Below are 57,671 nucleotides of genomic sequence, written 5' to 3'. Positions count from 1 at the left end.
ATGATTGGGTTCTTAGGAACTGTAATAGGTATGATTTTATCTATTTTCGAAATTGCAAATTCAGGAGGTCAAATAGATATTAAACTATTAGCTGATGGATTATACACTGCAATGACTACAACCGTTGCTGGGTTAATTGTAGGTATTGTAGGATACATTGCCTATAATCACTTAGTGGTTAAAACAGACAAAGTAGTATACCAAATGGAAGCAAATTCATTAGAATTTTTAGATCACCTAAACGAGCCTATTTAATGAATTTAAGAGGAAGAAATAAAGTGACGCCAGAATTCAATATGTCATCTATGACAGATATTGTATTTCTGTTATTGATATTTTTCATGCTGGCGTCAACTTTAGTAACTACAAACGCTATTGATATTCTCTTGCCAAAAGCAAGCGGAAAAACAGAGAACAAAAAATCTGTAGCAGTAAGTATTACTAAAGACTTAAAATATTATATCGATCAGAAATTGGTAGGAGAAAACGTATTAGAAAATCAGTTAATTACTGCATTGTCTAAAGATGAACAACCTACAATTGTGTTAAGAGCAGAAAAATCTGTTCCGGTAGAACATGTGGTAAAAGTTATGGATATCGCTAACCGAAATAAATATAAAGTTATTTTAGCAGTACAGCCTAATAATTAATTCCGAAAATGAAGTATTTAGAAACCAAACACGAACAAAATTCAGCTAAAATAACAACACTTATTATTGTTATTCTGGTCTTACTTATGTTTGTAGTTGGTCATGATTATGTAGATCCTCCAGAAGAATACGGTGTTGCTGTAAACTTTGGAACTACAGATTTTGGTAGTGGAACAGTGCAACCTAAAGCACCTATTAAATCGGAACCTAATGAGAAAATTACCGAACCCGTAATTGAAGAATCTCAACCAGAAACTACCGAAACTGAAGAAACTACACCTGTTGAAGAAACATCTAAAACCGAAGATGTTATTACAGCAGAATCAGCAGAATCTATTGCAATAAAAAAACAAAAAGCTGCCGAAGCTAAAGCAATCTCAGAAGCTAAAGCAGAAGCAAAACGTGTTGAAGCAGCAAAAAAAGCAGCAGCAGAAAAGAAACGTAAAGAAGAAGCTGAAAAGAAAAAAGCTCTCGATGCACTTATTGGAGGTGTTACCAAATCTGAAGGTACAGAAACAGGAGGAGAAGGTCCTGATAATAAAGGCGGAGATAAAGGCCAATTAGATGGAGATCCTTATGCGCCATATAATGGAAATCCTGGATCAGGTGCAGGAGGAATGGGCTACGGATTAAATGGTAGAGGTAAACCTAGCTTTAAAGTTTATGATGGTTGTGAAAATGAATACGGATTAATAGTTGTTGATATTGTAGTTAACCAAAGCGGAAATGTTATTGAGGCAACTCCAGGAGCAAGAGGAAGTAGCAATGCAACAACTTGTCTTAAAGAAGTCGCTAGAAAAATTGCGAAGTCTTATAAATGGCCTGCCGATGCAAATGCACCTACACGACAATTTGGTAAAGTGAGTATCAATTTTACCCCTTCAAATTAAAAAATGACTTATACAGAGACTGTAAACTGGATGTTCCAGCAGTTACCCATGTACCAAAATCAAGGGAAAACTGCCTATAAAAAAGATTTAACCAATACCTTATTATTAGCCGAACATCTTAATAACCCAGAACGTGATTTTAAAAGTATTCATGTTGCTGGTACCAATGGAAAAGGCTCCACAAGCCATATGCTAGCTTCTGTTTTACAAGAAGCGGGCTATAAAGTTGGCTTATATACCTCTCCACATTTAAAAGATTATCGTGAGCGTATTAAAATAAACGGTAAAGATATTACCGAAGATTTTGTTGTTGCGTTTATTGAAAAACATCAAAATTTTCTTGAGGCTAATAATTTGTCATTCTTTGAAATGACCGTTGGAATGGCTTTTAGTTATTTTTCCGAAGAAAAAGTAGATATCGCCATTATTGAAGTGGGGCTTGGTGGACGTTTAGATTCTACAAATATCATTACCCCAGAAGTATCTGTAATTACAAATATAGGATTAGATCACACCCAATTTCTTGGAAATACGCTTGAAGCGATTGCTAAAGAAAAAGGAGGTATTATTAAATCTAATGTTCCTGTAGTTATTGGTGAAACTCAAGAAGAAACTCAAGATGTTTTTAAAGTACTTGCCAAAACTCATCACTCAACTATTTATTTTGCAGATGAAACAGTAATTAATATTTTAGAATCTGATTTAGTAGGGAATTATCAGCAACATAATATTAAAACAGTTATAAAAACTATTGATGTGCTTTGCAATCGCGACTTTTTGGTTACTGAAAATCAATTAAAAAACGGGTTGCTTCATGTTGTGAAAAACACCAATTTAAAAGGGCGTTGGCAAGTATTACAAAACCAACCTAAGATTGTTTGTGACACTGCACATAATAAAGAAGGCTTAATTTATATTGTTGAACAATTAAAAACAGAAGTTTTTGATAACTTGCACATTGTTTTTGGAGTTGTAAATGATAAAGATTTAAGCTCAATATTACATCTCTTACCTAAAAAAGCGACTTATTATTTCTGTAAGCCAAATATTTTTAGAGGACTTGATGCAGAAGTTTTACAATCTGCTTTTCTTTCTGAAGACTTACATGGAGAAGTCTATTTAAGTGTAAATGAGGCTTTAATGTCAGCTAAAGCGAATGCAAATCCTGAAGATTTTATATATATAGGAGGGAGTACTTTTGTTGTAGCAGAAATAATTTAAAAAATAGTCTCAAAATATTTTTTTAGTTTCAAAAAGCGTCTTATATTTGCACTCCTCAATACAGAGGGCGACTAGCTCAGTTGGTTCAGAGCACTTGGTTTACACCCAAGGGGTCAGGGGTTCGAATCCCTTGTCGCCCACTTTATTTAAAAACTCTAAAGGAAACTTTAGAGTTTTTAAAATTATTAAAAAAGTATTGCAGGTTTTAAAAAGAGTGTTATATTTGCACTCTCATTACAGAGGGCGACTAGCTCAGTTGGTTCAGAGCACTTGGTTTACACCCAAGGGGTCAGGGGTTCGAATCCCTTGTCGCCCACTTCATTTAAAAACTCTAAAGGAAACTTTAGAGTTTTTTTTATGCCAAAATTTCTTAAAACTCATCTCATTTTGTAGGAAAATGGCTATATTACAGTCTTACATAATTAATAACTGAAAATGCCATTACATAATAGTATTAGAGCCTTTTATGAAGATATTTTTAAATCATTTGATTCGCCTTCTTTAGAAAAACATATTGAGCGAATTAATGACTTAGATACCTTTTTACCACATAATTCTACTTTTTTCTGTGTGACAAATAGTCAAGATTTGAGTTTCGATTTTATTAGTAAAAATATGTATCCATGTCTCGGAATTGATCCAGAGCTGCTTAAAAAAGATGCCATGCGCTATTTTTGGAGTAGGATTCATCCAGACGATGTGAAGCCCTGGTTGGAGGCTTTAAATGCCTTAATGAAATATACTTTAGAGGAAGTTGATCCTTCTGATCGTGATAAAATGAGTTATACGTGGAATTATAGGTTTAAAAATGGTAAGGATGAATATGTTAATGTTATTCAAAATACTACGCCTTTAGAGTTTGATTCTCAAATGAAGCCTGTTATGGGGTTAGCCCATTATACAGTTTTGAATCAACAGACTAAATTGAATATTATTGGAGCGGCTAAATTTTTGAATGCTAATAATGAATATGAAAATCGTTATTATAATGATTTTTCTCAGAAAGCATTATCAAATAGTATTACTAATAGAGAACGTGATGTTGTGAGGTTGCTTGTACTTAATTATTCTAGTAAAAAAATAGGTGAGCTGTTAAATATTAGTTCTAATACAGTGGATACGCATCGTCGTAATATTTTAAAAAAATTAAACATTTCTTCAACAGGTGAACTCGTTGGTTTACTGAAGAATAATATGAGTTTAATTTAAAAAATACTCAAATTGAGTATTGTAAGAATGTAATATATTTAAGATATTTGTATTTGTTACTACTAATTATTTTACGGGAGAAAAATAATTTGCAAAACCTAATCACTTTCTAGTGATTAGGTTTTTTTTTGCTATTATTTGAATGCTTTATAATGAAGAAAAACCAGGTTGTAATTGATTTATATATGTTGTAAGATTTTTGTAAACTTCATACATAATACTCAACTTAAGTATTGTGTATTTCAGGTAAAGCACTCATATTTGAATAGTTAATGTTAATTATTTTACGGGAGAAAATAGTTTGCCAGTCTAATCGCATTTATGTGATTAGGCTTTTTATTTATAGTAGTTTTAAAATACGCTCTAAAGCCATTCCTCTTGATCCTTTTATTAAAATTAAGCTATGGTTTACTTTTTTAAATAAAGCGGATTCAGAAAGCTCTTCAAACGTTTTAAATCTGTGTATTGAGTTGGTTGTGCTTTCTGTTTTATAGAAGTGCTCTCCTATAAGATGTGTTTCTCCTGTAAAATGTGTAGCTATATAATCTACTATATGTTGATGTTCGTTAGCAGATGTTTCTCCTAATTCAAACATATCACCTAAAAAGAGTGTTTTTTGTTCTGCATCATAACCTATAAAATTTTCTAATGCCGCAAGCATACTTGTTGGGTTGGCATTATATGCGTCCAATATTATAGTGTTATTTTCTATTTGTATTGTTTGAGATCTGTTATTGCTGGGTACGTAGGTTTCAATTGCCGATTTTATGTTTTCAACACTTACTTTAAAATAAGTTCCAATTGTAATGGCTGCGCTTAAGTTGCTAAAATTGTACGCACCAGTTAATTGACTTTTTATTTCAGTAGTATTAAAGTTAACGCTTACAAAAGGTTGCGAATTACTTAGCGTAATATTACTGAAGTTTGCAGAGTTTTCCCCAAACTTATATAATTTATCATATTCACCAACTTGTTTAACTTGTATAGGATCATTTGTATTTAAAAAGATAGTTTTATGATGTTGTTTTAAATGGACTAGCAATTCTGATTTTGCTTTTATAACCCCTTCAATACTACCAAATCCTTCTAAATGTGCTTTCCCAAAATTTGTTATTAAACCAAAATCGGGTAGTGCTATATTAGATAAGAATTCTATTTCTTTAGGATGATTTGCACCCATTTCTACAATACCAATTTGTGTGTCTTTAGTGAATTGTAATAAAGTTAATGGTACTCCAATATGATTGTTGAAATTCCCCACAGTTGCTGATGCTATATATTTTTTGGACAACACTGCGTGTATTAACTCTTTGGTAGTTGTTTTTCCATTACTTCCGGTGAGCGCTATTATGGGAATATTTAATTGCTTTCGGTGATAAGTAGCAAGTTCTTGGAGTGCAATGAGAACATTATCTACTAAAAAAATAGTTGTATCATTAGCGTAAGTTACTTCGTCTACAATAGCATATTTTGCGCCATTTTTAATCGCTTTTACAGCAAAAGTATTTCCGTTAAAATTCTCTCCTTTTAAGGCGAAAAACATACTGTTTTTAGTGATTTTTCTAGTATCGGTAGTTATTGTATCCGATTGTAAGAAATAGGTGTAAAGTTGTTCTGTATTCATAAAATAAATGTAATAAAAAAGCTCTAACATTTCTGTTAGAGCTTAGTATATTTTAATTAATTTTTAAAAATTAATGTCCTTTTTTACGACCTTGAGATTTTGATCCAGCTCTAGACATTGCACATCTAAATCCAATATAATCTGTAGCCATATCTTCTGGGTAATAACGTCTTTGTGATGGGTCAATCCAGTAAGCTCTGTCTTTCCAAGAACCACCTTTATAAACTCTTACTTTATCGTTAATTAAAGAAGTTCTGTCGTTTGATGTATCGTACTCTTTAATTAAAGCACCTGTAGAGTCTCTTTCTACGTGGTGATCTGGAGAGTTGTACATTTTACGAGTAGCAGAATTTCCTTCTTCACCCTCATTTTCGTCAAAACTTTCACTATAGTATCTAGATGACGTTACGTCTCCATCTCTGTAGTTAATGTTATCACTTTTATCAAAGTTTGTTCTTAGGTAAGTTTCGTTATCATCAATAGCTACTTTTAAAACTTCACCAGGTAAGTTTCTTGCTATTGTTTTACCATTACTTAAAGTATCGTAAACGATGTCTGCAGAAGTTACTACTACAACAGTACCGTCTTCATTAAGTGCATTTTTAGTATATACATTTCCACGGAAGTAGTTAAAGTCACTAAACTCATCATCTACTATTGGTCTGTAAACATCGGCTACCCATTCAGCAACATTTCCTGCCATGTCGTATAATCCATAATCGTTAGGTTCGTAAGACATTACTTCAGCAGTAATATCCGCACCATCATCAGACCATCCAGCAATTCCACCGTAATCTCCTTTTCCTTGTTTGAAGTTGGCCATTTGATCACCTCTAGTTTGTCTTTTACCAGAACGAGTGTATTGTCCATCCCAAGGATATTTTTTTCTACCTCTATAAACATTATAGCTTCTTAGGTCACTCATTCCAAGTGCTGCATATTCCCATTCAGCTTCAGAAGGTAATCTGTATTTTAATTGTATTGCTCCAGATTCTCTTTTCGCATAAATATTAATAGGATTTCCGTCAGCATCCGTTTGTTGTCTTCTTCTTCCACCTTCTAATACATCTGCATTTCCTCCAAAAGATTGAGTTGGTGCGTTGATGTAAGTATCAATGTTAAAGTTACTATCAGCAGAAGTGTCTGTAATGTTACTGTCTCTTTTTAAGTATCCAGCTTCTTGTAATCCCATCTCAGCTACACGATCTGATCTCCAATCTGCAAATTCTACAGCTTGAATCCAGCTAACACCTACTACTGGATATTCAGCATAACCAGGATAACGTAAATAATTTTCTGTCATCATTTCAGCATAACCTAAACGATTTCTCCATACTAATGTATCTGGAAGTGCTCCGTTATAAATTGCTTTGAAATTTGGATCTTCTGGTGGGTAAACTCTTTTTATCCAATCAAGGTATTCCAAATACATCATATTTGTTACCTCAGTTTCATCCATATAAAAAGATTGTATGTGTTGTTGATTTGGAGTATTGTTCCAATCATGCATCACATCATCTTGTACTTTACCCATAGTGAAAGTACCACCTTCAATAAATACTAAACCAGGAGCGGTTTCTTGCTCTTCAAACTCTGTATTGTATTGAAATCCTCCATTTTTGTCGTTTATATTCCAACCTGTTCCTCTAGAACTGTTCTTTGACGACGATTTGCTACAACTAAACATAGCTAAAGATAGCATTAAAGCTAATACAATCCTTAGATTAAAAACGTTTTTCATGTTCTTCATACTTTTTAAGTAAGCTAAATTATTTTCAGACACGCAATATAGCAATTATAGGTTATATAACAATCTTTTTTTATAAAAATACATTAAAAAAAGATGCATTTCAACCTGTTTTATGTGCAGATAAACGGGTTTATCTGTTTTTAACATTGCATTTTGTTACTTATTAACGGTGCAATAAATCAATTATTGTTGTAATTTTGAATAAAATTATTAATTGTAATACTAACCATAGTATACTGACGTTAATTATAATATGAAAAAATATTTACTCCTTCTATTGGTTGTAGTGAGCTTTACAGTAAATGCTCAGCAAAAAAGCTTTAAAATTGTTTGGGAAGACTCAAAAACGTTACAAACATCTAATGCTAGTCTTGTTGTGCCTGCTTTTAATGCTGAAAACTATAACTTTGACGTGCTCACAGGTGTTACTTTTTTTTCACAATGGGAAAGCACCGTTATTAACGAAAGTTCTGTAACGCTATCAAATGTTGCCTATACTACAATCTCACAATCTTATCTTAAAGATATTCCATTACATACAATTCCTACATCACCTAACTTAAAAATATATAATTCTAGAGCCCGAAGTACAAATTATGCGTATTTAGAAATGAGTCCTATTATAAAGGTAAATGGTGTTTATAAAAAAGTAACGGCTTTTACAGTTAATTATAATACCAACCAAAATAGTAGATCGGCATTTAGTGTTGCACAGTCTAATGCGATTGTTAATTCTGTTCTAAATTCAGGAGAATGGTATAAATTTTATGTTGAAAAATCTGGGGTTTTTAAATTGTCTAAATCTTTTTTAAATGATTTAGGTGTAAATACAAATAGTGTGGACCCTAGAAATATTAAACTATACGGTAATGGAGGTAAAATGTTACCTATGCCAAATGATGAGTATTATCCTTTAGATCTTGCTGAAAATGCGATTCAGTTTATAGGAGAAGAAGATGGAGATTTTGATAGTTCAGATTATATTTTGTTTTATGCTCAAGGTCCTCAGGGTGATGCTAACGATGCCTCAATAAATACTAATATTAACCCTTATACAGATCGTGCTTATTATTATATAAATGTAAGTTCTGGACAAGGAAAAAGAATGCAAAATTTGGCGCAACCTACTCAAGCACCAAGTGTGTCTTTTACAACTTATCATGATTTTCAGTTTCATGAGGTAGATGATTATAATTTAGTAAAAGTTGGTAGACGTTGGTTTGGTGATCGTTTTGGGGTTGAAAACGAAAAGGAATTTGAGTTCAGTTTTCCTAATTTAGTAACTAGCGAGCCTGCAAGAGTGAAAATTTATTTAGGAGCCGTTTCAGATGTGACTACAAGCATGTCGGTAAGTTTAAATTCAAATTCACTAACTACAATGTCATTACAGGGTATAGATAATCCTGTTTTTGCTTCAGGGAATTCTTTTATTTCAGATGTTAATTTAACTTCCGAAGATTTAGTATTCACATTTAATTATAACAATAATGGTAATCCTGCGTCTTATGGTTATCTAGACTATATTTCTGTAGAAGCAACGCGTCAGTTAACTTTTGATAATGATCAGTTTTTCTTTAAAAATAATGATGTTGTTGACCTTTCAGGTGTTGCAGAATATACAATCGCTAATAGTAGTAATTTAGCTGAAGTTTGGGATGTTACAGACAAATTTAATGTGACGCGTGTTGAAAATTCAGAAAATTCAAATGATTTTAGTTTTAAAGCTGAAGCTGGAATTGCTAAAACGTATTTGGCTGTCACGCAATTTGATTATTTTTTTCCTTCAAGAGAAAGTAGCACAACAGTTGCTAATCAAAATTTAAAAGGAACCATATTTAATAACAGTCAAGGTGAATTTCAAGATATTGATTATCTTATTATCTCTCCTGCTAATTTAGTCTCTCAAGCAAAACGTTTAGCCACTATTAATGAAGCTAAATATGACTTGAATGTAAAAGTAGTGACCTTAAATGAGATATATACTGAGTTTAGTTCTGGAGCTCAAGATATTGGAGGAATTAGAAATTTTGTAAAATATGTATACGATAATGCTTCTAATGAAAGTAGTCGTGTAAAATATCTGTGCCTTTTTGGAGATGCTTCTTATGATTATAAAGACCGTTTATCTTATAATACTAATATTGTTCCAACATGGCATTCATACAATAGTTTTAGTTTAACGAGTTCTTTTGTGTCTGATGATTTCTTCGGAATGATGGATCAGAACGAAGGAAACATGAATACGTCAAATAAATTAGATATTGCTGTAGGTAGAATTTTAGCTGAAACGCCTCAACGAGCTACCGAAATGGTTGATAAAATTGAAGCATATCACAGTACTGCATCTTTCGGTAATTGGCGAAATAATATCATTGTAATGTCTGATGATATTGATGAATCTTGGGAAGAGATCTTACAACAAACTACCGATGATATTGGAAATCAAATTACAGCTGAAAAACCTTTTTTCAATGTTGTGAAAATTCATTCAGATGCTTATGAGCAACAATCCGCATCTAGTGGAGACCGTTATCCAGCAGTTAATGATGCTATAAAAAATGCTATTGAAGTGGGCGCTTTAGTGGTTAATTATTTTGGACACGGAGGTGAAGATGGTTTAGCTAGTGAAAGAATTTTTGATAAAAATGATTCTCAAAATATTAGTAACACCTGTAAATACAACTGTTTTGTTACGGTAACTTGCGAGTATACTAGATTTGATGATCCAGGACGTCCAACAGCTGGAGAATATGTGTTTTGGAATACTCAAGGAGGAGCCGTAGGGTTATTAACAACAACACGACAAATATTTGTAAGTGTAGGTGTATCTTTCAATCTTGTTTTAGGACAATATTTATATGATTTCAATAATAATGAACACGTTTCAATGGCAGAAGCTTTAAGATTGACAAAAATCAATCCTTCTGTAACTGGACTATCACAAAAAAGGTTGGTGTTTTTTATAGGCGATCCAGCAATGAAACTAGCAGTGCCAAAACCCGATGTGCGTTTAACAAAAATAAACGATGTAGCAATTTCAGGAGAAACCGATGTCTTACAAGCTTTAGGGCGTGTAAAATTATCAGGAGAAGTTGTTGATGCTTCAGGAAATGTGCTTTCTAATTATGATGGCATTGTCACAATAACTGTTTTTGATAAAAATATTGAAAGACAAACCTTAGCAAATGATGGGATACAACAAAGTGGGTCACTTATTAAATTAGATTTTGAAACTTTAGGAGAAATTATATTTAAAGGTCAAGCTAGTGTAGCAGATGGATTGTTTGATGTAGAGTTTGTAGTGCCAAGAGATATTGGTATTCCCGTAGGAAATGGTAAGGTTAGTTTTTATGCCACGACTAGTAACTCAACAGAAGATCAGTCGGGAGCAAGTTTTGATATTCAAGTTGGAGGTGTAAATGAAAATGCTTCAGAAGATAATGTAGGGCCAGTAATTAACCTTTATATGAATGACCAAAATTTTGTATCTGGTGGAATTACTAATGAGTCACCATCAATATTTGCAAAACTTCAAGATGAAAATGGAATTAACACGTCAAGCGGAATTGGGCATGATATTACCGCTATTATTGATGGTGATGAAACCAATGCTTACGTGTTAAACGATTACTATCAAGCTAATGTAGATGATTATCAAAACGGAGAAGTTTTATTCCCTTTTAGAGATCTTGAACCAGGTTTACATACACTATCACTAAAAGCTTGGGATGTGTATAATAACTCGTCAACTACCGAAATTCAGTTTTTAGTACATGATGAAGATGAGAAACTTGTTATTACTAATGTATTAAATTATCCAAATCCGTTCGTAGATTATACTGAATTTTGGTTTAACCACAATAGTTCAGGTAATTTAGACGTTTCAGTACAGATATTTACCGTTTCAGGGAAAATTGTAAGAACTATAAATGAACAAACCTTAACAGAAGGATGCTGTAATCAAGGTGCATCATCATTATCTAGAAGCATTTCTTGGGACGGAAGAGATGATTTTGGTGATAAAATTGGAAAAGGAGTATATATATATAAACTTAAAGTACGTTCTAATCAGTTAAATAAGCAAGTGGAAAAAATCCAAAAACTTGTAATACTACAATAAAGATTTATATTTGCTGTTACATTAGTACTTACGAAGTATTAAATTTTGAATTATAAAAAATAACATGAAAAAATACATTTTAGCTCTTATTACATTATCAACTTTTAGTATTGTAAAAGCACAAGAAACTGTAATTATTCCAGATACAGATTCTAGAGTAATTACAACAGGAGTGCCATTTTTACTTATCGCATCAGATGCAAGAGCAGCAGGTATGGGAGATATGGGAGTTGCAACATCACCAGATGCATATTCTCAACAATGGAATCCTTCAAAATATGCGTTTTCTGAAACAAAATCAGGAATAGCAGTAAGTTATACACCGTATTTAAGTCAATTAGTAAATGATATTTTTTTAGGAAATGTAACTTACTTTAATCGTATTAACGAAAGAAGTGCCTTTGCCGCAAGTTTTAAATATTTTAGTTTAGGAGAAATTGAAATTGTTCAAGATGAATTCTCTCAAGCCTTAATTGAAAAACCAAACGAATTAACTATTGATGCTTCTTATTCTTTACGTTTAGCAGACCAATTCTCAATGTCTGTGGGATTACGTTATTTAAGATCAGATTTAAAAATACAAGCAGTTGATGCTAATGCAAGCGCAGCAAGTTCGATAGGAGTTGATATATCAGGATACTACCAAAGTGAAGAAGAAGCTTACAACGATTTTAATGGCCGTTGGAGAGGTGGATTTGCTATTCAAAATTTAGGACCATCAATTAAATATGATGATGCGGGAAGAGAAAACTTTTTACCAACTAACCTAAGATTAGGTGGAGGATTCGATTTTATATTTGATGATTACAATAAATTATCAGTAACTGCAGAATTTACTAAGTTATTAGTGCCAACACCTCCAAAAACAGGAACACTTGTTGAGTATAATGAAAGTGGAGAAACACCAGGTTATCAAGAAGACGAAGATGGATTAATTGAAAGTACAGATAATTATATATACGAAGGGCAATCAAACGATGTGAGTTTTTCAAAAGGAATTTTTCAATCCTTTGGAGATGCTCCAGGAGGATTTAGTGAAGAATTACAAGAAGTAACTTGGGCTATTGGTGCAGAGTATCAATACCAAGATTCATTTGCTTTTAGAGCAGGATATTTTAACGAAAGTGAAGAAAAAGGAGCAAGAAAATTTTACTCATTAGGAGCAGGGTTTAAATACACAACAATTAATATTGATATGTCTTACTTGTTTTCAGCATCAAAAGTGCAAAGTCCATTAGAAAATACATTACGTTTCTCTCTAACATTCAACTTTGGAGATGGAGAATATGACGAATATTAATCGTCACAAAAAATAAATTATATTTGAACTATTGTTTTTGTAAAAAAAGACAATAGTTTTTTTGTCTAAAAGAGTATTGCTAACTTAGTAGTAGATATGAAAGAAATAAAAATAGAATCGATACTTCATGTTTTCGATAATATAACTGAAGTGCCAAAAGACGTTTCACTCCTTATGGAGAAAGCATCAGAGGCTAGAGATAGAGCGTATGCACCATATTCAAAGTTTAATGTAGGCGCTGCTATATTGTTAGATAACAATGAAATTATAACTGGTAATAATCAGGAAAACGCATCATATCCATCAGGATTATGTGCCGAACGGACTGCTATTTATTATGCAGGTTCAAGATATCCTAATGCCAAAATTGTAAGAATGGCAATTATTGCAGGATCACAAACAAAGCCAACAGACTCTCCAATACCGCCTTGTGGAGCTTGCAGACAAGCTATAGCTGAGTATGAAGTAAAACAAGACACACCAATTGAACTCTATTTTATGGGGGAAACAGGAAAAGTTGTGAAATCAAAATCACTAGCTAATTTGTTACCTTTATTGTTCGACAAATCATTTCTATAACGATTTCGGTAAATTTTTACGAATTACTGCTTTTGCATTAGTAACTAAAGTAGTATTTTTGTTTTTCCGTATATTAAAATAACGTAGGCAACATGCAAAAAATAACAAAAGAAGTATACCTTAAATGGTATGAAGACATGTTATTCTGGAGAAAGTTTGAAGACAAACTTGCTGCAGTTTACATTCAACAAAAAGTAAGAGGATTTCTTCACTTATACAATGGTCAAGAAGCCGTGTTAGCTGGTGCTTTACACGCAATGGATTTGACTAAAGATAAAATGATAACCGCATATCGTAATCACGTACAACCAATTGGTATGGGGGTAGATCCTAAACGTGTTATGGCAGAATTATATGGTAAGGCAACCGGAACCTCTCAAGGTTTAGGAGGATCTATGCATATTTTCTCAAAAGAACACCGTTTTTATGGTGGTCACGGTATTGTTGGAGGACAAATTCCATTAGGAGCAGGTATTGCTTTTGGTGATAAATATCACGGAAGTGATGCTGTAACATTATGTTGTTTTGGTGATGGAGCCGCTCGTCAAGGGTCACTTCACGAAGCCTTTAACTTAGCAATGTTATGGAAATTACCAGTAGTCTTTGTTTGTGAAAACAATGGTTACGCAATGGGAACTTCTGTTGAACGTACAGCCAACCATACTGAAATATGGAAATTAGGTTTAGGATACGAAATGCCATGTGGACCTGTTGATGGAATGAATCCTATACGAGTTGCAGAAGCTTTTGATGAAGCTATTGCAAGAGCAAGACGTGGTGACGGACCAACATTTTTAGAATTAAAAACATACCGTTATAGAGGTCACTCAATGAGTGATGCACAACATTATAGAACAAAAGACGAAGTAGAAGAGTACAAAAAGATTGATCCGATAAAACAAGTTAAGGATGTTATCTTAGAAAGTGACTATGCTACTGAAGAGGAGATTAAAGTAATCGATAAACGTGTGAAAGCATTAGTTAGCGAATGCGAGAAATTTGCTGAAGATTCTCCTTATCCAGATAAGAACGTAATGTATGATGTTGTTTACGAACAAGAAGATTATCCATTTATACAACATAAACTATAAGTTATGGCTGAAGTAATAAATATGCCGCGTTTAAGCGATACAATGGAAGAAGGAACTGTTGCTACTTGGTTAAAACAAGTTGGTGATAAAGTTGAAGAAGGAGATATTCTTGCTGAAATTGAAACTGATAAAGCAACTATGGAGTTTGAATCTTTTCATGAAGGAACATTATTACATATTGGTGTTCATGAAGGAGAAACAACTAAAGTTGATCAACTGTTAGCTATTATTGGTGAAGAAGGTGAAGATATTACTAACCTTTTAAATGGTGGAAATACCACTTCAGAAGAAAAAGAAGATACGCAAGCAGAAGCTATAAATGTAGCTGAAACGTCCGAAATTCCTGAAGGAGTAACCGTTGTAACTATGCCTCGTTTAAGCGATACAATGGAAGAAGGAACTGTTGCTACTTGGTTAAAACAAGTTGGTGATGAGGTTGAAGAAGGAGATATCTTAGCTGAAATTGAAACGGACAAAGCAACAATGGAGTTTGAGTCTTTTCAATCAGGAACCTTATTATTTGTAGGATTAAATGAAGGTGACTCTGCAAAAGTAGATTCATTATTAGCAATTATTGGTCCTGCCGGAACAGATGTTTCAGGTATTGCAGCAAACTTTGCCGTTGAAGGTGAAGTGCCAGCAAAAACAGAAACAGCTCCAAAAGAAACACAAACAGAAGCGCCAAAAGAAGAAGTGAAAGTTGAACAAACTCAAATAACAACTTCTACAGGTCGTTTATTTATATCACCTTTAGCTAGAAAAATAGCAGAAGAAAAAGGTGTTGATGTATCACAAGTAAAAGGTTCAGGTGAAAATGGACGTATTGTAAAACGTGATATTGAAAACTTTAAACCAGTAGCAGTTGCTCAAGCAGCTCCTGCAGCAACACCAGCACCTACAGCAGCTCCTGCTAAAAAAGCATTTGTTAAGCCTGTAGTTAGTGGAGAAGAAAGTTTTGATGAAGTTAAAAACTCGCAAATACGTAAAGTAATTGCTAAACGTTTAGCTGAATCTAAATTTACAGCACCTCATTATTACTTAAATGTTGAGTTTGATATGGATAACGCTATTGCTGCTCGTAAGCAAATTAATGCGTTACCAGATACAAGAGTTTCATTTAACGATATGCTTATTAAAGCATGTGCTTTTGCACTTCGCAAGCACCCGCAAGTGAACTCGCAATGGTTTGATGATAAAATTAAATTAAATCACCATGTACATATTGGTGTGGCAGTTGCTATTCCTGACGGATTAGTAGTGCCTGTAGTTAAGTTTGCTAACGAATTATCGTTACAAGAAACTGCAAATTCAGTAAAAGATTACGCTATAAGAGCGATTGGAGGTAAATTATCACCAGCAGAAATGTCTGGAAGTACATTTACAATTTCTAACTTAGGTAAATTTGGAATAGAGAGTTTTACTTCTATTATCAATCAACCTAATTCAGCTATTTTATCTGTTGGAGCTATTGTGCAAAAGCCAGTAGTTAAAAATGGTGAAATTGTTGTAGGAAATACAATGAAGCTTACTTTAGCATGTGATCACAGAACTGTTGATGGTGCAACCGGTGCCGAATTTTTACAAACACTTAAGCAATATGTTGAAAACCCAATTACAATGTTGGCGTAATCTAAACAATTGTTTACTATCATAATTTTAAAAAACTCTACATTCGTAGGGTTTTTTTTTATCTTTATTCCTTAATAAATACCTATATATCTTATGAGAAAATTTTTACTAGTATTTGCCCTTATTACAGTTTGTAGCTGTAGCAGTTTAAAAGAAAAAGTTGTAATTGAACCTGCGGAATTAGAAGAAATGGTTGCTTTTTTCGCTTCAGATGAATTAAAAGGAAGAGATACTGGTAGTGCAGGTATTGAAAGTGCTGCAATTTTTATTGAAGAAAAATTTAAAAGTCTAGATATTAAACCTTACTACAATGATTATAGAGATCCATTTAAAGCTAAAGGTGTTGATGCTTTTAATCTTATTGGAGTTATTGAAGGTACAGATCCTAAATTAAAAGATGAATATATTATAATTGGTGCACATTATGATCATATTGGTATTTCAAAAAAAGTGGTAGATAATGATTCTATAGCTAACGGAGCAAATGATAATGCAGCAGGAACAAGTTCTGTATTAGCAATGGCAAAATACTTTTCTAAATCTAAAAGCAACAAACGTAGTTTACTTTTTGTATTGTTTTCTGCAGAAGAAAAAGGACTTTTGGGTTCAGCACATTTAGCTAAACGATTAAAGACCGAAGATATTAACTTATACACCATGATTAATATGGAAATGATTGGTGTACCATTTGTAGATCGCGATTATATAGCATTTGCTACCGGGTATGATTTATCTAATATAGCCGAAAAGATGAATGAATATACAGGTGAACATATTATTGGATCGTCTGATATTGCTAAAAAATATAACTTATTCCGTCAGTCGGATAACTACGCATTTTATAAAGAATTCAAATTACCATGTCATACTATTTCATCTTGCGATTTATCAAATTATGATTATTATCACCATGTAGATGATGAAGCTGATAAGCTAGATTATAATCACATGGCTAAACTTGTAAATGTGATTATTCCTTCAATAGAAAAAATGAGTAATACGCCAACCAAAGAAATAAAAATGAACAATGAAAATTAAAAATATAATTATTACCGGAACAAGTCGTGGTATTGGCTACGAGCTTGTTCGTCTGTTTGCTAATCAAGGCCATAATGTTTTGGCTTTATCTAGAAATGTAAAACCAATAAGTGATTTAAATTTAAATACAGTAACCACATTTTCTTTTGATTTATGCGATGTTGAGGCTTATAAACAAGTTGAAGATTTTATTACTGAAAACTGGAAGCATGTTGATATTTTAATCAATAACGCTGGTGCAATTATTAATAAACCTTTTAGTGAAACCACTTATCAAGATTTTTCAAAAGTATACCAAACTAATGTGTTTGGTGTTGCCGAAATAACGCGTATAACGTTACCATTTATGCCTAAAAATGGGCATGTGGTTACAGTGAGTTCAATGGGAGGGATTCAAGGAAGTATGAAGTTTCCAGGTCTTGCAGCATACAGTTCTAGTAAAGGTGCCGTAATTACACTTACAGAGTTATGGGCTGAAGAATATAAAGAAAACGGTCCGTCATTTAATGTGTTAGCGCTTGGTGCTGTTCAAACAGAAATGTTAGAAGAAGCATTTCCCGGATATCAAGCTCCAACTACCCCTCTTGAAATGGCAGAATATATAGGTGATTTCTCCATAAATGGAAATAAATATTACAACGGAAAAGCTTTACAGGTTTCCAATTCTACACCTTAATATCAATTAACGTTTAATCCCTTGGGTTGTAAACGAAATACCTTGTTGTCCTGAAGTCGTAATCATTACGGCTTCAAAATGAGGTTCAATACTTTTTGTATGTGTTGCCCAATCAAAAATAAAATTGGCACCCGAACCTCCATGCATATCTTTTTCATTGATAATAATTTCAATAGTCTCTAGGGGTTTTATATAAATGGGAGATTTTAAATACGAGCGAATTAAATCGCCATTCGTATTATGATAATCTGCTTTGGTAATATATACAGAATCGTTACTGCTTACGTTTCTAAGACTTACAGTAGTTGTTAGATTTATAGTGCGGTGTTCTGTAACGCTATAAATTTCAGAATATACAGAAAGGTAACTATTACCTATAACCAAACTATCTTTATCTTGTAAACTAATGACACGAGTATTCCAGTTAACAGGATCAATTGGAGTTGGTGCTGCTTTTTCTTCACAAGAATAAAGTGTAATAGAGATGAATAAAATAGATAATAGTAAACGCATAACTTTAAATATTTAAACTTTAAAATTACGATATTTATTCTAAATTCATCTATCAAACATCAGATTGCATATATAATTAAAGTTTGAAAATTTATTTTTAAAAGCACGTATTGTGATAGTCGCTTTTATTATCGTTAATTTTGACTACAATTTAACTTATAACCGCCCTTATGAAGACATGTTGTATTTATGGTATCTTATTTTTTTTACTTTTATCAGTAAACAATATTAGTGCGCAATATACTCCGTATTTTAAAAATTATTCGTTAGCCGAATATAAAGCAGGAAACCAAAATTGGGGAATTTCAAGATCTGAAAACGGTAAGGTTTATGTAGCTAATAATAATGGACTTTTAGAATACGATGGTCTTAAATGGGGGTATTTTGAACTGCCAAATAAAACAACTCTACGTTCGGTTTTAGCCTATAAAGGAGTTGTTTATACAGGTTCATATGAAGAATTTGGGTTTTGGGAAAATGATATTAAAGGCAATTTAGTATACACATCTTTGAGCGAAGATATTATTGAAAACTTGTCTCAAAATGAAGAGTTTTGGCAAATTATCCCTTACGGAAATAAAATTGTTTTTAGGTCTTTTTCAAATCTCTATATATATGATTTTGAAAAAGGTATTACTAAAATATCATCAGATTCGTTAATTATTACATGTAATACTATTGATGACATTTTATATGTGTCTACTCTCGATAAAGGAATTTTTAAACTTGTAGATAATACTCTACAGTTAGTTATTAATCACCCGCTTTTATTTGACACTAAAGTTGTTTCAATAGATAAATATAAAGGTAAACTCCTTATTACAACGTCTCTTAAAGGGTGTTTTTTATATGAAAATAAGACACTCACAAAAGCATATTTTAATATTAATAAAGTCATTATTCAGCAACAGCTAAATGATTTTTTAATTCTGAAAGATGGCCGGATGGTTTTCGGGACCATTAAAGATGGTATTTACTTAACCGACGCCGCAGGAACAATTCTATTTCATGTTAATAAAGAAAATGGACTTGAAAATAACACTGTTTTACACCAGTATTTAGATTCAGATAACAGGTTGTGGCTTGGTTTGGATAACGGATTAGCATCACTAGATTTAAGTAGTCATAATTATTTTTATAATGATATCTCAGGAAAATTAGGTGCTGTTTACGATGTTATAAAATATAAAAATGTTGTTTATATAGGAAGTAATACCGGTTTGTTTTACTTAGATATTAATAATAAACTTCAATTTATTGAAGGTTCTCAAGGTCAAGTTTGGGATTTAAAAGAGATTGAAGGCGATTTGTTTTGTGGGCATAATGAAGGGACTTTTTTAGTTAAAGATTTTAAATTTCAACAATTATCCGAGCATACTGGAGGTTGGACCTTAAAAAAAGTGCCAGAACATAATGATACTTATATTCAAGGATCATATACAGGTTTAATTCGTTATAGAAAAGTAAATAATACTTGGCAGGTAAAACGTTTAGAGAAAGCAACAATGCCTATTCGATATTTGGTTTTTGAAGATCAACAAACCGCTTGGGCTGCGCATGCTTATAAAGGTTTGTATAGAGTGAATTTTTCTGTAGATTATGACTCAATTCTTAGTGTTGATAATTATGAAAATAAAGGCTTAGCTTCTAATTTTAATGTTAGAGTTTATAGAATTAAAAATGATATCTGTTTTAAGACTAATAATGGTTGGCTAAAATATGAACCACTTTTAGATAGTATTGTACCTCATAAGTTGTTAAATGAAACCTTTGGTGAAGATGCTTATATTATTTCTGAAACTGATGTTGATAAATTGGTTTTAAAAAACGATAATGATGTTATTAAGTTTAGATCGCTTGAGGCTAATGCCGAAAATTTATCACTCACAAATACCTTTTTTAATAATAGACTTATTGTAGGAAATGAAAATGTATCTAAAATCTCAGATTCTACCTATGCACTAAGTTTAAACGATGGTTTTATGTTTATTGATAGTAACTTAAAATCTACATTACAATTGCAAAAGCCTCAGATTGAAAAAGTTAAAGTTGATACCGTTTCAAAAGAGTTCAATGCAAAAAAAGTTATAGATTTTGGTTTCAATCAAAGCTTAAGTATTGAGGTGTCTTCTCCTAAATCTGAAAATCATTTTTTTGAATATTCTTTCTTTGATAATACTCCAGTTAAATGGTATCGTTTAGAACAATCAAAATTAGAATTGTCTAATCTTAAACACGGTAGTTATACACTTGCTATTCGTACAAGTAATAGTTTTGGAGATGTATCTGCACTTCAAAAAATTAAAATAAACATATTACCGCCATGGTATAAAGCACGTTCAGGATTTATATTATATGGTATTTTAGTCTGTATTTTATTAATTGTTATCTTTTTGTTACATAAGCGAAAAGTAGATAATGAACAACGTGTGTTACAGTTAAAGTTTGATAAAGAGCAAAAAGAAATGCTCAAAGAACAAACGTTAGAAAACGAGAAACGTATTGTGCAACTTAAAAACGAATCACTACAAAACGAAGTAAAACTTAAAAGTAAGCAGCTTGCAAATACTGCAATGGCTTTAGTGAAGAAAAACGAAACGCTTCAAGAAATTAAAAAAGAATTGGCTCAAAATCAAACCAGCTTCGATAATCATTATTCATATAAGAAAATACTTAAAAAGGTTGATGGATCTATTGCTCATAAAGATGAATGGGAAGTTTTTGAATATAACTTTAATCAGGTGCATGATGATTTCTTCAAAAGCTTAAAAAATGAACATTCAGAGCTTACTCCAAAAGATTTAAAGATTTGTGCCTACGTCAAAATGAATTTATCTACCAAAGAAATAGCACCTTTAATGAATATCTCAATTAGAGGGGTCGAAACTCATCGATATCGATTAAAAAAGAAACTAAATTTAGAAAATGATATTTCTTTGACAGATTACTTGCTAAATTTCGAATAATTCCTCCACGTTTTTACGCTAATTACATTTTTTCACTACGTCATTACTACGTCATTAATCGTTTTCGTAATAGATTAAAAGCACTTATTTGTAACTTTATGTTACGTCAAAAGCGGTTTTTCTTAATGTTTGTTAAAACATGACGTATTTAAAATGTAAACAGTTTTTATTTTCAATGCGAAATTCATTTTACCTTGTAATCGACTAACAATCCTAATTTAAATGTATATGAAAACAAAAATTAATCTATTAATCTTTCTACTATTTTCAGTAGTTGTTTTTTCCCAAGAAGTTGTTGTTAGTGGTGTCATTACAAGTGTTGAAGATGGTTTCCCTTTACCGGGTGTAAATATCATTATTCTTAATGCTTCAAAAGGAACCACAACAGATTTTGATGGTAACTATTCAATTAAGGTTAATAAAGGAGAGCAACTAGAGTTTAGCTCTATCGGATTAAAAACTGTAATTGTTAAAGTAAATAATCAAAGCACAATTAATTTAGCCATGGAAGAAGATGTTGAGGCGCTAAGTGAAGTTGTTATCATTGGTTATGGTACACAACGAAAAGCAGATTTAACAGGAGCGATCTCTACGGTAAAAGCTGAAGATATTGAAAAAACGCCAGCAGCAAATGTGTTACAATCACTACAAGGTAAAATTTCGGGAGTACAAGTGGTAAGTTCTGGTTCTCCAGGAGATTCGCCAACCGTACGATTAAGAGGATTAGGGACTTATTCAGGTAGCGGAAGTCCTTTATATGTTGTAGATGGAATGTTTTATAGTAATATAGATTTCTTAAATTCTAAAGATATCGAAACCATGACCGTATTAAAAGATGCATCGTCATCTGCAATATATGGTGTAAGAGCTGCAAATGGTGTAGTAATTATTCAAACAAAATCAGGAGGCCTTAATCAGAAACCTCAAATTGAGTATGATGGTTACACAGGAATGCAAGTGGCTACAAATGTTATGAAAATGGCTAATGCCGAACAATTTGTAACCATGGCTTATGAGTCTGGTTCTGCTCCAGATATTCAATTTGTTGAAAACGCAATGCAACGTTACGGACGTAGTCGTGTTAATCCAAATATCCCTGATGTAAATACAGATTGGTTTGATGAAATTATTAGACCCGCAAAAATCTCTAGTCATAGTATTGGAGTTACAGGAGGATCAGAAACTGTAACTTATGCAATGGGACTTAATTATTTTGCACAAGAAGGGGTGCTGGATATGAAAAACGAATACGAACGTTTTAATATCCGATCTAAAATTGATGCCAAATTATCAGACCGTCTTAGAGTTGGTGGAAGTATGATATTTAGTAATGCAAGAAAGTATAATGCTGAAAATTCGGCATGGTTTAAAGCTTATTTTGCAGTGCCAATTCTTCCTGTAATTGACGAAGGAAATCTAGAAGCATCACCAGTGCGTTATTCAAATGCACAACTTTTAGGATATAGAGATACTCAAAATCCTTTTCCAGACATGGTGTATAACGATAATCAACAAAAAATCAGAAAAATATTAGCTAACATTTATTTTGAATTGGATTTAGTTCCAGAGAAATTAAAATTCAAAACCATGTATAGTCATGATTTTTCTGCCTTAGATGAACGTTATGTAAACCTACCTTATAATTTAGGAAATAATGTAGAAAGTTTATCGAGTATTACAAAAACTCAAAACACATATTCTAATCAAATTTGGGATAATACATTAACGTACAAAGATAGTTTTGGAGATCATAACCTTACCGTTATGGCAGGAACGTCTTTTAGAGATGAAGCGTCTCATTATTTTAGTGCAACAGGTTCAAATATTCAAGGTATTGATAACGAAGACTCTTGGTATTTAGATTTTGCAGATGATGATTCTTTTACAGGAATTGGTGATAGCGGAGATCGTATTTATGGTGTGTCTTATTTTGGTAGAGCAGCCTATAATTATAAAGATAAATATTTAGTTTACGGAACAATGAGAGCTGATGGATCTTCAAAATTTACTAAAGATCCTTGGGGATATTTTCCTTCAGTTGGTTTAGGTTGGGTATTATCTGAAGAAGATTTTCTTAAAGATAATAGCTTTTTCAACTTCTTAAAATTAAGAGCAAGTTGGGGTGAGTTAGGAAATGATGGTGTGCCTTCAAGTGCTGGTTCAAATACGATTAACGTAATTTCTACAGATATTGGAGATATTCAAACAGGAGGTGTAACATCTACATCAACTTTTACTAATAATACATGGGAAGTTATTGAAGAGAAAAATATAGGGATTAATTTAAAAACCTTTAACAACCGCCTTTCTATTGATGCCGATTATTATGTGAGAGATACTAAAAATGCAATTATGCCAGTTTTAGTGCCAATTATCAACTTAACAGTACTTAAAAACTCTGGAGTAATAAGAAATCAAGGTATGGAAATCGCTTTAAATTGGAGCGATGATATTTCAAAAGATTTTAGCTATAGTATCGGGACTAATATTACCACATTAAAAAACGAAACAATTAGCTTAAATGATGAATATATAGACTCGGGTTCTGCCGAATTTCGCCAACGTACCATGGTTGGAGAACCAATTCAAGCCTTTTTTGGATATGAAACCGCAGGTGTTTACCAAAATCAAGCACAAATTGATGCAGATCCAATAGCCGTGAGTAATGGCTTAGTTCCTGGTGATTTTATTTATAAAGATTTAAATAATGATGGTATGATTAACGATGATGACCGTAAGGTGATTGGATCGTACTTACCAAAATTTATGTACGGAGGTAACATAGCATTATCATATAAAGATTTTGATTTCTCTGTTAGTTTTTACGGACAAACCGGAAATAAAATTCTAAACCGCAAACGTGGTCAAATCATTTTTACTAATGATGGAAATATGGATGCCGACTTAGCTATAAATAGATGGCATGGTGAAGGTACAAGTAATTCTTATCCATCATCAGCAGGTTTAAGAAAAGGATGGAACCAAAAACAAAGTAACTTTTGGGTAGAAGATGGTGATTTCTTTAGAGTACAAAACATACAATTAGCATATACTATTAAAGGTGAAAAATTAGCAGGTAAGAATATGCCTGAAACTAAAATCACATTAACAGCAGATAGACCTTTTACATTCTTTAAATACAACGGATTTAACCCTGAAGTAGCTAACGGGATTGATACACAAACCTATCCTGTGCCAGCCGTATTTACAGTTGGTCTTAATATTAAAATATAAAAAAGAAACCTATGAAAAATTATAAAAACCAAATTAATCAATATGCAATCGCCGTATTTGCAATGATTAGTCTTTTGGCTTGTAGTGATAAGCTCGAAGAGCAAGAAGGACAACTAAACACAGGTGATGTAGATTATACAGCAACCGAAAATATGGTGTTGCCTTTAATAGGAGCTTATTATGAATTTGCATCTCGTGGATGGGAAGAATATTTATTACTTTCTGTTCGTGGAGATGATGTAAATGCTGGTGGTCTTGGAGATCAACAAGATTTTTATGAAACAGATTTATACAATTATAATAAAGATTATTGGATGTATAACTCTCTGTTTGCAGCACATTCTAGAGATATTGTAAGTATGAATAACGCCGCAGAGCAAATTCAACAATACAGAGAATTTGCAGACGAAAGTGAATACGCTTTAGCCGATCAATATATTGCAGAAACTAAAGTGTTAAAAGGATGGTTACATTTCAACCTTGCAAGAGTTTGGGGAGATGTTTTCATTATTAACACCACACAACCAGATAGCGAAATTGGTAACGGACCAGCAACTAAAGCTGAGGTTATGGAATACATTTCAGACTTAATGGATGATGCTATTCCATTTTTACCAGATGCAAGACCAAACGAACGTGGCGATATTGCTGGAGGAGTAACAAAATATACCGCTTACGCACTTAAAGCAATGGCAAAATTAGAGCTAGAAGATTACCAAGGTGTCGCAGATGCTGCAGGAGCAATTATTAATTCTAGTAAATTTTCGCTTTACCCAGAATATTACGAGTTATTTAAAAAACCAGGTGAGTTAAGTAACGAGAGTTTATTAGAAATGCAATATTCAGATTACGGAACCGGAACCGGAGATGCTTTTTATTACTTATATGATCCTTTTGGTCCTGTAAACTGGACGCCACAAAGAGAAAATGCAAGTAGCGGATGGGGTTTTTATGAACCAAGTTTAAAATATATCAAGTTTATGATAGACCGTAATGAGCAAGTACGTTTAGAAACTAGCGTGTTGTTTACAGATCGTGGTATGGATGAATTAATGACAGATCCTGGATACGCAACATTACCAAGCTGGATTTCAAACACCACACAAGATGGAGATGTAATTAATGATTTTTCAAGAGCAATGTTCTCTAGCGGAAAACATTATTTACCATCTAATCAACTTACCGAAAATCGTAACAATTACAGTGCAGGTAAAAACATGATATGTGTGCGTTATGCTGAAGTATTATTAATGTATGCCGAAGCCTTAACTAGAGGAGCAAGCGGAACAGCAATGAGTGCAGACCAAGCTGTAAACGAAGTAAGAGAACGTGCAGGATTAGCTCTTTTAGGCGGAGTAACTACTCAAGATGTTTTAGATGAAAAATTTGCAGAATTAGGTATGGAATGGGGAATCAGATATTTCGATATGATTAGAACCCAAAATTATAGCGAATTAAGTTATGATGGTAGAGCATTCTCTCCAGATAAAGCTTACTTACCTTATCCTCAAGCGCAAGTTGATGTTTTACCTTTAGAAAACTAAAATACAAACAAGTATGAAAAAATTATTAAAATATACAGCCGCTGCCTTATTAACACTATGTTTTGCATCGTGTAATGATGGTATTGATCCAATTACTCAAGTAGACCCCGGCACAGATGCCTCGTCACCAGTAGTAACAATAATAACACCTTCAGAAGGTACCCAATTTACAGGAGTAGAGCTTGAAGTGCCAATTAGTATTGAGTTTAATGTTGAAGATGACATTGAAGTAATGTCTGTAACCGTAACTTTAGATGGTACAGAAATAGCGATTTATGATTCATTTTTAGATTATCGTATTGTTAATGAAGAATTAGTTTACGAAACCCTAACAAGTGGTGATCACGTTTTAACTATTTCAGCAATTGATAGTGTTGGGAATATCACAACCGAAACCGTTAACTTTAGTAAAGAACCTCCATATACAGCACTTTTTGCAGGTGAGTTATTTTATATGCCTTTTGATGGAACGTATACAGAATTAATAACAATTACAGATGCTAATGAAGTAGGAACTCCTAGTTTTGCAGGCGAAAATTTTGCAGGAACAAATGCTTTTAAAGCAACTGCAGACTCTTATTTAACCTTTCCTGTTGAAAATTTATTCTCTAATAATATGAGTGGTGCATTTTGGTACAAAGTAAATGCAACACCAGATCGTTCAGGAATTTTAGTAGTTGGAGCTAATGCTGACGACAGAAATCAAGGTTTCCGCTTATTTAGAGAAGGAACAGCAACAGAACAAAGAATAAAATTAAACGTTGGTACCGGAACTTCAGATAGCTGGAATGATGGAGGAGTAATTGATGTAACCGAAGGCGAATGGGTGCATGTCGCATTTACAATTTCAAACACAGAATCTATTATTTATCTTAACGGAATGCCTGTAAATACAAGTGCATTACCAGCACCTATAGATTGGACAGGAGCTAATGAGTTAACTATTGGAGCTGGTGGAGAAACATTTAGTTACTGGGATCACCTTTCTGATAATAGTGCAATGGACGAACTTCGTTTATTCAATACAACGTTATCGCAAAGTGAAATTCAAAACATGATTAATGTGACAAATCCATACGAACCAATGTATGATGGCGAAACATTTTACATGGCTTTTAATGGCGCAAATACAGAATATGTAAGTTTAAATGAACCAACAATTGTAGGTACTCCAGGATTTTCAGACGATGCCTATGAAGAAAGTGCATTTTTAAGTACAACAGATTCATACCTCACTTATCCTATTGATGGCTTATTTGGAACAGACACTTTTAGTGCTACATTTTGGTACAAAGTAAATGGAACACCAGATCGTTCAGGGATTTTAGTGGTTGGTGCTAATGCAGATGACAGAAATCAAGGTTTCCGTTTATTTAGAGAAGGTACCGCAGATGAGCAACGTATTAAAGTTAATATAGGTACAGGTGATGGTGAAAGTTGGAACGATGGTGGTGTTATTGATGTTACTGCTGGAGAATGGGTACATATTGCTTTAGTGGTATCTGCTACAGAAAGTAAAATATATTTTAATGGTGTTGAACAATTATCGGCAACATTATCAAATAGTATTGATTGGACAGGTTGTGAAAACCTTACTATTGGAGCTGGTGGAGACACATTTAGCTATTGGGATCACCTGTCTGATAATAGTCCAATGGATGAACTTCGTTTGTATAATATTGCATTAAGCCAAACAGAAATTCAAGATATGTTACAGTAAAATTCCCTCCTTTATATTAATTGATAGTAGTTTATCTTTTAGCTGCATTTTCTAAAAAAAGATGCAGCTAATTTTCTTAATAACTTTAGCTAATGATAAAAAATAGTATAAAATATACATCTGTTTTTCTTGTAATACTGGCATTCTTCAGTTGCAATTCAAAACAAAAAAAAGAGGTTCAAACCGTAGTTGAAGAACCAAAAACGCCATTGTTTTTTAACGATGATACTTTATTAGATACCATTCAGAAGCAAACCTTTAATTATTTTTGGGAAGCTGCAGAACCTAATTCGGGATTAGCAAGAGAACGTTTACATATGGATCATGTATATCCAACATCTCCAAAAAACACCGTAACAACTGGTGGAAGCGGATTTGGTTTTATGGCAATTTTAGTAGGTGTAAAACGGGGTTTTATTACAAGAGAACAGGCTTTTAATCGCTATATGAAAATGGTGAGTTTTTTAGAAAAAGCAGATCGTTTTCATGGTGCGTGGCCACATTGGATTGATGGTGAAACAGGTAAAGTGAGAGCTTTTAGTAAAAAAGACAATGGTGGAGATCTTGTAGAAACAGCTTTTTTAGTACAAGGCATGTTAACCGTTGCCGAATATTTTAAAGAGGGTAGCAAAGAAGAACAAATTCTTGTTGATAAAATAGATAAATTATGGAGAGAAGTAGAGTGGGATTGGTACACTAAAAATGACGAAGACGTATTGTATTGGCATTGGTCTCCAGAATATGCTTGGGAAATGAACTTTCCGGTTGGTGGCTATAACGAATGTTTAATAATGTATGTTTTAGCTGCAGCATCACCAACGCATCCAGTTTCAAAAGCGGTATATGAAAAAGGTTGGGCTAGAGATGGAAAAATTACTTCTAAAGATTCACTTTATGGAGAACCGTTAGTTGTAGATTATTACGAACATGATACTTCTGCAATTGGGCCATTATTTTGGGCTCATTATTCGTATTTAGGATTAAACCCAAACGGACTCTCAGATCAGTATGCTAATTATTGGACACTCACGCAAAGTCAAGCGAAAATTCATTATAAATACGCTGTTGATAATCCTAAAAACTACAAAGGGTATAGCGATAGTATTTGGGGATTAACCTCAAGCTATTCAATGTCTGGTTATAAAGGGCATAGGCCAGGTAATGATTTAAGTGTGATTTCTCCAACAGCAGCATTGTCATCATTTCCATACACGCCAAAAGAAAGCATGAGTATGCTTAAAAATTTATATAAAAATCACGATAGTTTAGTAGGAAAATATGGCCCTTATGATGCATTTAGTTTTGAAAAGAACTGGTACGTTAAAAAATATTTAGCGATCGATCAAGGTCCAATTCCTGTAATGATTGAAAATTACAGAACAGGATTAATTTGGGATTTATTCATGAAAAATAAAGATGTAAATAACGGTTTAAATAAACTAGGTTTTACAATCAAAAAATAAATAGATGTTAAGAAAATTTTTTATATTATGTAGTGTTTTTACACTGATAGCTTGTGGTACTGATGACGGACCAGGTTATCAAGAACCCTATGATCCAAATGCTGGTAATACTCCCGAAGTGGAGCCGCTTACCGATGAAGAGATAATGGATCTAACCCAAGAAACAACTTTCAAGTATTTTTGGGACTTTGCAAATACTAATTCTGGTGCAGCAAAAGAACGTTACCATCCTAATGAACCTGCATTAAATGAAAATGTAGTAACTACTGGTGGTAGTGGTTTTGGATTAATGGCTATTTTAGTAGGTATTGAACGTGGTTATGTGTCAAGAGATCAAGCTTTCCAGCGTCTTACAACCATACTTAACTTTTTTGATAATGCCGATCGTTTTCATGGCGCGTGGCCACATTGGTTGGATGGGAATTCAGGGAATGTAATTCCGTTTAGTGATTTAGATAACGGTGGAGATTTAGTTGAAACAGCCTTTTTAGCACAAGGATTAATTTGTGTGAAAGAATATTTTAAAAATGGTTCAGAAGATGAACAAGTACTAGCTAATCTTGCTGATCAACTTTGGAAAGGTGTAGAGTGGGATTGGTTTACTAATAATGAAAATAAACTATTATGGCATTGGAGTCCTAATAATGAGTTTGCAATTAATTTAGAGCTTAAAGGATATAACGAAACATTAATCGCTTTTATATTAGGTGCAGCATCTCCAAATTATCAAATTTCTAATGAGGTATATCAACAAGGATGGGCAGATAACGGAAATATTGTGTCTGCAAACTCTCAATACGGATTTCCTTTATTCTTAAATCACGCTGGTGGATCTACTTATGGTGGACCATTATTTTGGGCGCATTATTCATACTTAGGATTAGACCCAAGAACACTTAACGATACTTACGCTAATTATTGGGATGTAAACGTTAATCATACCTCTATCAATTATCAATACTGTGTAAGTAATCCTGGTAATTATGTGGATTATGGTCCAGATTGTTGGGGCTTAACAGCAAGTTATAGCAGAAATGATGATGGGTCAATTGGGTACTTAGCTCATGAGCCATCAAACGATATTGGAGTAATTTCTCCAACAGCAGCAATTAGTTCAATTCCTTACACGCCTGAAAAATCTTTAGCAGCAATGCATTATTTCTATAGTAAAAATGATATTTTATTAGGTCCTGCAGGTTTTTATGATGCTTTTAGTCCGCAATATAACGACTGGGTTGCCGAAGCGTATTTAGCAATTGATCAAGGACCACAAATTATTATGATTGAAAACTACAGAACAGGATTACTGTGGAATTTATTCATGGCTAATGAAGACGTTCAAAACGGATTAGATAACTTAAATTTTAACTATTAAGTTTATGAAAAATCTATGCCTTTTATCCGTGTTATTTTTGATGTCATGCTTTGCAATAGCTCAAGATACCTCTCTGTTTTCAAAAGAAATATTTATAAAGCAGCAAGATACCTTACACTACAGGATGTTGTTGCCAAAAGATTTTTCAGAAAGTAAAACCTATCCTGTAGTATTATTTTTACATGGCGCTGGTGAACGCGGAAATAATAATACAAGTCAGTTAACGCACGGAAGTCAACTGTTTTTAAATGAAGAAAACAGAACTAATTTTCCTGCGATTGTGATTTTTCCGCAGTGTCCTAAAAATGATTATTGGGCAAGTGCAGATATTGATAGAACGACAAAACCTATTGGAATTACTTTTCCGTTAGAAAACAAACTAACCACATCTATGAAATTAGTCATGGAACTTATGGATGAATTTTCTGAAAAAGCTTTTGTAAATACCAATCAAATATATGTTGGAGGATTATCAATGGGTGGCATGGGAACTTTTGAAATATTATACAGACAACCTAACCGATATGCAGCAGCCATAACTATTTGCGGTGGCGGTAATCCCGAAACAGCAAAACTTTACGCAAACTCTACAGCACTTTGGTCGTTTCACGGCGCAAAAGACGATGTAGTAAATCCGCAATTATCACTAAACATGATAAGCGCTTATTTAAAAGCAGGCGGTACCCCAAATTTTACATTATATGCAGATGATAATCACAATAGTTGGGATTCGGCATTTGCGGAACCTGAATTATTAACCTGGTTATTCTCTAAATCAAAACACTAAACAATGAACAAACAAATCGTATTTATTTTATCAATAGCAGCACTTCTTAACTTGTCTTGCAATTCAGAGGCTGATATGAAAACGGTAGCAAAAAGTGCTAACCCTTTTGAAAAACAAGTGGATTCTATTTTAGATTTAATGACACTTGAAGAAAAAATTGGACAACTTAATTTACCAAGTGCAGGACAATTTACAACCGGACAAGCTACCAATTCAGATATTGGAGGTAAGATTGAAAAAGGCCTTGTTGGTGGACTTTTCAATATTAAAACAGTATCAAGTATTAAAGATATTCAGAAAATAGCGGTTGAAAAAAGCCGACTTAAAATTCCATTGATTTTTGGAATGGATGTGATTCATGGTTACGAAACCACATTTCCAATTCCGTTAGGATTATCTGCATCTTGGGATATGGATATGATTAAAAAAACAGCCCAAATTGCCGCTATTGAAGCAAGTGCCGACGGGATAAACTGGACATTCTCTCCAATGGTTGATATTTCTAGAGACCCACGTTGGGGACGTGTTTCGGAAGGTTCAGGTGAAGATGTGTATTTAGGTGGGGAAATCGCCGAAGCCATGATTACTGGATATCAAGGTGACGATTTAACATTGAACAATACCATTATGGCTTGTGTAAAGCATTTTGCACTTTATGGAGCACCAGAAGCTGGTAGAGATTACAATACGGTTGATATGAGTAGAGTGCGTATGTATAACGAGTATTTACCGCCTTATAAATCTGCTATTGATGCAGGTGTAGGATCTGTAATGGCATCTTTTAATGAAATTGATGGTGTGCCAGCTACAGGAAATAAATGGTTACTTACAGATTTACTTAGAGAAGATTGGGGGTTTAATGGGTTTTTAGTTACCGATTACACCGGAATTAACGAAATGATTGCCCACGGAATGGGAGACTTACAACAAGTTTCAGCTTTAGCTTTAAAAGCTGGTGTTGATATGGATATGGTTGGTGAAGGGTTTTTAACAACACTTCAAAAATCTGTTGAAGAAGGTCAAGTGTCTGTTGGAGAAATTGACAACGCTGTAAGACGTATGTTAACAGCAAAGTTTCAATTAGGACTATTTAGTGATCCTTATAAATATTGTGATGAAAGCAGACCTGCAAAAGAAATTTTTACAGATGAAAGTAGAGCTTTTGCAAGAAAAGTAGGAGCAGAATCTACAGTATTACTTAAAAATAATAATCAACTTTTACCACTTAAAAAAGAAGGAACTATTGCTTTAATTGGTCCGTTAGCAAATACGGCAGTTAATATGGCAGGAACTTGGAGTGTGGCTACAAAACAAGAAAAATCTAATCCGTTATTAGAAGGATTAAAAACCGTTGCAGGTGATAAAGCTACTATTTTATATGCTAAAGGAAGTCATGTAGATTATGATTTAGCTTACGAAAAACGTGTGACCATGTTTGGAAAAGATATTCCTAGAGATGATAAAACAGACAAACAATTATTAGATGAAGCATTAGCTATTGCTAAAAAATCTGATGTTATTGTGGCTGCAATTGGTGAAACTGCCGAGTTAAGTGGAGAGAGTAGTAGTGTTACTAATCTTCAAATTCCTCAAGCTCAAAAAGATTTATTAAATGCCTTATTAAAAACAGGAAAACCTGTAGTTGTAGTCTTATTTACTGGACGACCATTAGCAATTACCGAAGAAAATGAAAAAGCAGATGCCATATTAAATGTATGGTTTCCTGGAAGTGAAGCTGGTTTAGCAATTTCAGATGTGTTATTTGGTGACGTTAATCCTTCAGGGAAATTAACAGCAACCTTTCCAATGAATGTTGGGCAAGTGCCAATTTTTTACAACCACAAAAATACAGGACGTCCATTAGGAAATGAAGAGGGTAATTTTGAGAAATTCAGAAGTAACTATTTAGATGTTCGTAATGAACCTTTATTTCCTTTTGGATACGGATTAAGTTATACCACATTTACTTATGGTGATATCACATTAAGTAAAGAAACCATGACTATGGATGGTAGTATTGAAGCTTCTGTTGAGGTGACAAATTCTGGTGATTATGATGGAAAAGAAGTTGTGCAATTATATACTAGAGATTTAGTAGGTTCTGCAACACGACCAGTGAAAGAACTTAAAGGATTTCAGAAGATAGAATTAGAAAAAGGAGAAACTAAAACAGTCACTTTTACATTAACTGCCGAAGATTTAAAATTCTATAATACAAGTTTAGAGTTTGTAGCAGAACCAGGAGAATTTCAGGTGTTTATTGGAACAGATTCAGCTGTAAAAGCAATGAAGACGTTTAAATTGACGCTTTAAAATTTCGAAGAAAAAAAGATAATATAGTTATTACTACTAAAACTAAACGAATGAAAATACTACCAATAACATTACTTTCTGTGCTTTTATTGTCTTGTAATACAGAAGGCAAAAAGAGTGAGGAGTTATCTGTAGCATCCACAGCAAAAACTGCTAAAAAAGAGTTCCAAACCTATTGTAATCCTATCGATATTGATTATTCATATATGTCGCATTATCGCGCAGAAAATAAAGTATCATATCGTTCTGGAGCAGATCCTGCTATTGTGAATTTTAAAGGGAAATACTACATGTTTGTCACACGTTCTCACGGTTATTGGATGAGTGATGATATGAGTAATTGGACGTTTATCACACCTCAAAACTGGTATTTTAAAGGAAGTAATGCCCCGGCAGCAGCAGTAAAAGATGGGAAAGTGATTTTGTATGGAGATCCTTCAGGACGCGGACCAATTATAGAAACTGATAATCCAGAATTGGGTGATTGGAAAACTAATTACGCCGTTTTAAACCCTCCGGGAGGGATTCAAGATCCAGATTTATTTGTTGATGATGACGGTAAAGTTTATTTATACGAAGAATCTTCAAACGAGTGGCCAATTCGTGTAGTTGAATTGGATGCCGATAATTATTATGTACCTAAAGGGGAGCAGAAAGATCTATTTAGTTTACAGCCAGAAAAAAATGGATGGGAACGTTTTGGGCAAGATCATAAATCGGATATTAAGCCATATTTAGAAGGACCTTGGATGATGAAACACAAGGATACTTATTATTTAGAATATGGTGCTCCAGGAACTCAATGGAATGTGTATGCCGATGGTGTTTACACAAGTAAAAGTCCGTTTGGCCCATTTGAATATGCTGCTTACAATCCTATCTCATACAAACCAGGTGGATTTTTAAAAGGATCTGGTCACGGAAGTACAGTAAAAGATAACAACGGAAATTATTGGCATTATTCAACCATGGCAATTTCTGTAAATTATAAGTTTGAACGCCGTATTGGAATGTATCCAGCAGGTTTTGAAGATAACGGACAAATGTATGTCAATACCGCTTATGGCGATTATCCTCACTTTTTACCAGATACTAAAGTAGATGCGCATAAAGAACGTTTTACAGGTTGGATGTTATTATCATACAACAAACCAGTAACAACAAATTCTCCTTTAGTAACTAAAGAAATTAACGTGGTTGACGAAAGTGATACGGGTTATATGTTAGGTCAAATTAGAGAGTTTGATATTGCTAAAATTAATGACGAAGAAATCCGTTCATATTGGGTTTCCGAAGCAAATAATGATTCTATTTATGTACAAGTAGATTTAGAAAAACCAATGGATGTTAATGCGGTTCAAATCAATTTTCAAGATTTTAATAGTGATATCTACGGAAGACCAGAAGGTTTAAAACAGCAGTTTGTAATTGAAGGATCTTTAGATGGAAAAACATGGAAAACTATTGCAGATTATTCTAAAAATGAAAAAGATATGCCACATGCGTATATTGAACTAAAAACTCCTGCTGAAGCTAGATACATAAGATACAATCATGTGTATTGTTCTAATAATTATTTATCAATTTCAGAATTTAGAGTCTTTGGAAAAGGGCAAGAAACTAAACCAGTAACACCGCCTAATTTTGAAGTAAAACGAGATACAGACAGACGTAACGCAAACCTAACTTGGGATGCTGTTGAGGATGCAACAGGATATGTAATTTACTGGGGAATTTCAAAAGAACAATTAAATTTATCAGCATTAATGTATGGTGAACCTAATTATGAATTACGCGCATTAACCACCGATCAATCTTACTACATGCAAGTTGAAACGTTTAATGAAAACGGAATTTCGGAACGTAGTAAAATTATTTATGTCGAATAAATAAACAAATAACACCTTAATAGCAACTCTTGTTATTAAGACCTATAATAAGCGTAATAACTCAGGTTGTTACGCTTTTTTAGTGTTGTTTAAGCGCATAATTGATAATAGCTAACAATATAAATGCGCTTATGATACAGATACAGAAATATTATCTTAATTTTGCAAGGTCTATTTTAAACAGATAATTACAGTACAATATGAATCACAAAGCAGGTTTTGTAAATATTATCGGAAATCCTAATGTAGGGAAATCAACACTTATGAACGCGTTTGTAGGTGAAAAGTTATCTATTATTACTTCCAAAGCACAAACAACACGCCATAGAATTTTAGGAATTGTTAATGGTGACGATTTTCAGGTTATTTTATCTGATACTCCAGGAATAATTAAACCAGCATACGAGTTGCAAGAATCTATGATGGATTTTGTAAAGTCGGCTTTTGATGATGCAGATGTATTAGTTTACATGGTTGAAATTGGTGAAACAGAATTAAAAGACGAAGCGTTTTTTAATAAAATTACCAATTCTAAAATTCCTGTATTATTACTGTTGAATAAGATTGATAAATCAGATCAACAACAACTAGAAGAGCAAGTACAATCTTGGGCTTTAAAAGTACCAAATGCCGAAATTTTTGCAATTTCAGCGTTAGAAGGTTTTCAAGTAAAAGAAGTATTCGATAAAATTATTGAGTTACTTCCAGATTCACCACCATTTTATCCTAAAGATCAGTTAACAGATAAACCAGAACGTTTTTTTGTAAACGAAAAGATTAGAGAGAAAATTTTAATGCACTACAAGAAAGAAATTCCGTATGCTGTAGAAATAGATACCGAAGAATTTTTTGAAGAAGAAAAGATTATTAGAATGCGTGCTGTAATTATGGTAGAGCGTGAGACTCAAAAAGGAATTATAATTGGGCATAAAGGAACCGCATTAAAACGTGTAGGAATTGAAGCTCGTAAAGATTTAGAGATCTTTTTTGGGAAACAAGTTCACTTAGAGCTATATGTGAAGGTGAATAAAAACTGGCGTTCAAATGCTAATCAGTTAAAACGTTTTGGATATAACCAAAAATAATTAACGGTTAATAGCCTCTTTTAAAAACTTAAACAGTTGTTCGGTTTGGTCGTGTCCGGTAGCTTTTCCCATTCTGCCGGCAAGATATAATACTACCCAAGTGATAAGCATTAGTGCAACAACAAGTAATTGTATTGAAAAATTGTTGTGTAATCTCCAGTTGGTATACGCCCAAACCCCAAAACCAATACATAGCACTGCTACTAAAAAGTGCAAAAACATAAATAAGGTCCAAACCGATGAGCTTGGGCCAAATAATCCATGAATAACACAGGTGTTTTTATCTACTTCATTTACTCTTAAGTGTAGTTGAGGTGACCAAAAATGCTGTTCTATCTTCGGGAACTTAATAAACACATGGTCGTCAATTCTATGTAAAATGAATTGGGATTGAGTAGTTTTTAAAGTTTCAAAATGTGTTAAAATATGTTGATTACTTTCGGGTAATTCTATTTCAAAACGCGGTCTTAAAACAATATCATTTGGTAATGCCATTAGTAGTTTTTTATAAGATGAAAGTTAATCTTTTTTTTCAAAATAGAAAACAGTCAACTAATCTTCGATAAAAAAGAGAGTTCCTTAAGTATATTTCTTATTTTTGCAAAATATTTCGGAATACAATTTTAATAATTAAGTTTTTGCGTATTCTGCATACAATTTATAATTATGAGTAACATAGTAGCCATAGTAGGACGCCCAAATGTGGGGAAGTCTACATTCTTTAATCGTTTAATTCAACGTAGAGAAGCCATTGTTGATGCCGTTAGTGGTGTAACAAGAGATAGACATTACGGAAAAAGTGATTGGAACGGAAAAGAATTTTCATTAATTGATACAGGTGGGTACGTTAAAGGAAGTGATGATGTTTTTGAAACAGAAATTGATAAGCAAGTAGAATTAGCTATCGAAGAGGCAGATGCTATCATTTTTATGGTAGATGTTGAGTCTGGTGTTACAGGAATGGATGAGGATGTTGCCAAATTACTTAGAAAAATAACTAAACCAGTTTTTCTTGTAGTAAACAAAGTAGATAACGGTAAACGTGCCGAAGATGCTGTTGAGTTTTACTCATTAGGACTTGGTGAATATTATACAGTTGCCAGTATTAATGGTAGTGGAACAGGTGATTTATTAGATGCGCTTGTTGAAGCTTTACCAGAAACTGTTGAAGAGGAAGAGGTTGATGACTTGCCAAGATTTGCAGTTGTTGGTCGCCCAAATGCTGGGAAATCTTCATTTATAAATGCTTTAATTGGAGAAGATCGTTATATCGTAACTGATATTGCAGGAACTACAAGAGATTCAATTGATACAAAATATAACCGTTTTGGTTTTGAATTTAACCTTGTTGATACCGCAGGAATTAGACGTAAATCTAAAGTAAAAGAAGATTTAGAGTTTTATTCTGTAATGCGTAGTGTACGTGCTATTGAGCATTGTGATGTATGTTTAGTTGTACTAGATGCTACTCGTGGATTTGACGGACAAGTACAAAACATTTTCTGGCTTGCTGAACGTAACAGAAAAGGAATTGTTGTGTTAGTTAATAAATGGGATTTAGTAGAAAAAGATACTAATACCGTTAAAGAATTTGAGAAAAGAATTAAAAAAGAAATGGCTCCTTTTACAGATGTGCCAGTAGTATTTATTTCGGTGCTTAATAAGCAACGTATCTTTAAAGCTATTGAAACAGCTGTTGATGTTTACAAAAACAGATCTAAAAAGATTAAAACAAGTAAACTTAATGAGGTGTTATTACCTATCATAGAAAATTATCCTCCACCAGCTTTAAAAGGGAAATTTGTTAAGATTAAATACATTATGCAGTTGCCAACACCGCAACCACAATTTGCGTTTTTCTGTAACTTACCGCAGTATGTAAAAGATCCGTATAAACGTTTCTTAGAAAATAAATTACGTGAACGCTTTGATTTTCATGGTGTTCCTGTAAGTGTTTACATGCGTAAAAAATAATAAAACTATAAATTTCTTAAGTTTTTTTAAGGAATACCATACGAAAGAGGAATTATATTCGTTTTTTTGATACTGTTAATCATCAACAAATCAATCAAAATGAATAAATTCCTCTTTTTTTGTGCGCTATTGTGTACAAGCTTCTCATTTTCCCAAACTACTTTTAAAATATCTGGTACTATTATCGCTGGAGATGACCAATCGCCACTCGAGTCGGTAACCGTATATGTAGAGCGTATTAAAGATAGTAGTTTAGTAACTTATACAATTTCTGATAGTAAAGGGCAGTTTTCAATAGAAAATGAATCTTACGACGAAAAACTAAACATTGTTGTATCTTCAATAGGTTTTCAAGCCTATACCAAAGTTTTTTCCGTTAAGGAAACCCCAATTAATTTAGGGGTTATTACACTTGATATTGCAAATGCTTTAGATGAGGTCGTTATTACATCGCGAGCACCGGTGACTATTAAAAAAGATACCTTAGAGTTTAATGTGAAATCTTTTAAGACTAAAAAAGATGCCACAGTTGAAGACTTATTAAAACAACTTCCAGGTGTTGAGGTTGATGAAGAAGGTAAAATTAAAGTGAACGGAAAAGAAGTGAGTAATATTCTTGTAAATGGAAAGCCCTTTTTTGGCGATGACCCTACCATTACCACAAAAAATTTAACCAAAGATATTATTGATAAAATTCAAGTGGTAGATACCAAATCTAAATCTGAAGCTTTTACAGGTGAAGCTACCGATGGCGAAAGTAAAACCATTAATCTAACCATTAGTGAAGATAAAAATAAAGGTGTTTTTGGACGTGTTGCAGCTGGTGCCGGAACAGATAAACGTTATGAAGCTGCCGGAATGGTAAATCTGTTTGATAACGATCGTAGATTAAGCATACTTGTTGGTGGAAATAATATTAATTCTCCAGGTTTTAGTTTTGGTGAAATTAGAAAGATGTTTGGTGGAGGTAATTCAATGACAACTTATGGAAATGGCTCATTTAGTATTGATGGCCGTAGTTTTGGTGGCGGACAAGGACTAACAAAGTCTAAAAATGCAGGATTAAGTTATGCCGATGTTATTGGTGGAAATACAGATATCTCTATCAATTATTTTCACTCCGGAAGTGATTCAAACAATGAAACGATTTCTAACCGTGAAAATATTTTACCAGAATCGCGTTATTTTAGTAATTCATATTCAAAAACCAAAAGTGATAATGATAGCCATTCTGTTGATACTGCTTTTGATATTGAAGTAGATTCTACACTTTTAATCAATATAAAACCGTCTTTTAAATATGCCAATTCTAGAACGTCATATATTGGCAATAGTAGTTCGCTTAACGCAGATAATGTATTAACAAACGAGTCTGAAACTTCTTCTTTTGTTGAGAGTGATGCCCGTAATTTTAATAACAGCTTAAATGTGACCAAACGATTTGGTGATAAAGGTGCTTATGTGAGATTTAATATTAATAATAGTATTAATAAACGATCTAGCGAAGATTATTTAACTTCCGAAGCTAATATTTATGGCGAAGATGTTACAGATCCTTCAAATCCAAATTTTGTACTTACAGATCAAACTATAAGAGATCAATATACAGATGGCGCGTATGACGAAACTGTATTTAGTACGGGAGTAACTTATAGATATCCAATTATTGCCAAAGAGTTATTTTTTAACTTTAAATACGAATATAGTAACACAGTAACTAACGATGTTAAAACAACTTTAGATAGAGATGATGTTGGTGAAAATTATACTGCATTTAATGAAGATTTAAGTACAGATTTTAAATACAAAGACAGACAGAGTACACCAGGCGTTTCGATTTCTTATAATAAAGACAAGTTTTCGGCAAGAATAGGAGCGGAGTATTTGTTCCGTACGCTGAGTAATGATGATAATTTACGTCCGGAATTTAATATAGAACGCAAGTTTGAGAACCTTCAGCTAAATTCATATTTAAACTTTAATATATCACAGAAAACGTCACTTTATATGAGTTATCGTTTAAGTAATAATGCGCCACAATTATCGCAGCTTCAAGCGTTTCAAAATGTGTCAAATCCATTAAATATTATTGTAGGAAACCCAAACCTTAGCCCAGAAAAAAACCATAATATTTATGGAGGTTTCAATTCTTATGATTATCAAAGTGATACCGGTTTTTATAGCTATTTTGGAGGGGTAATTACTAATGATGATGTGGTTGCTAAAACAACTATTGATGAAGATTTAGTACGTAGTACAACCTATGCTAACGTAAATGGGAGTCATTCTTTATATGGAGGCGTGGATTATAGTAAGAAAATAAAGTTAGATACTATTCAATCTGTAAAAATAGGTTTAGGCGGGCATTTTAATGCTAATAAGCGTATCAATTTTAATAATAATGTACAATATGCAAGTAAAACAAATAGCATTTCTCCTGAAGTTTATTTGACTTACGAGCGAAAAGGGATTCTTGAAATAAGACCAGCCTATAGTATTAATTTTTCAAAAAGTACTTATGATATCGATGCATTTGAGGATATCGATTTTCTATCTCATAACTTAAGAATTCGTACCGCTTTTTTCTTACCTAAAAACTTTGAGTGGCGCAATGATGTACAATATAGTTATAACCCTAGTATTGCCGATGGATTTCAAAAAAGTGCTTGGTTTTGGAATGCTACTTTAGCCTATTCTATGTTAGATGATAAAGCTACAATTACCTTAAAGGCGTACGATTTATTAAACCAGAATACCAATGCTACAAGAGTTGCTACGCAAAATTATATTGAAGATAGACAAAGTACTGTTTTAGAACGCTATTTTATGCTGAGTTTTAGCTGGAAATTTAATAGCCTAGGGAAAAAAGAAAAAGATGAAGGAGGTATGATTTTCTTAGATTAAATAGAGTTTTTAAGTATTATATAAATAAAAAAGGTCGTTATCTAAATTATAGATAACGACCTTTTTATATATGTTGTGTTTTAAATTGAAATACTACCAGCTTCCTCCAGCACCACCTCCAGAGAAACCACCGCCTCCAAAGCCGCCGCCGAAACCGCCTCCACCAAAACTTCCGCCTCCAAATGAAGAACCTCCACTATGATTACCGCGTCCCATATTACTTAAAATAATAGCATCAAGAATATTGAAACCACCACTTTTATGACCTCCAGAACCACCGTTGTTGTTATTTCTTTTGGAATAAACTATTATGAATACAATAATTATAATTACAAAAAATATAAAACCAACAGGAGAACCTGATGTTTTTGTAGCTTTTCTACTACCTTGGTATTCGCCCATTAAAACCTCAAAAACAGCATCGGTTCCTTTGTCTAATCCAGCGTAATAATCTCCACGTTTAAATTGGGGGATAATAATATTTCTAGTGAGTTCACCTGTAACTCCGGCTGTTAATTTATGCTCCACACCGTATCCAGGAGAAATCCATATTTTTCTGTCTTCACTAGCTAATAAAATGAAAACACCATTATCTTCTTTAGCTTGACCAATTCCCCATTTTTGTCCCCAACGTGGCGCTAAAAGACCAATATTTTCACCTTTTGTACTCTTTATAATAGCAACAACAATTTGTGTTGAAGTTGTATCGGAGTATTTAATGAGTTTTTGTTCTAAACTTTCTTTTTCTGAAGTAGAAAGTAGTGCCGCATAATCGTAAACACTTGTTTGCTCTTTTGGAATCTCTGGAATGTCAAATTGTGCAAACGAAGAATTAAAAAATAAAAGAGATAAAATTAAAGCTATATAAAGCTTATTCTTAGTTATAAATGTTGATATACTGTAATTTAAATATTGCATATTGGAGTTTTATCCTTTTGAAATTTCATCTGAAAGTTCGTTACGATCGTTATGTTGCCAAGGGAAAAATGTTTCTAATTCTTTTCCTGCTTTTAAAATACCGTCAACAAGACCTTGCTTAAAGAGGCCTTGTTTAAATTGTGCTTGTATAATATTTTTAGTATCGTCCCAAAAAGTATCATCAACAACATCATTAATGCCTTTATCACCGTAAATCACAAAGGTTTTATCTTCTACGGCAACGTATATTAAAACACCATTTTTAAGTTCGGTATTATTCATTTCTAAATAATTAAAAACTTCAATAGCACGATCAAAAGGTGCTGTTTTAGATGTTTTTTCTAAATGAACTCGTATTTCTCCAGATGTGTTTTTTTCTGCAATACGAATAGCATTTATGATGTCTTGTTCTTCTTCTTTGGTAAGAAAATCTTCAATTTTAGACATAGCTATTAGTTAAAATCAAATTCAACTTCTACAGGTTTTTCTGCACCTGGTTCTGCATCAAAATAAGGTTTTCCTTCAAAATTAAATATTCCAGCAAGTAGTGAATTAGGAAACTTCTTTACGTGATTATTGTACGGTTTAATTGTTTCGTTGTAGCGTGTTCTTGCTGTTTGTATTGTGTTTTCAGTACTTGTTAATTCGTCTAGAAGTTTTAAAAAGTTTTGATTACTTTTTAAATCAGGATATTTTTCAACAGTAACTAGTAAACGAGATAAAGCGCTACTTAATCCACCTTGTGCTTTGTTAAATTGCTCTAATTGTTCTGGGGTAATATTAGAAGGATCAATGGTTGTTTGAGTGGCTTTTGAGCGTGCTTCAATAACATCAGTTAGTGTGTTTCTTTCAAAATCTGCAGCTCCTTTAACCGTGTTTACTAAATTACCAATTAAATCGTTTCTACGTTGGTAAGAGGTTTGTACGTTTCCCCAAGATTCGCTTACATTTTCATTTAATTCTACAGCAGTGTTATAAAATCCTTTTCCTTTTGAGTAAAAGCCTATTGCAATAACTGCAATGATAACTATTGGTAACCATTTTTTCATAATATGTTGGTGTTGATGAGTTTTAAGATTGTTTAATATAGATTAGTTGTCATTTTTTGTAAAATGTTACAACTGTTGTTTTATTTTAATGAGTTGCGCTTTTATGCCTTCTAATTTATTAATAATTTCAAAATTAGTTAAAGATTTTTGGCGTTCTTCTTTTAAATGTGTTTTGGCACCTTCAAGCGTAAAACCACGTTCTTTTACTAAGTGATAAATAAATTTAAGATGATTTATATCATCAGGAGTGAATTTTCTGTTTCCTTTAGCATTTTTCTTAGGTTTAAGAACATCAAATTCTTTTTCCCAAAACCTAATTAAAGAAGCATTTACATTAAAAGCTTTAGCGACTTCGCCAATATTATAGTAGCGTTTTTCGGGCAGGTTAATATGCATAATACTAGTCTAAAGATTGATTTTCTAGAGATGCTTTTTTCAATAAGTTAGCATATTCTTCTGCAGATAAGTTTCCGTAGTAAAAATTAATAGGATTAATACGTTCTTTATCTTTAAATACTTCATAATGTAAATGTGGCGCTTCAGAACGTCCGGTACTTCCTACATAACCAATTAAATCACCTCGACTCACTTTTTGGTGTGCACGTACGTTGTATTTGTATAAATGCGCATATAATGACACATATCCATAACCGTGATCTATACGTATGTGGTTACCATATCCTGTAGATTTGTTATCGGCTCTTAATACTACACCATCTCCAGATGCGTAAACAGGTGTGCCTCTTGGAGCTGTAAAATCCATTCCGTAATGAAATTTTCTAACCTTGGTAAATGGATCGGTTCTATAACCATAACCAGATGCCATACGCGTTAAATCTTCGTTGTTTACAGGTTGAATAGCTGGTATTGCTGCTAAAAATTTTTCTTTATCTTCTGCTAATACTGCAATTTCATCTAAAGATTTTGATTGCACTACGAGTTGTTTTTGAAGGATATCCATTTTTTTAGCACTTTCAATAATTAATTTCGAATTATCAAAACCTTCTAAATTTTTATAGCGGTTTATACCACCAAATCCTGCTTTGCGTTGTTCTTCAGGAATAGGGTTGGCTTCAAAATATAACCTGTATATAGAGTTGTCTCGTTCTTCAATATTTGCAAGTACAGACTGTGCTTCAAGCATTTTTTTGTTCAGTAACTGGTACTGAAGTTCCATGTGATGTAACTCTCTAGCGAGTTCACGTTCTTTAGGAGATTCAATAAATTGGCTTGCTATAAAAACAAACAAAAATCCAAAAAGTGCAGACGCCAAAACAAACATCATTAAGTACTTAAATGTTGTTGTTTTTTTGCGTTCAATCTTGCGATAAGAAAGCGTTTCGGAATCGTAATAATATTTTACCTTACTCATTATCTAATTTATACTATTTTTGCAACAGAAAAAGACCGTTATTTGTCTTTAAACTGATATGCAAACGAACAAATATAAAAATTGTTTCGCATTAAAAGTAATTTAACAGAAACAAGATTATTAATATAAGTCCATGAAATCTCAAGATATACGCTCAAAGTTTTTAAAGTTTTTTGAAGATAAGCAACATAGCATCGTGCCATCTGCACCAATGGTGTTAAAAGATGACCCAACCTTGATGTTTGTTAACTCGGGGATGGCGCCTTTTAAAGAATACTTTTTAGGAAATGCCGAACCAAAAAATACTCGTATTTCAGATTCACAAAAATGTTTGCGTGTCTCTGGAAAACATAACGATTTGGAAGAAGTAGGTTATGATACCTATCATCATACCTTATTTGAAATGTTAGGTAACTGGAGTTTTGGCGATTATTTTAAGAAAGAAGCTATCGCTTGGGCTTGGGAGTTATTAACCGAAGTTTTTAAAATTGATAAAGATATCTTATATGTTACCGTTTTTGAAGGTGATAAAAAAGATGGAACAGCAATGGATCAAGAAGCTTATGATATTTGGAAAGAATTTATTTCTGAAGATCGCATTTTGATGGGGAATAAAAAAGATAACTTCTGGGAAATGGGAGAGCAAGGACCATGCGGCCCTTGTAGTGAAATTCATGTTGATATTCGTTCGGCAGAAGAAAAAGCTAAAGTTCCTGGAGCAGATTTAATAAACATGGATCATCCGCATGTTGTTGAAATATGGAACTTAGTTTTCATGCAATACAACCGTAAAGCTAATGGCTCTCTAGATAATTTACCAAATAAACATATTGATACTGGTATGGGATTTGAACGTTTATGTATGGTATTACAAAACGTACAGAGTAATTATGATACTGATGTTTTTACACCAATCATTAGAGAAATTGAAACCATTACTGGGAAAGATTACGAAAAGGATGAAAAAATAGATGTTGCTATTCGTGTAATTTCAGATCACGTACGTGCCGTTGCTTTTTCAATTGCAGACGGACAATTACCAAGTAATACAGGAGCAGGTTATGTAATAAGACGAATTTTACGTCGTGCCATTCGTTATAGTTTTACATTTTTAGATCAAAAAGAACCTTTCATATATCGTTTGGTTGATGTATTGAGTAAAAAAATGGGGGAAGCTTTCCCTGAATTAAAAGCTCAAAAGCAATTAATTGAAAACGTAATTAAAGAAGAAGAAGCTTCTTTTTTAAGAACTCTAGATCAAGGATTAGTACTTTTAGATGTTATTGTAGCAAATACAAAAGGAGATACGGTTTCGGGAGAAAAAGCTTTCGAATTGTATGATACTTATGGATTCCCTATAGATTTAACGGCTTTAATTCTTTCAGAAAAAGGATTGAAACTAGATGAAAAAGGGTTTAAAGAACATTTAGATAAACAGAAAAAACGCTCGCGTGCTGCAAGTGAAATGAGTACCGATGATTGGACTGTTTTAATTGAAGATGACGTTCAAGAATTTATTGGATACGATGCACTTGAAGCTAATGTGAAAATTACACGTTACCGTAAAGTAACTTCTAAAAAAGATGGAGATATGTACCAATTGGTATTTAACTTAACTCCATTTTATGCAGAAGGCGGAGGACAAGTAGGAGATAAAGGTTATCTAGAAGGTGCACACGGAGATGTGGTGTATGTTTTAGATACCAAAAAAGAAAATAATGTGGTAATTCACTTTGTAAAAAATTTACCAAAGCATATAAACGAAACACATAAAGCTGTAGTTGATAGTAAGCAACGTCACAGAACAGAATGTAATCATACAGCAACACACTTATTACACCAAGCTTTACGTGATATTTTAGGAACTCACGTAGAGCAAAAAGGATCTGCAGTACATTCAAAATATTTAAGATTTGATTTTTCTCATTTTTCAAAATTAACGACAGAAGAATTACAAGAAGTTGAAAATTTTGTAAATGCTAGAATTGCAGGTAAATTACCATTACAAGAACAACGTAGTATCACTATGGAGCAAGCCGTAAATGATGGTGCTATGGCCTTATTTGGTGAGAAATATGGTGATACAGTGAGAGCTATTCGTTTTGGACAGTCTATAGAATTATGTGGAGGAACGCATGTTAAAAACACTGGAGATATCTGGTATTTTAAAATTGTATCTGAAGGCGCTGTTGCTTCAGGAATTAGACGTATTGAAGCGATTACTAATGATGCTGTGAAAGGTTATTTTGAAGATAGTAATAAAGCATTTATGAGTATAAAAGGAATGCTTAATAATACAAAAGAACCTGTAAAAGTGCTTCAGAATTTACAAGATGAAAATACAAGTCTTAAAAAGCAAATAGAAGGTTTATTAAAAGATAAAGCTAAAAACTTAAAAGGAGAGCTTAAAAATGAATTAACCGAAGTTAACGGAATTCAATTTTTAGCAAAACAAATAGATCTAGATGCTGCCGGAATTAAAGATTTGTGTTTTGAATTAGGAAGCCAGTTTACTAACTTGTTTTTATTATTTGCTGTTGAAAATGAAGGAAAAGCTTTATTATCATGCTATGTTTCAAAAGAACTTGTGGCAGATAAAGGCTTAAATGCAGGTCAAATAGTTAGAGAATTAGGAAAACATATTCACGGAGGTGGAGGTGGACAACCATTTTTTGCAACTGCTGGAGGTAAAAATGCCGACGGAATTAACGCTGCATTAGAAGCTGCTAAACAATATCTAGGTTAGAAATCTGATTTTTTCAGAAATACATAAAATGAAATTACAAACCCAAATACCGTTAAAAATAGTTGCTGATTCTCCAATAGATTATCACTCTAAAATAGCGCTGTTTGGGTCTTGTTTTGTCGAAAATATAGGGGAGAAGTTAAACTATTATAAATTTCAAAACCTTCAAAACCCATTTGGGATATTATTTCATCCATTAGCTATTGAAGAATTATTAACCAATACTGCTAATCAAAAAGTATATAGCGATGATGATGTGTTTTTTAAAAATGAACAATGGCATTGTTATCAAGCACATTCTAAATTAAGCGCGACTTCAAAAACCGAATTAATTGATAGTTTAAATACTCAAGTACAGTTATTAAATTTATATTTAAAAACAGCAACACATGTTGTGATTACTTTAGGAACAGCTTGGGTTTATAAGCATAAAGTATCTCATGCTATTGTAGCAAATTGTCATAAAGTTCTACAAAAGGAATTTGATAAAGAATTACTTTCTGTAGATAGAATTTCGCAATCGTTACAAAATAGTATTGCTGTAATTACACAGTTTAATCCAAATGCAAAGGTGATTTTTACAGTATCTCCTGTGCGTCACATAAAAGATGGTTTTATTGAAAATTCTCAAAGTAAATCACATTTAATTACTGCTATTCATAAAGTTTTAAAGGTTAAAAAAAGCCAGAATTCACATTATTTCCCGTCTTACGAAATTATGTTAGACGAGTTGCGTGACTATCGTTTTTATAAAGCCGATATGTTACACCCCAATGAGGTGGCTGTAAGTTATATATGGGAAAAATTTACTTCAGTTTGGTTAGCTAAAGAAACCCTAAAAACACTTGAAACGGTTGAGAACATTCAAAAAGGGTTATTACATCGCCCGTTTAATTCAAACTCAGAAGCACATCAAAAGTTTCTTAAGAATTTAAAAGAGAAACAGAAAAAACTTCAACTTCAATTTCCTAGTATTATCTTTTAAGGATTTTTTAAAGTAATATATCTTTTTTTATATTTTAAAAATTGTTTTATTCTAATTATTAAGTAGTTACGTTTAATCTTGTTTTGATGCTATTAGTCGAAAAAAAGTAATGTTAACAGTAAATAACTATATATTAGTAAGGCTATTAATCAATTTTTAGAAAAGGTGTCAGTCAATTAAATCTGTGTTACTACAGTTTAATTCTGACACTTTTTTTGTTTTTCAGTTCTCAAAAAAACTTATTTCACTCTTACGCTGTCTGGAACTAATACGGTGTAATCTCCATTATTCCTTAGTACATCTCTGACAATAGATGACGATATAAACGATGTTCTCGATGAGGTTAGTAAAAAGACTGTTTCTATTTTAGAAAGCTTTCTATTGGTATGTGCAATGGCTTTTTCAAATTCAAAATCTGCAGGATTACGTAAACCTCTAAGTATAAATTCGGCATCAATCTCTCTTGCAAAATCAATAGTTAACCCTTTGTAGGTTGTCACTTTTACTTTTGGTTGATCTTTAAAAGCTTCTTCAATAAATTTTTGACGCTCTTCAAGTGTAAACATGTAATTTTTATCGGCATTAATACCAATAGCTACTATAACTTCATCAAAAAGTTCAATACCTCTTTTTATAATATCATAATGTCCTAAAGTTATTGGATCAAAAGATCCAGGGAATATTGCTCGTTTCATAAATTAAAATTACATTTTTTTATTTTAAAGACTCTTCAATAGCATTTTCAAATAAATCACTCATACTTATACCTGCTTTTGCAGCTTGTTGTGGTAAGATACTTGCTTTTGTAAGACCAGGAACTGTGTTTACTTCTAATAAATGAGGTTCTCCATCTTTAAAAATGAATTCACTTCGGCTAAAACCTTTCATTTTTAAAACGGTGTATACTTTTTTAGCGAGTGATCTTACTTTTTGCTCTTGATCTTCGGTTAAACGGGCAGGAGTAATTTCTTGAGATTCTCCTAAGTATTTCGCTTTATAATCAAAGAAGTCATTGTTACTTACAATTTCGGTAATTGGCAGTACAATAATTTCACCTTTATAGGTAATTACACCAACAGAAACTTCGGTGCCATCTAAAAAAGATTCAATAATAACTTCGTCATCTTCTTTAAATGCAATTTCAAGTGCCTTTTTAAACTCTTCTTTTTTGTACACTTTACTAATCCCAAAACTACTTCCAGCTTTATTAGCCTTTACAAAACACGGTAAGCCAACTTTAGCTATAATTTCATCTTCATTAACGGTATCTCCTAAATTTACAAAATAAGAGGTTGCTGTAAGTATTCCGTAAGGTTTTAACGCGCTTAAACAATCTCTCTTGTTAAAGGTTAGAGCAGCTTGGTACATCCCACAACTTGTATGCGGAATATTTAATAACTCTAGATAACCTTGCATATAACCATCTTCTCCAGGAGTTCCATGAATGGCATTAAATACACAATCGAAATTTATTTTCTGGTTATTTTCAATTATTGAAAAATCATTTCTATCTACAGGAATTTCAGTATTGTCATCGGTAACACAAACCCATTTATCTTTAAATATATGAATTTTGTAAGCGTTATATTTTACGGTATCAAGTGTTTCATATACAACTTGTCCGCTGTTTAAAGAGATTTCGTATTCACTAGAATAACCTCCCATTATGATGGCAATATTTTTTTTCATGAGATAAATTTAAAGGTTTTAAAACCGGTAGAAATATATGTTATTTTAATACGATTATCATCTAAAATCAATAATAAAACGTACCTATTAAAAGTAAAGCTAAAATAGCACATTAAAGCAAAAGAAAAAACCTTAGAGTTTTTATATATTTGCCCTAACTTAATATTGTTACATGAGTATCATAAAATTTCTTACCAGTAAAGTGTTTTTTAAACAATTAGTACTTGCAGTTATCGCTGTAGTGATTTTTTGTTTTTTAATGTTGCAATGGTTGTCTAGTACAACAAATCATGGCGAATTTATAGAAGTACCAGATTTAGCAGGAAAATCTTTAGAGACCGTACAAATTGAGTTGAACGATAAAAGTTTAGCGATGGAAATACAAGACTCGGCAAATTTTAATCCAAAATACCCAAAATTTTCTGTGATTGAGCAATATCCTTTAGCAGGAACTCAGGTGAAAGAAAACAGAAAAATATACTTGATTATAAACCCTTCGGGATATCGTAAAGTTGCAGTGCCAAATATTGAACGCCGTACATTCAGGCAAGCAAAACCTACACTTGAAGCCTTGGGTTTTAAAGTAGGTAAAACAACTTATATTGATGATCTTGGAAAAGACGAAGTTATAGCCATAAAATATAATGGCGAAACCATAAAAGCCGGTGATATGTTACCGCTAACTACTAAAATAGATTTAGTATTAGGTAACGGAAACCGCAGAAATTAATGATGACAGACGAGAATACACCAATTGAAGATACAGATAGCGATTTGTATGAACACTATTCATTTACTGCAGTAAAAGGGCAACAGCCTCTTAGAATAGATAAATATTTAATGAATTTTATTGAAAACGCAACGCGTAGTAAAATTCAGGCAGCAGCAAAAAACGGAAGCATTTTTGTTAACGATATTGCTGTAAAATCAAATTATAAAGTAAAACCGTTTGATAAAATACGTGTGCTTTTTGCGCATCCTCCTTACGAGAATTTATTAACACCAGAAGATATTCCTTTGGATATTGTGTATGAAGATGATACATTATTGGTAGTTAATAAACCAGCAGGAATGGTTGTGCATCCAGGTCACGGGAATTATTCGGGGACATTAATTAATGCCCTAATATTTCATTTTGATAACTTACCAATCAACTCTAGTGAACGCCCAGGATTAGTACACCGTATTGATAAAGATACTAGTGGACTTTTAGTGGTTGCCAAAACCGAACAGGCGATGGCACATTTATCAAAACAATTTTTCAATAAAACAAGTGAGCGCGAATACGTTGCTATTGTTTGGGGAAATGTTGAAGATGATGAAGGTACAGTTGATGGTCATATTGGTCGTCATCCAAAAAATAGACTTCAAAATACAGTTTATACAGGTGATGATATTGATAAAGGAAAACCTGCCGTTACACATTATAAAGTACTTGAGCGTTTAGGTTACGTTACTTTATTAACCTGTAAGTTAGAAACCGGACGTACGCATCAAATTCGTGTACATATGAAATATATTGGGCACACCTTATTTAATGACGAACGTTACGGAGGAGAGCGTATCTTAAAAGGAACTACATTTAGTAAGTATAAACAATTTGTTGATAACTGCTTTAAAGTCTTACCAAGACAAGCGCTACATGCAAAAACACTAGGTTTTGAGCATCCTGCAACAGGAGAATTTATGCGTTTTAATACAGATATTCCTACTGATATGCAATTGTGTATTGAAAAATGGAAACAGTATTCTAAACATCAAGAAATGGAATAGTAAATTATCTCAGTATAGTTTTTAGCTATACTGAGATAATAATATAAGAATTTCAAAACGCTATTTTATAATAAACTCCTTGTAAATTTGCCCTAAAGACACCAGATTATGAAACTTGTTATATCTCCAGCAAAATCTTTAGATTTAGATAGTAAATTACCAACAGACCAAGCTACAGAAGCCTCTTTTTTAAAAGAATCTAAGAAAATTAGTACACTTTTAAAAAAACAGTCTGCAAAAGAATTATCGCAGTTAATGCGTATTTCGGATAATTTAGGACAGTTAAATTACGAGCGTAATCAAGAATGGAACTTACCATTTACAAAAGAAAATGCAAGACCAGCAGTTTATGCTTTTAACGGAGATGTGTATCGCGGATTAGGTGCTTATACAATTTCCGAAGAAAAAATTGAAGATCTTCAAAATACAGTACGTATTCTTTCTGGACTTTACGGAATACTAAAACCTTTAGATTTAATACAGGCTTACCGTTTGGAAATGGGCACAAAATTCCCCGTAGGAAAAAATAAAAATTTATATGAATTTTGGAAAACACAATTAACCGCATCACTTAATAATGAATTAAAAGATGATGAGGTGTTTGTTAATTTGGCTAGTAATGAATATTTTAAAGCTATTGATACCAAAGCATTAAAAGTTCCTGTAACTCATATTAAATTCTTAGAGTTTAAAAACGGAAAGCATAAGGTAATCGCTATATTCTCAAAATTAGCAAGAGGTTTAATGGCGCGATTTATTGTAGAAACTAATGCACAAACTGTAGATGATTTAAAAGCCTTTACTGCCGAAAATTACGGTTATAGTGAAACGTTATCATCAGAACACGAATTGGTATTTACTCGCTAATTAAACTTTAGGTTTTTTAGAAATATTTATTTTATCTTCGGTACGCGGACGTTTTTTTATTTTAAGACGTTTAGTCCCAAAAGTCCCTTTATGTATTTTACCTCGTTTTGTTTTTTTGTCTCCTTTTCCCATGTTTTTGTTTAATTTTAGATATTTAATGTACGAAAAATAAGACGTAAAACCAAACCAAAACGTGTTTATTTATAAGCATCCATATCCGCCATTTATAAAAGAAGATACTACAAAACTAATTGTTGGTACACTTCCACCACCTCGTTTTTCAACTGGAGAACTTAAGGAAAAGGATGTTGATTTCTGTTATGGTAGTTACTATAATAGTCTGTGGTTATTTATTGATAAGATTTATAATCTTAATTTGAGTTACGATAATTCGGAAGAAGCAATAGAGTAGCGTAAGCATTTTTTAATCACTCATAAAATAGGTGTTTGTGATATTGTAGCTAAAGCTAAACGCAAAAAAATTGATGCTTCAGATATAGGGTTGTAGCATATTGAATTGCGAAACATTATAGGGTATCTAAAAGAATTTCCTAATATAGATACTTTATTATTCACTGGAGGAAATAGTAAAAATGGACCCGAATATTTTTTCAGAAAACATATAAAACCACTTCAATTAAAATTAGAACTGGTTTGTAATGAGGTTCCAAGAATTCATCAATTTACTTTAAACGGAAGAGTAATCAAGACCGTTTCATTAACTTCGGGGTCTGGAGCTGCAAATATTTCTATTAGCAGATTGCCATTATATAAACACTTAAAAGCCAAAAATACAGCATTTAATACTTTCGATTTTAGAGTGCTACAGTACCAAGAGTTCATATAATATCACCATTTTACCAAACTTAGCATAAATAAGCCGTATCTTTGTAGCTTAATATAGAATGACGCTAAACATGATAGATGGTCATTCGCCAAATAATTTCTATGTCATTTCAATCTTTAGGCCTATCCGAAGCCTTGCTAAAAGCGATTAGCGAAAAAGGATACACTACCCCAAGTCCAATTCAAGAAAAAGCAATTCCATCAGTATTAGAAGGAAGAGATGTTTTAGCATCAGCGCAAACAGGAACAGGGAAAACAGCAGGTTTTACACTACCATTACTTCATATATTATCTCAAAAAGAAAAATCTCGTCAACGACCAGTTCGTGCCTTGGTTTTAACACCAACTCGTGAGTTAGCGGCGCAAGTTTATGATAATGTAAAAGAGTACAGTAAATATTTAGATTTACGTAGTGCTGTAATTTTTGGTGGAGTTAATCAAAAACCACAAGTAGCACAATTACGCCAAGGTGTAGATGTTTTAGTTGCCACACCAGGACGTTTGTTAGATTTACATAGCCAAGGCGTGTTATCTTTAGCTAAGATTCAAATTTTTGTCTTAGATGAAGCTGATAGAATGCTGGATATGGGATTTTTAAGAGATATTGAGCGCGTAATGCAATTAATGCCTTCTAAACGTCAGAATTTATTATTCTCAGCTACGTTTTCAAAAGATATTAAAAAGTTAGCTAACGGTATTTTAAACAAACCAGTAATGGTTGAAGCAACTAGAGAAAACTCTACTGTTGAAGCTATTTCTCAAAAAGTATATCGTGTAGCAAAAGAGAAAAAAACAGATTTACTTATAAAAGTAATTTCTGATGGAAACTGGAAACAAGTTTTAGTTTTTACACGTACAAAACACGGTGCCAATAAACTTTGTAAGAAAATGATTAGCTCAGGGATTACTGCTGCAGCTATTCACGGAAATAAAAGTCAAGGCGCAAGAACAAAAGCATTAGCTGGTTTTAAAAATGGAAGTGTTAGTGTTTTGGTAGCTACAGATATTGCAGCTAGAGGATTAGATATTCCGTTATTACCGCACGTTGTTAACTTTGAATTACCAAATATCTCTGAAGATTATGTTCACAGAATTGGTAGAACGGGTAGAGCAGGAGCTAGTGGAGAAGCTTTATCTCTAGTAAGTGCAGATGAAACTACTTTTTTACGTGATATTGAAAAATTAGTAGGAGAGAAAATTCCTGTTGAAATCATTGAAGGTTTTGAACCAGATCCAAATGCATCAACAGCACCTATAAAACAAGGTCAAGGTGGTGGAGGTCGCCGTAATAATACAAGAAACGCATCTGGAGGAGGAAGCTCTAGAGGTGGAAATTCAAGAAGTGGAAACTCTAGAGGAGGAGATACTTCAAGAAAATCTAATTCTAACGGTGGAGGTAGACGTTCTGAAAAGCCAAAATCTGATAGCACAAGAGAAAGCCGTTCGGCAGATAGAAGACGCTAAAAACGTTTTATATAGATAAAAAAAGAAGCACATTATAAATGTGCTTCTTTTTTTTGTTTTATATGTAATAAGATGTATTGTGTTTTGTTATTTTCGGTACAGAAAATAATTGTTTACTAAATCAATGTAAACACGTTTTGCTTCTTCTTGAGAAACATTTTTTACCTGAAATAAAGCATTTGTTTTAAATGCATTTATAATAGGTTTTCTACTACTTGGTCTTTCGTAGTTGTTAGTAGCTTTTTTGTAGTAAGCATATAAACGCAATAAAAAATCTGCGGGATATTGCTCAGTATGAGTACTAATAAGTTCTACGGCATCTTCAAATGCTATGTTTAATTCTTCCGGGGTCATTCTTAATTATAATTCAGCAATTACAGTTTCGCCACCTTTTACAACTTGGTTAAGGGACACTTTAATTTTGGTGTCCAAAGGTAGAAATAAATCTACTCTCGAACCAAATTTAATAAAACCTGAGTCTCCACCTTGTACAGCAGTGGCATCAACTTTTGCATAATTTACAATTCTTTTTGCTAAAGCACCAGCAATTTGACGGTGTAATACTTTACCAAATGTATCGTTTTCAACAACTACGGTTGTGCGTTCGTTTTCTTCGCTAGCTTTTGGATGCCATGCAACCAAAAATTTACCTGGATGGTATTTGCTAAACACAACTTTACCCGCAATAGGGTAGCGTGTTACGTGTACATTTATAGGTGACATGAATACTGAAACTTGCAAACGTTTTTCGTTGAAATATTCTTTTTCAAAAACTTCTTCAATAACTACAACTTTTCCATCAACAGGAGAAAGTGCTTGATTTGCATTTAAAACGGTATGACGTTTTGGATTTCTGAAAAATTGAAGGATTAAAATTAAAAATCCTAAAACAACTAACATTAAGGTTGTTCTTACCCATGGTAATTGTACAAAATAATCAATAGCAAAAATTGCTGCTACCACTATTGCTAATGTAATAAATATAATTTTTTGTCCTTCTTTATGAAACATAAGTTGTTATTCTTAAAAATAAATAAATAAATGGTGCTGCAAATATAATACTATCTAAACGATCTAGCAGTCCGCCATGACCAGGCATTATTTTGCCACTGTCTTTTACTTTTGCTTGTCGTTTAAATTTTGATTCAATTAAATCTCCTAATGTTCCAAAAACACTAATAATAATCGCGAGTATTAGCCATTGAGAAAAGTTTAAAGTTTCGGTAAATTTAGCTATAAAATAACTTGCTACACAGGCGAAAAATAAACCTCCTAAAAAACCTTCTACTGTTTTTTTAGGTGAAATACTAGGGAAAAGCTTTTGCTTACCAAAGTTTTTTCCTACTAGATAGGCAAAAGAATCATTCACCCAAATAAGGATAAAAGCGCCTAAAGGGTATAGTGGTGTAAATTGGTGATTAAAGTTTGCTGTTAGTAATAAAAACACAAAACCACTAGTGATGTATAATGTGGTGATAATGAATCGTTTAGTTTTAAATAGTGGGATTCTTTTTTTAGAAAATAAATCTTTAATTAAAATTAATCCTACAAAAATACTTAAGACTTGTAATATTTGAATTGAAGCATTAAAACCTTCTGTAGAGTTAATAATTGTTGACCAATATCCGAAACCAAAATATAATATTATAAAAAGGATATATGGAATAATACTTTTGAACCCAATAAGTTTTTTGAATTCTACTAGTGATACTATCCCAAAAAAGAAAAACAAAGCGGTTAACGCATGTTGTGAAAATAAACAGAGAATAAGTAAGGCTACATATACAGCTCCTGATATTGCTCTTGTTACGAGTTCTTTCATGTAATAGTTGGTTATGCTTTTATTATTGAAATGTAGTAGGTGTTTTTAGGTGTTAAAAACGAATACATTTCGATTATAAATCTTCTAAAAGAAGCAAATATAAGTTTTTTGAACAACTTCCATAGCTTAAGAAGTCTGAATCTTCTAAAGTTTTAAAGTGTTTTATAGCTGTAATGTTTGTAGGGATCTTACCGTTGTTCTTTATCTTTATTCCAGAAAGTACTTCGTCTTTGTTTTCAATGAACTGACTAGTAGTGGCATAAATAATAAAATTTTCAGGAAGTTCATTCAGCTTTGTTTCTGCAATTTGATTAGAACACATTAAAAGTGAACCATCATCAGCGATTAAATATTCGCAAGTTGAAAGAAAGTAAGTGCTTTCTGATATTTGTTTACTTGAGTTTAAGTTGAATTTTTTAAAGGATTCTACTAATCTATCATCCAATATAAGTGCTTTTTCATCTTCCCATCCATTTTCATTTAGGATGTTAGCTAAGCTTTGGTGTACTTCTTCCAGATCTTCACAATAAATAAATTTACCTCCATTTTCTTTAAAATTAATTGTAAATCTTTCATCAACAGGTAGCTTTTCTTCG

Annotated in this window: 46 protein-coding genes, 2 tRNA genes and 1 pseudogene (2 of these 49 only partly in view); 33 read left to right on the top strand and 16 right to left on the bottom strand. The window is 32.7% G+C overall.

Translation table 11 applies throughout. The features are described 5' to 3' along the window. The 7 genes from ACU4C5_RS02845 to ACU4C5_RS02815 form a co-directional block, all read left to right on the top strand. Window positions 1–255, top strand: the final stretch of a protein-coding gene (locus ACU4C5_RS02845; RefSeq protein WP_446845544.1) for a MotA/TolQ/ExbB proton channel family protein. It extends 441 nt beyond the left edge of the window; 255 of the gene's 696 nt are visible here — the last part of the coding sequence; its start codon lies beyond the left edge, outside the window; the stop codon is at window positions 253–255. Then, window positions 255–650: an ExbD/TolR family protein gene (locus ACU4C5_RS02840; RefSeq protein ID WP_446845543.1), complete on the top strand. Its 396-nt coding sequence runs from the start codon at window positions 255–257 to the stop codon at window positions 648–650. Before ACU4C5_RS02845 ends, ACU4C5_RS02840 begins: the two co-directional genes overlap by 1 nt. 8 nt (window positions 651–658) lie before the next feature. After that, window positions 659–1,540, top strand: coding sequence for an energy transducer TonB (locus ACU4C5_RS02835; protein WP_446845542.1), 882 nt, complete (start codon window positions 659–661; stop codon window positions 1,538–1,540). Between the two features lie 3 nt (window positions 1,541–1,543). Continuing rightward, a complete protein-coding gene (locus tag ACU4C5_RS02830) occupies window positions 1,544–2,761 on the top strand; it encodes a bifunctional folylpolyglutamate synthase/dihydrofolate synthase (protein ID WP_446845541.1) in 1,218 nt (405 codons plus the stop codon). A gap of 65 nt (window positions 2,762–2,826) precedes the next feature. After that, window positions 2,827–2,901 (top strand) — tRNA-Val (locus ACU4C5_RS02825). Between the two features lie 101 nt (window positions 2,902–3,002). Beyond that, window positions 3,003–3,077: transfer RNA gene (locus tag ACU4C5_RS02820), tRNA-Val, on the top strand. 119 nt (window positions 3,078–3,196) lie between these two features. After that, entirely contained in the window at window positions 3,197–3,970 is a 774-nt protein-coding gene (locus ACU4C5_RS02815) for a LuxR C-terminal-related transcriptional regulator (RefSeq protein WP_446845540.1), read from the top strand. 340 nt (window positions 3,971–4,310) lie between these two features. On the opposite strand, the gene ACU4C5_RS02810 is transcribed toward ACU4C5_RS02815, so the two are convergent. Together ACU4C5_RS02810 and gldJ are read right to left on the bottom strand one after the other, a co-directional pair. Beyond that, a complete protein-coding gene (locus ACU4C5_RS02810) occupies window positions 4,311–5,594 on the bottom strand; it encodes a UDP-N-acetylmuramoyl-tripeptide--D-alanyl-D-alanine ligase (RefSeq protein WP_446845539.1) in 1,284 nt (427 codons plus the stop codon). Window positions 5,595–5,664: 70 nt separating this feature from the next. Continuing rightward, window positions 5,665–7,335 (bottom strand): gliding motility lipoprotein GldJ, encoded by a 1,671-nt coding sequence (gene gldJ / locus ACU4C5_RS02805; RefSeq protein ID WP_446845538.1) that lies wholly within the window; start codon window positions 7,333–7,335, stop codon window positions 5,665–5,667. A 262-nt stretch (window positions 7,336–7,597) separates the two neighbouring features. On the opposite strand from gldJ, the gene porU reads away from it, so the two are divergent. From porU to ACU4C5_RS02770, 7 genes are all read left to right on the top strand, one after another. Then, window positions 7,598–11,464 carry a type IX secretion system sortase PorU gene (gene porU, locus ACU4C5_RS02800; protein ID WP_446845537.1) on the top strand — a complete coding sequence of 1,289 codons (3,867 nt, stop codon included), beginning with the start codon at window positions 7,598–7,600 and terminating at the stop codon, window positions 11,462–11,464. Between the two features lie 64 nt (window positions 11,465–11,528). After that, complete coding sequence (gene porV, locus ACU4C5_RS02795; protein ID WP_446845536.1) at window positions 11,529–12,764, top strand: type IX secretion system outer membrane channel protein PorV; 1,236 nt, start codon at window positions 11,529–11,531, stop codon at window positions 12,762–12,764. Between the two features lie 96 nt (window positions 12,765–12,860). Then, window positions 12,861–13,343 (top strand): cytidine deaminase, encoded by a 483-nt coding sequence (cdd, locus tag ACU4C5_RS02790; protein WP_446845535.1) that lies wholly within the window; start codon window positions 12,861–12,863, stop codon window positions 13,341–13,343. 92 nt (window positions 13,344–13,435) lie between these two features. Beyond that, the gene (gene pdhA / locus ACU4C5_RS02785; protein ID WP_446845534.1) at window positions 13,436–14,434 is read left to right on the top strand and encodes a pyruvate dehydrogenase (acetyl-transferring) E1 component subunit alpha; all 999 of its coding nucleotides are present in this window, start codon (window positions 13,436–13,438) and stop codon (window positions 14,432–14,434) included. 3 nt (window positions 14,435–14,437) lie between these two features. Next, the gene (locus ACU4C5_RS02780) at window positions 14,438–16,063 is read left to right on the top strand and encodes a dihydrolipoyl dehydrogenase family protein (protein WP_446845533.1); all 1,626 of its coding nucleotides are present in this window, start codon (window positions 14,438–14,440) and stop codon (window positions 16,061–16,063) included. A 93-nt stretch (window positions 16,064–16,156) separates the two neighbouring features. After that, window positions 16,157–17,101, top strand: a complete 945-nt coding sequence (locus ACU4C5_RS02775; RefSeq protein WP_446845532.1) for a M28 family metallopeptidase — start codon at window positions 16,157–16,159, stop codon at window positions 17,099–17,101. Next, the gene (locus ACU4C5_RS02770) at window positions 17,091–17,777 is read left to right on the top strand and encodes an SDR family NAD(P)-dependent oxidoreductase (protein WP_446845531.1); all 687 of its coding nucleotides are present in this window, start codon (window positions 17,091–17,093) and stop codon (window positions 17,775–17,777) included. The genes ACU4C5_RS02775 and ACU4C5_RS02770 overlap by 11 nt, the downstream gene beginning before the upstream one ends. Before the next feature lie 6 nt (window positions 17,778–17,783). On the opposite strand, the gene ACU4C5_RS02765 is transcribed toward ACU4C5_RS02770, so the two are convergent. Then, entirely contained in the window at window positions 17,784–18,290 is a 507-nt protein-coding gene (locus ACU4C5_RS02765; RefSeq protein ID WP_446845529.1) for a DUF3124 domain-containing protein, read from the bottom strand. A 170-nt stretch (window positions 18,291–18,460) separates the two neighbouring features. Here ACU4C5_RS02765 and ACU4C5_RS02760 point away from each other — a divergent pair, with 170 nt between their 5' ends. From ACU4C5_RS02760 to era, 10 genes are all read left to right on the top strand, one after another. Further along, complete coding sequence (locus tag ACU4C5_RS02760) at window positions 18,461–21,256, top strand: helix-turn-helix and ligand-binding sensor domain-containing protein (protein WP_446845528.1); 2,796 nt, start codon at window positions 18,461–18,463, stop codon at window positions 21,254–21,256. 228 nt (window positions 21,257–21,484) lie between these two features. Continuing rightward, window positions 21,485–24,490: a SusC/RagA family TonB-linked outer membrane protein gene (locus tag ACU4C5_RS02755; protein ID WP_446845527.1), complete on the top strand. Its 3,006-nt coding sequence runs from the start codon at window positions 21,485–21,487 to the stop codon at window positions 24,488–24,490. 11 nt (window positions 24,491–24,501) lie between these two features. Further along, window positions 24,502–26,034: a RagB/SusD family nutrient uptake outer membrane protein gene (locus tag ACU4C5_RS02750; RefSeq protein ID WP_446845526.1), complete on the top strand. Its 1,533-nt coding sequence runs from the start codon at window positions 24,502–24,504 to the stop codon at window positions 26,032–26,034. A gap of 13 nt (window positions 26,035–26,047) precedes the next feature. Then, window positions 26,048–27,754 carry a LamG-like jellyroll fold domain-containing protein gene (locus ACU4C5_RS02745; protein ID WP_446845525.1) on the top strand — a complete coding sequence of 569 codons (1,707 nt, stop codon included), beginning with the start codon at window positions 26,048–26,050 and terminating at the stop codon, window positions 27,752–27,754. A gap of 92 nt (window positions 27,755–27,846) precedes the next feature. Continuing rightward, a complete protein-coding gene (locus tag ACU4C5_RS02740; protein WP_446845524.1) occupies window positions 27,847–29,217 on the top strand; it encodes a glucoamylase family protein in 1,371 nt (456 codons plus the stop codon). Window positions 29,218–29,221: 4 nt separating this feature from the next. Continuing rightward, window positions 29,222–30,592, top strand: coding sequence for a glucoamylase family protein (locus tag ACU4C5_RS02735; protein ID WP_446845523.1), 1,371 nt, complete (start codon window positions 29,222–29,224; stop codon window positions 30,590–30,592). 40 nt (window positions 30,593–30,632) lie between these two features. After that, a complete protein-coding gene (locus ACU4C5_RS02730) occupies window positions 30,633–31,379 on the top strand; it encodes a carboxylesterase family protein (protein WP_446845522.1) in 747 nt (248 codons plus the stop codon). A gap of 3 nt (window positions 31,380–31,382) precedes the next feature. Further along, a complete protein-coding gene (gene bglX / locus ACU4C5_RS02725) occupies window positions 31,383–33,692 on the top strand; it encodes a beta-glucosidase BglX (protein WP_446845521.1) in 2,310 nt (769 codons plus the stop codon). Window positions 33,693–33,742: 50 nt separating this feature from the next. Continuing rightward, the gene (locus tag ACU4C5_RS02720; RefSeq protein WP_446845520.1) at window positions 33,743–35,581 is read left to right on the top strand and encodes a family 43 glycosylhydrolase; all 1,839 of its coding nucleotides are present in this window, start codon (window positions 33,743–33,745) and stop codon (window positions 35,579–35,581) included. Window positions 35,582–35,781: 200 nt separating this feature from the next. Then, window positions 35,782–36,666: a GTPase Era gene (gene era, locus ACU4C5_RS02715; protein ID WP_446845519.1), complete on the top strand. Its 885-nt coding sequence runs from the start codon at window positions 35,782–35,784 to the stop codon at window positions 36,664–36,666. Here the strand turns inward: era and ACU4C5_RS02710 are convergent, their stop codons facing one another. Further along, window positions 36,667–37,161: a GTP-binding protein gene (locus ACU4C5_RS02710; RefSeq protein ID WP_446845518.1), complete on the bottom strand. Its 495-nt coding sequence runs from the start codon at window positions 37,159–37,161 to the stop codon at window positions 36,667–36,669. A 171-nt stretch (window positions 37,162–37,332) separates the two neighbouring features. Here ACU4C5_RS02710 and der point away from each other — a divergent pair, with 171 nt between their 5' ends. Then, window positions 37,333–38,640 carry a ribosome biogenesis GTPase Der gene (der, locus tag ACU4C5_RS02705; RefSeq protein WP_446845517.1) on the top strand — a complete coding sequence of 436 codons (1,308 nt, stop codon included), beginning with the start codon at window positions 37,333–37,335 and terminating at the stop codon, window positions 38,638–38,640. Window positions 38,641–38,739: 99 nt separating this feature from the next. Further along, a complete protein-coding gene (locus ACU4C5_RS02700; protein ID WP_446845516.1) occupies window positions 38,740–41,544 on the top strand; it encodes an outer membrane beta-barrel protein in 2,805 nt (934 codons plus the stop codon). A gap of 93 nt (window positions 41,545–41,637) precedes the next feature. Here the strand turns inward: ACU4C5_RS02700 and ACU4C5_RS02695 are convergent, their stop codons facing one another. The 5 genes from ACU4C5_RS02695 to ACU4C5_RS02675 all read right to left on the bottom strand — a co-directional run bounded on the left by ACU4C5_RS02695 (window position 41,638) and on the right by ACU4C5_RS02675 (window position 44,883). Next, a complete protein-coding gene (locus ACU4C5_RS02695) occupies window positions 41,638–42,462 on the bottom strand; it encodes a TPM domain-containing protein (RefSeq protein ID WP_446845515.1) in 825 nt (274 codons plus the stop codon). A 9-nt stretch (window positions 42,463–42,471) separates the two neighbouring features. After that, window positions 42,472–42,909 carry a TPM domain-containing protein gene (locus ACU4C5_RS02690; protein ID WP_446845514.1) on the bottom strand — a complete coding sequence of 146 codons (438 nt, stop codon included), beginning with the start codon at window positions 42,907–42,909 and terminating at the stop codon, window positions 42,472–42,474. 5 nt (window positions 42,910–42,914) lie between these two features. Next, window positions 42,915–43,511: a LemA family protein gene (locus tag ACU4C5_RS02685; protein WP_446845513.1), complete on the bottom strand. Its 597-nt coding sequence runs from the start codon at window positions 43,509–43,511 to the stop codon at window positions 42,915–42,917. Between the two features lie 66 nt (window positions 43,512–43,577). After that, window positions 43,578–43,907: a MerR family transcriptional regulator gene (locus ACU4C5_RS02680; RefSeq protein WP_446845512.1), complete on the bottom strand. Its 330-nt coding sequence runs from the start codon at window positions 43,905–43,907 to the stop codon at window positions 43,578–43,580. A 4-nt stretch (window positions 43,908–43,911) separates the two neighbouring features. Continuing rightward, window positions 43,912–44,883 carry a M23 family metallopeptidase gene (locus ACU4C5_RS02675; RefSeq protein ID WP_446845511.1) on the bottom strand — a complete coding sequence of 324 codons (972 nt, stop codon included), beginning with the start codon at window positions 44,881–44,883 and terminating at the stop codon, window positions 43,912–43,914. A gap of 133 nt (window positions 44,884–45,016) precedes the next feature. On the opposite strand from ACU4C5_RS02675, the gene alaS reads away from it, so the two are divergent. Further along, window positions 45,017–47,629 (top strand): alanine--tRNA ligase, encoded by a 2,613-nt coding sequence (gene alaS, locus ACU4C5_RS02670; RefSeq protein ID WP_446845510.1) that lies wholly within the window; start codon window positions 45,017–45,019, stop codon window positions 47,627–47,629. 28 nt (window positions 47,630–47,657) lie between these two features. Next, on the top strand, window positions 47,658–48,614 hold the full coding sequence (locus ACU4C5_RS02665) for a GSCFA domain-containing protein (protein WP_446845509.1): 957 nt from the start codon (window positions 47,658–47,660) through the stop codon (window positions 48,612–48,614). 239 nt (window positions 48,615–48,853) lie between these two features. On the opposite strand, the gene coaD is transcribed toward ACU4C5_RS02665, so the two are convergent. Continuing rightward, window positions 48,854–49,309: a pantetheine-phosphate adenylyltransferase gene (gene coaD / locus ACU4C5_RS02660; protein ID WP_446845508.1), complete on the bottom strand. Its 456-nt coding sequence runs from the start codon at window positions 49,307–49,309 to the stop codon at window positions 48,854–48,856. A 19-nt stretch (window positions 49,310–49,328) separates the two neighbouring features. Then, window positions 49,329–50,303, bottom strand: coding sequence for a D-alanine--D-alanine ligase (locus tag ACU4C5_RS02655; RefSeq protein ID WP_446845507.1), 975 nt, complete (start codon window positions 50,301–50,303; stop codon window positions 49,329–49,331). 172 nt (window positions 50,304–50,475) lie between these two features. Here ACU4C5_RS02655 and ACU4C5_RS02650 point away from each other — a divergent pair, with 172 nt between their 5' ends. The 3 genes from ACU4C5_RS02650 to yaaA all read left to right on the top strand — a co-directional run bounded on the left by ACU4C5_RS02650 (window position 50,476) and on the right by yaaA (window position 52,943). After that, window positions 50,476–51,033 (top strand): PASTA domain-containing protein, encoded by a 558-nt coding sequence (locus ACU4C5_RS02650; RefSeq protein WP_446845506.1) that lies wholly within the window; start codon window positions 50,476–50,478, stop codon window positions 51,031–51,033. 2 nt (window positions 51,034–51,035) lie between these two features. Further along, entirely contained in the window at window positions 51,036–52,076 is a 1,041-nt protein-coding gene (locus ACU4C5_RS02645) for an RluA family pseudouridine synthase (RefSeq protein ID WP_446846417.1), read from the top strand. A gap of 108 nt (window positions 52,077–52,184) precedes the next feature. Beyond that, entirely contained in the window at window positions 52,185–52,943 is a 759-nt protein-coding gene (gene yaaA, locus ACU4C5_RS02640; RefSeq protein WP_446845505.1) for a peroxide stress protein YaaA, read from the top strand. On the opposite strand, the gene ACU4C5_RS02635 is transcribed toward yaaA, so the two are convergent. After that, window positions 52,944–53,075: a 30S ribosomal protein THX gene (locus tag ACU4C5_RS02635; protein WP_446845504.1), complete on the bottom strand. Its 132-nt coding sequence runs from the start codon at window positions 53,073–53,075 to the stop codon at window positions 52,944–52,946. A gap of 61 nt (window positions 53,076–53,136) precedes the next feature. On the opposite strand from ACU4C5_RS02635, the pseudogene ACU4C5_RS02630 reads away from it, so the two are divergent. Next, window positions 53,137–53,790: pseudogene (locus tag ACU4C5_RS02630) on the top strand (uracil-DNA glycosylase family protein). Window positions 53,791–53,891: 101 nt separating this feature from the next. Beyond that, the gene (locus ACU4C5_RS02625; protein WP_446845503.1) at window positions 53,892–55,253 is read left to right on the top strand and encodes a DEAD/DEAH box helicase; all 1,362 of its coding nucleotides are present in this window, start codon (window positions 53,892–53,894) and stop codon (window positions 55,251–55,253) included. Window positions 55,254–55,340: 87 nt separating this feature from the next. Here ACU4C5_RS02625 and ACU4C5_RS02620 read toward each other — a convergent pair whose 3' ends face one another. The 4 genes from ACU4C5_RS02620 to ACU4C5_RS02605 all read right to left on the bottom strand — a co-directional run. Next, complete coding sequence (locus tag ACU4C5_RS02620; protein WP_446845502.1) at window positions 55,341–55,607, bottom strand: acyl-CoA-binding protein; 267 nt, start codon at window positions 55,605–55,607, stop codon at window positions 55,341–55,343. A gap of 6 nt (window positions 55,608–55,613) precedes the next feature. Continuing rightward, on the bottom strand, window positions 55,614–56,264 hold the full coding sequence (locus ACU4C5_RS02615; RefSeq protein WP_446845501.1) for a phosphatidylserine decarboxylase family protein: 651 nt from the start codon (window positions 56,262–56,264) through the stop codon (window positions 55,614–55,616). Continuing rightward, on the bottom strand, window positions 56,254–57,075 hold the full coding sequence (locus tag ACU4C5_RS02610; RefSeq protein WP_446845500.1) for a phosphatidate cytidylyltransferase: 822 nt from the start codon (window positions 57,073–57,075) through the stop codon (window positions 56,254–56,256). Before ACU4C5_RS02610 ends, ACU4C5_RS02615 begins: the two co-directional genes overlap by 11 nt. A 73-nt stretch (window positions 57,076–57,148) precedes the next feature. Beyond that, window positions 57,149–57,671, bottom strand: the 3' portion of a protein-coding gene (locus tag ACU4C5_RS02605) for an LUD domain-containing protein (protein ID WP_446845498.1). It continues 86 nt past the right edge of the window; only the last 523 of its 609 coding nucleotides appear in the window; its start codon lies beyond the right edge, outside the window — the gene reads right to left on this strand; the stop codon is at window positions 57,149–57,151.

This window comes from Lacinutrix undariae, assembly GCF_052934785.1.
This window is presented reverse-complemented; position numbering and strand designations above follow the sequence as displayed.

Excerpts from the sequence above, each read along its gene's own strand:
- ACU4C5_RS02700 (WP_446845516.1), top strand. The coding sequence starts at position 38,740 with ATGAATAAATTCCTCTTTTTTTGTGCGCTATTGTGTACAAGCTTCTCA.
- porU (WP_446845537.1), top strand. The coding sequence starts at position 7,598 with ATGAAAAAATATTTACTCCTTCTATTGGTTGTAGTGAGCTTTACAGTA.
- coaD (WP_446845508.1), bottom strand. The coding sequence starts at position 49,309 with ATGAAACGAGCAATATTCCCTGGATCTTTTGATCCAATAACTTTAGGA.
- era (WP_446845519.1), top strand. The coding sequence starts at position 35,782 with ATGAATCACAAAGCAGGTTTTGTAAATATTATCGGAAATCCTAATGTA.
- ACU4C5_RS02735 (WP_446845523.1), top strand. The coding sequence starts at position 29,222 with ATGTTAAGAAAATTTTTTATATTATGTAGTGTTTTTACACTGATAGCT.
- ACU4C5_RS02835 (WP_446845542.1), top strand. The coding sequence starts at position 659 with ATGAAGTATTTAGAAACCAAACACGAACAAAATTCAGCTAAAATAACA.
- ACU4C5_RS02780 (WP_446845533.1), top strand. The coding sequence starts at position 14,438 with ATGGCTGAAGTAATAAATATGCCGCGTTTAAGCGATACAATGGAAGAA.
- pdhA (WP_446845534.1), top strand. The coding sequence starts at position 13,436 with ATGCAAAAAATAACAAAAGAAGTATACCTTAAATGGTATGAAGACATG.
- ACU4C5_RS02690 (WP_446845514.1), bottom strand. The coding sequence starts at position 42,909 with ATGTCTAAAATTGAAGATTTTCTTACCAAAGAAGAAGAACAAGACATC.
- ACU4C5_RS02650 (WP_446845506.1), top strand. The coding sequence starts at position 50,476 with ATGAGTATCATAAAATTTCTTACCAGTAAAGTGTTTTTTAAACAATTA.
- yaaA (WP_446845505.1), top strand. The coding sequence starts at position 52,185 with ATGAAACTTGTTATATCTCCAGCAAAATCTTTAGATTTAGATAGTAAA.
- ACU4C5_RS02680 (WP_446845512.1), bottom strand. The coding sequence starts at position 43,907 with ATGCATATTAACCTGCCCGAAAAACGCTACTATAATATTGGCGAAGTC.
- alaS (WP_446845510.1), top strand. The coding sequence starts at position 45,017 with ATGAAATCTCAAGATATACGCTCAAAGTTTTTAAAGTTTTTTGAAGAT.
- der (WP_446845517.1), top strand. The coding sequence starts at position 37,333 with ATGAGTAACATAGTAGCCATAGTAGGACGCCCAAATGTGGGGAAGTCT.
- ACU4C5_RS02720 (WP_446845520.1), top strand. The coding sequence starts at position 33,743 with ATGAAAATACTACCAATAACATTACTTTCTGTGCTTTTATTGTCTTGT.
- cdd (WP_446845535.1), top strand. The coding sequence starts at position 12,861 with ATGAAAGAAATAAAAATAGAATCGATACTTCATGTTTTCGATAATATA.
- ACU4C5_RS02815 (WP_446845540.1), top strand. The coding sequence starts at position 3,197 with ATGCCATTACATAATAGTATTAGAGCCTTTTATGAAGATATTTTTAAA.
- ACU4C5_RS02615 (WP_446845501.1), bottom strand. The coding sequence starts at position 56,264 with ATGTTTCATAAAGAAGGACAAAAAATTATATTTATTACATTAGCAATA.
- ACU4C5_RS02840 (WP_446845543.1), top strand. The coding sequence starts at position 255 with ATGAATTTAAGAGGAAGAAATAAAGTGACGCCAGAATTCAATATGTCA.
- ACU4C5_RS02750 (WP_446845526.1), top strand. The coding sequence starts at position 24,502 with ATGAAAAATTATAAAAACCAAATTAATCAATATGCAATCGCCGTATTT.
- ACU4C5_RS02635 (WP_446845504.1), bottom strand. The coding sequence starts at position 53,075 with ATGGGAAAAGGAGACAAAAAAACAAAACGAGGTAAAATACATAAAGGG.
- ACU4C5_RS02655 (WP_446845507.1), bottom strand. The coding sequence starts at position 50,303 with ATGAAAAAAAATATTGCCATCATAATGGGAGGTTATTCTAGTGAATAC.
- ACU4C5_RS02685 (WP_446845513.1), bottom strand. The coding sequence starts at position 43,511 with ATGAAAAAATGGTTACCAATAGTTATCATTGCAGTTATTGCAATAGGC.
- ACU4C5_RS02730 (WP_446845522.1), top strand. The coding sequence starts at position 30,633 with ATGTCATGCTTTGCAATAGCTCAAGATACCTCTCTGTTTTCAAAAGAA.
- ACU4C5_RS02740 (WP_446845524.1), top strand. The coding sequence starts at position 27,847 with ATGATAAAAAATAGTATAAAATATACATCTGTTTTTCTTGTAATACTG.
- ACU4C5_RS02610 (WP_446845500.1), bottom strand. The coding sequence starts at position 57,075 with ATGAAAGAACTCGTAACAAGAGCAATATCAGGAGCTGTATATGTAGCC.
- ACU4C5_RS02810 (WP_446845539.1), bottom strand. The coding sequence starts at position 5,594 with ATGAATACAGAACAACTTTACACCTATTTCTTACAATCGGATACAATA.
- ACU4C5_RS02645 (WP_446846417.1), top strand. The coding sequence starts at position 51,036 with ATGACAGACGAGAATACACCAATTGAAGATACAGATAGCGATTTGTAT.
- ACU4C5_RS02755 (WP_446845527.1), top strand. The coding sequence starts at position 21,485 with ATGAAAACAAAAATTAATCTATTAATCTTTCTACTATTTTCAGTAGTT.
- ACU4C5_RS02665 (WP_446845509.1), top strand. The coding sequence starts at position 47,658 with ATGAAATTACAAACCCAAATACCGTTAAAAATAGTTGCTGATTCTCCA.
- ACU4C5_RS02675 (WP_446845511.1), bottom strand. The coding sequence starts at position 44,883 with ATGAGTAAGGTAAAATATTATTACGATTCCGAAACGCTTTCTTATCGC.
- ACU4C5_RS02770 (WP_446845531.1), top strand. The coding sequence starts at position 17,091 with ATGAAAATTAAAAATATAATTATTACCGGAACAAGTCGTGGTATTGGC.
- ACU4C5_RS02745 (WP_446845525.1), top strand. The coding sequence starts at position 26,048 with ATGAAAAAATTATTAAAATATACAGCCGCTGCCTTATTAACACTATGT.
- ACU4C5_RS02830 (WP_446845541.1), top strand. The coding sequence starts at position 1,544 with ATGACTTATACAGAGACTGTAAACTGGATGTTCCAGCAGTTACCCATG.
- ACU4C5_RS02760 (WP_446845528.1), top strand. The coding sequence starts at position 18,461 with ATGAAGACATGTTGTATTTATGGTATCTTATTTTTTTTACTTTTATCA.
- ACU4C5_RS02765 (WP_446845529.1), bottom strand. The coding sequence starts at position 18,290 with ATGCGTTTACTATTATCTATTTTATTCATCTCTATTACACTTTATTCT.
- bglX (WP_446845521.1), top strand. The coding sequence starts at position 31,383 with ATGAACAAACAAATCGTATTTATTTTATCAATAGCAGCACTTCTTAAC.
- gldJ (WP_446845538.1), bottom strand. The coding sequence starts at position 7,335 with ATGAAAAACGTTTTTAATCTAAGGATTGTATTAGCTTTAATGCTATCT.
- ACU4C5_RS02620 (WP_446845502.1), bottom strand. The coding sequence starts at position 55,607 with ATGACCCCGGAAGAATTAAACATAGCATTTGAAGATGCCGTAGAACTT.
- porV (WP_446845536.1), top strand. The coding sequence starts at position 11,529 with ATGAAAAAATACATTTTAGCTCTTATTACATTATCAACTTTTAGTATT.
- ACU4C5_RS02695 (WP_446845515.1), bottom strand. The coding sequence starts at position 42,462 with ATGCAATATTTAAATTACAGTATATCAACATTTATAACTAAGAATAAG.
- ACU4C5_RS02710 (WP_446845518.1), bottom strand. The coding sequence starts at position 37,161 with ATGGCATTACCAAATGATATTGTTTTAAGACCGCGTTTTGAAATAGAA.
- ACU4C5_RS02625 (WP_446845503.1), top strand. The coding sequence starts at position 53,892 with ATGTCATTTCAATCTTTAGGCCTATCCGAAGCCTTGCTAAAAGCGATT.
- ACU4C5_RS02775 (WP_446845532.1), top strand. The coding sequence starts at position 16,157 with ATGAGAAAATTTTTACTAGTATTTGCCCTTATTACAGTTTGTAGCTGT.